The organism is Blautia sp. MSK20_18, from assembly GCF_020553125.1.
Classification (GTDB): Bacteria; Bacillota; Clostridia; order Lachnospirales; family Lachnospiraceae; genus Blautia_A; species Blautia_A fusiformis.
Genome location: NZ_JAJCGR010000019.1, coordinates 1 through 56,573 on the forward strand (window position 1 = coordinate 1; position 56,573 = coordinate 56,573).

The window sequence follows — 56,573 nt, forward strand, 5'->3', positions numbered from 1 at the left end:
TTAAGAATTGATTCAAAGAGTTTGATTAACGATCAACAAGCATGTATGTAGTTTTTAAGGTACAAACCTTAATTAAATATTTAAGTAATCCTCCTTAGCTCAGTCGGTAGAGCATGCGGCTGTTAACCGCAGTGTCGTTGGTTCGAGTCCAACAGGGGGAGCATGGTGCCATAGCCAAGTGGTAAGGCAAAGGTCTGCAACACCTCTATCCCCGGTTCAAATCCGGGTGGCACCTCTTAGAAAGCCCTGGAAAGATGAATTTCCAGGGCTTATTTTTCCTATAAAAATGTACTTGCTGAAGACCGTGAAGACATACTTCTGGAAGATCGGACAGCATCCTTTCCTGATGCTGTCCGACAGATCAGGAATTTTTTTCCGTAAGCAGGATTCGTTTACGATTATAAACCAGATGAAGATACATGGCATCCTGAGCACGCAAAGCGTCATGCTCTGCAATGGCAGCTCCTTATACAGGAATCCGTTTTATGCCTACCGGCGGGATCAATGCGAAAAACCTTGAGGACTATCTTTCCTGTGACAAAATCCTCTGCTGCGGCGGAAGCTGGATGGTAAAAGGAGATCTTGTGAAGGCAGGAGAATTTGACAAAATAAGAGAACTGACAGCAGAAGCAAAAAAGCTTGCGGATTCCATAAGAAAGTAATCAAACTTAATACACATATTCAATAAAAAAAGCAGAACCCTGCACAACCAGGCAGAGTTCTGCTTTTTTGTCAATTATTGTGAAAATAGATCAATGAAGCAGGATCGGCAGAAGCTTTTTCCGCTTCAGCTGCCAGATCAGCTGCAGGACCCGCAGAAGGTTTCCGAAGATCCATTCGGTAAAGATAAAAGATCCCACCGAAGAAACCGGGAATCAGTCCGGCGTATCCACCGGCACATAAGATCACAGTCAGCTTCACCATCAGTTCTGTCTGAAGTTCCAGACAAACAAGTAATCCTGCAAGAATTCCGGCTACACTCCATCCAACTGTCAAAAGTGCAAGAAAAACAGCTGGCGCAGGGGCCTTTTTTAAATTTTGATCTAAGTGATTCCACAGTACTTTATACATAATCCATTCCTCCTGTTTTGCTGGAATTATACTTCTGCTGTTGTCAGCAACAGTCAGCCATAATATTGATTTCCTTTATCTGTCTGTATTATAGAAAAGAAATGTAAAATACAAATGCGCAGGAATGAAAAATCTTTGTAAAATATAAGTAGAAATTGCATTTTGAATTAAGAACCGATATACTTATAAATATAGTTATTGATAATATTCGATCACAGCCGAAAACATTTTTCTACAGCTGTGATACGTGAGTGAGAGAATTAAAAGGGGGCAGATAAAAGCCCCCTGAAATCATATAGAGAGTAAAGAGGAGGGGTGGAAATGGAGCATACGGAAGACTATGTGAAGCTGGAGAATGTATCCAAAATCTATGGCTCAAAAGAAGTGAAGATCATAGCTGTGGATGAGATCAGCTTCCGGATAAAAAAAGGAGAATTTGTGGTTGTGGTAGGACCAAGCGGTGCCGGAAAGACAACGGTGCTGAATATCTTGGGCGGAATGGATAAGGCCACATCCGGCAATGTTTGGATCGATGGAAAAAATATTGCAAAATATACAGACCGGCAGCTGACCGGATACCGGCGGGAGGATATTGGATTTGTATTCCAGTTTTATAATCTGGTGCCAAATCTGACTGCATTGGAGAATGTGGAGCTTGCGCTTCAGATCTGTAAGGATCCTCTGGATGCCAGGACAGTTCTGGAGGAAGTAGGGCTGAAGGAGAGACTGACCAATTTTCCGGCACAGTTATCCGGCGGTGAGCAGCAGAGAGTTTCCATAGCCAGAGCGCTGGCGAAGAATCCAAAGCTTCTGCTCTGTGATGAACCTACAGGAGCGTTGGATTATCAGACCGGCAAGGCAATCCTGAAGCTCCTTCAGGATACCTGCAGGGAACGGGGCATGACGGTTATTGTCATTACTCACAACTCTGCATTGACACCTATGGCCGACCGTGTGATCAAGATCAAAAACGGCAAGGTTTCCAGGATGACTGAAAATGCACATCCCACACCAGTGGAAGAGATTGAATGGTAGGTGACGGAATGAAGGCATTACACAAAGATTTCTGGATGGAGATCCGGAAAAGTAAAGCACGTTTTATCTCGATCTTTCTGATCGTGGCACTGGGTGTTGCATTTTTTTCCGGGATCCAGGCGTCTTCTCCGGATATGAGATATTCCGGAGATGCTTATTATGAAGCAGCAAAGCTGATGGATCTGAAGATCCAGGGAACCCTGGGACTGACGCAGCGTGATGTAAAAGCGGTATCGGATATTGACGGTGTGGAACTGGCTGAGGGCAGCTACTCTACGGATGTTATGAGTGGAGAGGACGATGCCAGGAAGGTTCTTCATCTGGAATCTATCAGCAGCAATTTTAATCTACTTACAGCAGATGAAGGAAGGATACCGGAAAAAAGCGGCGAGATTTTTCTGGACAAGCCATTTGCAAAGAATCGGGGGTATAAAATCGGGGATACCATATCTGTCAGTGAGGATGGAGACAGTGAGCTTCTGAAAAAAACAACCTATACAGTTGTGGGAATCGGAAGCAGCCCTCTTTATATTTCATTTAACAGAGGAAATACGACTCTTGGATCGGGTGAGGTCAGCGGCTTCGGATACATTCTTCCAGAGGATTTTGAACAGGAAGCTTTTACCCAGATCTATATTATGGTTCATGAATCCGGGGATGTGATCAGCTATACCGATGCCTACGACAATCTTATCAAAAAGATCCGGAAACGCGTGGAAGGTATCGAAAAAGAACAGTGCAGCCTGCGCTACGAGGAGATCGTCGCAGAAGCCAATGAAAAACTGGATGATGCCAGAAAAGAGCTTGAGGACGGAAAGAAGGAATCAGAGGAAAAACTTGGCGACGCGAAGAAAAAGCTGGATGATGGGCAGAAGAAGTATGAGGATGGAAAAAAAGAGTACGAAGATGGAAAACAGCAGCTCAGTGATGCAAAAAAGGAGCTGACCGATGGAAAACAGCAGCTTGCTGACGGAAGAAAGCAGATTGAAGATGGATGGTCTCAGCTTAACAGCGCAAAACAGCAGGTGGAAGACGGTCTGTCCCAGTTAAATACTGCCAGATCCCAGCTTGCCGACTCCGAAGCACAGATAAATGAGAAGCAGGCAGAGCTGACTGCCGGATATGAACAGCTGAATGCCGCAAAACAGCAGGTAAGTGACGGTGAGGCCCAGCTCCGTGAAGCGGAAAAAACACTGGAAAGCAAACAGGCTGAGCTTGACAGTGGAAGAGAACAGTTGGAAACGGGAAAGAATACGATCAAAGAAACAAAGACTGCTCTCACCGGTCAGAAAGAACAGTGTGAGGCAGGACTTGTACAGGTTTCCGAGGGCGAATCCCAGATCAGTTCCAGTGAAGAATCCCTTTCCGGGCAGCAGGCACAGCTGGATGAACTGACCAGTCAGAAAGAGGCATTAAGCAGTCAGGCGGCGGAGCTGCAGGCGCAGTATGATGCTGGTGCGGAAACAGGAAAAACCGAGGAAGAGCTGGCGGAGCTTTCCACGCAGATCCAGACTTTAAATGGTCAGATCAGTGCAATGGAAGAACAGATAAATGCCGGTCAGGCACAGATCGACGGGGCGCAGGCAGAGCTTACTGCAAAAAAATCAGAGCTGGCCCAGACAAGAGCTACCTTGGAGAGCAGCCTTGGTCAGATCAATGAGGGCTTCAGCCAGATCAAGGAACAGGAAGAGACACTTTCCCAGACAGAAGCACAGCTGAACGCAGGCCAGGAAGAACTGGATAAAGGGAAAAAAGAGCTGGAAACAAAGAAAGCTGAGCTTTCAGCGGCAAAAGAAGAAATTGCGGCAAACCAGGCAACTCTGGATGATGGCCAGAGCCAGCTGGATTCGGCCAGAGCCCAGCTCAGCTCAGGGCGGCAGCAGCTGGAGGAAAAACAGGCCCAGTTAAATGCCGGTCAGGCAGAGATCCAGGCCAATACAGAAAAGCTTACCAGCAGTCAGGCAGAACTGGATGCAAATGAACAGAAGCTCCTGGATGGTGAAAAAGAGATCCGGGAAAATGAACAGAAATTAAAAGACGCCAAAAAAGACCTGGAGGACGCCAAAAAGAAGCTTTCCGATGGAAAGAAAGAATATCAGGACGGCAAAAAAGAAGCCGATGACAAAATTGCGGAAGCCCAGCAGAAGATCGAGGATGCCCAGAAAGAGGTGGATGATATTGAAACACCGGAGTGGATCGTCACGGACCGCAATGACCTTCCAGAATATTCGGATTTTGGTGATAACGCAGAGCGACTGAAAAACATCGGAAAGGTTTTTCCGATGATATTCTTCCTTGTAGCGGCTCTGATCAGTCTTACCACGATGACACGAATGGTGGAGGAACAGCGAACCCAGATCGGAACCATGAAAGCGCTGGGATACGGAAAAGCATCCATTGCATCCAAGTATCTCAGCTACGCATTTCTGGCTACAGTAGGTGGAAGTATCGCAGGAGTACTTTTCGGAGAAAAGGTTCTTCCGTTTATCATTATCCAGGCGTATGGAATCATGTACTGGAATATTGGCGATCACATGCAGCTGGATTATGAGTTACAATATGCACTGATCGCTTCCGGGGCAGCGGTGATCTGTACTATGGGCGCTACACTGTTTTCCTGCGCAAAAACCCTGGCAGAAACACCGGCATCTCTGATGCGTCCGCCTGCACCGAAAGAAGGAAAACGGATCCTTATTGAACGGATCAGCTTTATCTGGAAGCATCTGAGCTTTTCCTGGAAATCGTCCATGCGAAATCTCTTCCGTTATAAAAAGCGTCTTTTTATGACCATTTTCGGAATTGCAGGAAGCATGGGACTGATGCTTGTAGGATTCGGACTTTATGACTCCATTATGGATATTGCGATTCTCCAATATGACCAGATCCAGCACTATGATGCCATGGTGATCAATGATGAGGATGCCACAGACAGCCAGGAAAAGGATCTTCTGAAATTTCTGGACGGAAACAGCGAGATCGATCACTATACCCGTGTGCAGCTCACCAAGATGACGGCACCAAAAGAAAAGGGAAGTGTCAGTATCTATGTGTATGTTCCGGAAAATACGGAAAATTTTAAAGAGGATGTAACATTACGTGACAGAAAGTCCCACGAGCAGTATGAGCTTACCGATGATGGAGCGGTGATCTGTGAAAAAACGGCTTCTCTTATCGGTGTGAAAGCAGGAGACAAGATCACCCTGGAGAAAGACAACAGAAAGTATAAAGTAAAGATCACTGCTGTCACAGAGAACTATATGGGACATTACGTTTACATGACCCCATCCTGCTATGAAAAAACATTCGGGGAGAAACCGAAGTATTCAAGTACAGTATATACTATGAAAGAGGATGCAGAGAGTGATCTGGAAACTCTTGGAAATGCGATCCTGAAATATCCGGCAGCTTTAAGTATCAGCTATACAAGCAGCACAGCAGGTCAGGTAGAGCGAATGCTGGGATCCCTCGGAGCGGTGATCTGGGTCCTGATCATTTCTGCCGGAATGCTGGCATTTGTGGTACTGTATAATCTGAACAACATCAATATCACAGAGCGTCAGAGAGAGCTTGCAACATTGAAGGTCCTGGGATTTTATGATGGCGAGGTTTCCCAGTATGTATTTCGGGAAAATATCCTGCTGTCCTTCATAGGGATTCTGGCAGGCGCAGTGTTCGGAATCCTCCTTCACCGGTATGTGATCACAACCGTTGAGGTAGATGCGGTGATGTTCGGAAGAAATATCAAGCCAATAAGCTTTGTTTACAGTGGAATCATTACCTTTGGGTTCTCCATGTTTGTAAATATGGTGATGCATTTTAAGCTGAAAAAGATCAATATGGTAGAGTCACTGAAGAGCGTGGAATAAAATAATGAAATGATAAGACTGTCTGCATACAGGAATTTTACATATTTCCCTGTATGCAGGCAGTTTTGTAATGAATATCCTGAAAGACTGGGATGACCATGATCTGCCTGAAGCTAATTTTGTAAGTATTTCACAATTGAAATGTAAACGTTTTCCTGTAAGATGTAACCATAGAATTCTTCCGGAGGAATTTTAAATATGGCAAATATAGATATTAAATTTATCGCGAAAAAAAGCGGGTGTTCGATCGCTACAGTTTCCCGTGTTATCAACCGTTCCAAACCAGTCAGCGAGAAGCTGCAGAAAAGAGTGGTAGATACCATCAGAAAGTACAATTATAATCCCAGCGTTCACGCACAGTATCTGGCTGGTAAGAAGTCAAAACTGTTCGGCTTTATAATGACAAACTACATTAATCAGTATCAGCTTCTGTTGTTTCGGTATCTGAATGAGTTTGCATGTAAGATGGGATATGGCTGTATTATCCGTTATTGCAATTCAGGATTTGAGGAAAAACTGGAAGCATTAAGAGAACTGGAGATCAGAGGAATCGAAGTCTGCTTTAGCCTTTTTCTGCTCTCACGGGAAGAGGAAGCGTATATAAAAGAACATTTTAGGATTAAAGTCTGTCATATGCAGTCACCGGAAATGCGTTTGAATATCATGGAAAAAAATGAAAGCTCTGTCTATGAGACCATATGCTATCTTGCCCAGCTTGGCCACAGAAGGATAGGGGGCATCTTTTGCATTGACGAAATGGACGACAGCTTCCTTATTGCAAGGAAACGGGGATTTTTAAGAGCTGTAAAGCAGATGCAGCTGGATCAAGAAGAGTCCCTGATCGGTCAGATCCATGGAGACTATGAAAAAAGCAGTCTGATTTCTGTGATAGAGAAGATATTTGTACCTCAGAAGCTGCCAACGGCATTGTTTTGTTTTAGCGATGAAGTTGCGATAGAGGTAATGTCCTGGATCATGAAGCATGGTTACAGAATTCCGGAGGACGTATCTGTAGTTTCGTTTGACGGTATTCCGTTTTCGGAACGCATAACGCCCTCACTGTCTACGATCAGTCAGCCGGTAGAATATCAGGCAAAAAGTATCATAAACGGCATGCTGTATCTACAGGATGGAGTCGAGAGACCATGTGATGAAAAGGAAAATGAATATCTGCTGCAGATCCGTGACAGTGTGGGGATTCCTGGTCATTATGAAAAATAGGAGGAAAAATATGAAAGCGAAAAAATTAATTGCCGCTGGTATTGCGGCATCAATGTCACTGCTGACTCTTGCAGGATGCGGAACAGCCGGAAATACTGGCAATTCCGGAGGAGACACCGCCAAAGAAGATACCGTCAAGGAAGATACAGCCAAAAAAGATACAGACGAAGAAGATACAGGCTCTGTATATTTCCTGAATTTTAAATCTGAGCTTTCCGCTGAATGGGAAGAAGTAGCAGGAAGCTTTACAAAAGAAACCGGAATCAATATGAAAGTAGTTACGGCAGGAAGCGGAACCTATGAGCAGACATTAAAATCCGAGCTTTCCAAAAAAGAAATGCCGACACTTTTCAATGTTAACGGACCGATCGGCTATCAGACCTGGAAAGATTACTGTGCTGATCTGAAGGATTCCCAGATTTATGAATGGCTGACTGACAAAGATATGGCGATCACAGACGGAGATGGCGTATATGCTATACCGTATGCGGTAGAAGGATATGGAATCATCTACAATGATGCAATTATGAAGAAGTATTTTGCACTTCCGGATAAAGCCGTTGATATTTCAGATACAAAAGAGATCAAAAATTTCGACACACTTAAAACTGTAGTAGAGGATATGACAAAGCATAAAGATGATCTTGGAATCCAGGGAGTTTTCGGATCTACTTCATTTGCTCCTGGAGAAGACTGGCGCTGGCAGACACATCTTATGAATCTTCCGATCTACTATGAGTATAAAGATGATGACGTAGATAATCTGGATGAGATCAAATTTACATACAATAAGAATTTCAAAAATATTTTTGATCTTTATCTGAACAATTCATGTACAGAGCCAACTATGGTCGGTGCTAAAAATGTTGAGGAATCCATGGCAGAATTTGCAATGGGCGATGTGGCTATGATCCAGAATGGAAACTGGGGATGGGCAATGATCTATGACCTGGATGGAAACGTAGTCAAAGAGGATGATATTAAGTTCCTTCCAATCTACACAGGAGTAGAGGGAGAAGAAAAACAGGGACTCTGTGTTGGAACAGAAAACTATATCTGTGTAAACAGCAAGGCTAATGAAGCTGACCAGAAAGCTTCTCAGAAGTTCCTTGAGTGGCTGTTCAACAGTGACAGCGGAAAAGCATACTGTAATGGAATCCTTGGAATGATTCCTCCGTTTACCACATTTGGAGAGGATGAAAGACCGGATAACCCGCTTGTACAGGATATGCTGACTTATATGAACGATGATTCTTTATACACGGTCAACTGGGATTTTGCAACATTCCCGAGCCAGGAATTTAAAAACCAGCTTGGAAGCTATCTTCTTGAGTATGCACAGGGAAGTATGGAATGGGATGATGTAGTGAAGAAGACAATCGACTGCTGGGCATCGGAGAAAGCTCTGATCGCACAATAGTAGAAGAGCATGGGCAGAGACAGAAATGTTTCTGCCCTGTGTAATAAAAGAGAGGGTTTGTAAAAGATGGAAAAAGCTTTTAAAAAGAGATTTGTGATATTGGTACTGCCAACACTGATCGCATTTACAGTTGCATTTATTATTCCATTTATACTGGGAATTTATCTTTCATTTACTAAATTTACGACTGTGGCAGATGCACAGTGGGTTGGACTGAGCAATTATATAGTTGCATTCCAGGATAAGGATTTCCTGGCTTCTCTCTGGTTTACCGTTAAATTTGTGCTTGTAAATCTTGTGACTATCAATCTGATCGCTTTTGCACTGGCCTATGTGCTGTCGAGAAAGCTCCGTGGAACAAATATTTTTCGAACAGTTATATTTATGCCAAATCTCCTGGGCGGAATCGTACTTGGTTATATCTGGCAGCTGATCATCAATGGTGTTCTTGCTTTTTTCAAAACAACGCTTACTGTGAAGGCCTCATACGGATTCTGGGGAATGGTGATCGCCATGAACTGGCAGATGATCGGATATATGATGGTTATTTACATTGCGGCTATCCAGAATATTTCAGAGGATGTAAAGGAAGCGGCTCTTATCGATGGAGTAAACCGGAGACAGATGGTTACAAAGATCATCCTGCCTCTGATCATGCCTGCAATTACGATCTGTCTGTTTATGACAACGACAAATGCATTTAAAATGTTCGACTTAAACCTTGCTCTGACAGCAGGACTTCCGGGAAAATCAACTTCGCTGGTTGCACTGGACATCTATAATTCATTCTACAACAGGATGGGATATGAGGGAATAGGACAGGCAAAAGCGGTGCTGTTCTTGCTGATCGTAGCTGCAATCTCAGTAACGCAGCTTGTTGTCACACGGCGTAAGGAGGTTGAAAGCTGATGAAAAACAAGAAAAGCGAAATAGCAATGATCGTAATTCTTACAGTGATCTCGGTTTTATTTATTGCCCCGATCATTATTGTATTTATGAATTCCTTTAAGAGCAAGCTGTATATCAACAGTACACCGTTTGCACTTCCTAATGCTGACTCCTTTGTAAAAATGGCGAATTATGGAGAGGGTCTGATCAAGACTGGTTTTATACAGGCATTTTTTATTACTTTATTTATAACTGTAGCATCTGTGGTCCTTATTGTTCTGCTGACTTCGATGACAGCATGGTATCTGGTACGTGTAAAAAGTCATTTTACAAAGGTACTGTATTATCTGTTCGCTTTTGCAATGATCGTACCGTTCCAGATGGTTATGTTTACTCTTGTTAAAGTGTCAAATATGTTTAAGCTGGACAATCTGATCGGCATTGTGTTTATCTATGTAGGATTTGGCGCCGGCTTGTCAGTGTTTATGTTTACAGGTTTTATCAAATCAATCCCGGTTTCTTTGGAAGAAGCGGCAATGATCGATGGTTGTTCTATTATGAAAATCTACTTTAATGTCGTGCTTCCTGTGATACGTCCTACCGTCATGACAGTTGCGATCCTGAATGCCATGTGGATCTGGAACGACTATCTGCTTCCATATCTTGTAATTGGCTCTGAATACAAAACGATCTCTGTAGCGATCCAGTATCTTAGAGGAGGATATGGCTCTATCGATCTGGGACTTATGATGGCTATGCTGGTGTTGGCGATCATACCAATCGTTATTTTCTATATGGTCTGCCAGAAATGGATCATACAGGGAGTAATTGCCGGAGCGGTAAAAGGATAAGGAGGAGACGAGCATGAAAAAAGTATTATACGAGGAATTACTTCCGGAAGAATGTGTACAGAGGATAAAGGAGATGCCGGTTGCCTATCTGCCACTTGGCACACTGGAATGGCATGGTCCGCATATGCCTCTTGGAGCTGACGGGATCCAGTCAAAAGAACTGTTTGTCCGGGTGGCAGAAAAGGTCGGTGGTGTAGTGCTTCCGATGCTGTTCATGGGACCTGACCGTTTATTTGATGATCGGGGAACTGTATTTTATGGAATGGATATCAATACAGAGGGCGCACTGAATACTTATTGTGCCCAGCAGATGAAGGGCAGTGCTTACTGGATGGAAAAGGGACTGTTTCAGGATCTGTTGCGCAGTATTTTTGCACAGCTTTCCAGAGCAGGAGTCCGCATCGTTGTGGGACATGGACACGGTCCGTCAACAAATGCATTTCAGGAAATGAAGGAAGAGGCAGAAGAAAAATACGGACTGTGCATTATGACAGCATGGACCTATGCGGATGATGAGAGACTGAAATATCAGAATGATCATGCCGGAGCAAATGAGACATCTATTGTAATGGCTGTTCGGCCGGAACTGGTTGACTTTGGACAGGTAAAAGAAGATGAGAGTAATCTGATCGGTATTGCAGGACGTCATCCGGTCCGAGAATCATCGGAAGCATTCGGAAATGAAATTCTGGAATATACAATGAAAACACTGATCGCAGGCATTGAGAAGGAGTACAAAACAATAAAAGAAAGATAGATAAAAAAATATCTCCATTGGAAAAAATAACCGGTGGAGATATTCTTTTTTATTTTGATTTTTAGTTTTGAAATAAGGCCTCTGTCTTGACAAAAAAAGAAAATTTCATTATAGTAGGAACATGGCAAAGGTGTTGAATAAGAGGAGTATGCAGATCTACGCTGACAGAGAGAAATGCACAGACGCAAGAGAAGCGCAGGCTGAAAGGCATTTTCAGATGGAGGACTGCAGAAGGTAGCTTAGGAGCCGGGAAACTGAAAGCAGAAATGCAGAACAGATGCAGATGCTGCTGTGTAGGTTTTCACGTACCCCGCGTTAAGGGACAAGAGATAGACGGGAATAACAGATGTTTTTTCCGGATAATGAAGGTGGTACCGCGAGAATGATCGCCCTTCGCACATTAGTTATTGGCTTTTGTGTGGAGGGCGTGTTTTTTCTTGCAGAGAACAGGAGCATTTTAAGGTTCCTATAATCAGAAAGATTCAGGAGGAAAACATGAGTAAAGAACTTGCAAAGACTTATGATCCCAAGGGTATTGAGGATCGTCTGTACAAAAAATGGATGGATAACGGATACTTCCATGCAAAAGTTAATCCGGACAAAAAACCTTTTACAATTGTAATGCCGCCGCCCAATGTAACCGGACAGCTGCATATGGGACATGCACTGGATGAGACCATGCAGGATATCCTGATCCGTTTCAAAAGAATGCAGGGCTATGAGGCTCTCTGGCAGCCGGGAACTGACCATGCAGCCATCGCTACAGAGGTTAAGGTAACAGAGAAACTTCGTAAGGAAGGGATTGATAAGAACGAGATCGGCCGTGACGAATTTATGAAACATGCCTGGGCATGGAAAGAGGAGTACGGCGGAAAGATCATCAACCAGCTGAAAAAGCTGGGAGCATCTGCAGACTGGGAGCGTGAGCGCTTTACCATGGATGAGGGCTGCTCCAAGGCTGTTCAGGAAGTATTTATCCGCCTTTATGAGAAAGGCTATATCTACAAAGGCTCCAGGATCATCAACTGGTGTCCGGTATGCCAGACCTCTATTTCTGATGCAGAGGTTGTACATGAGGACCAGGACGGATTTTTCTGGCACATCAATTATCCCATCGTAGGTGAGGAAGGACGTTTTGTTGAGATCGCGACCACTCGTCCGGAGACACTTCTCGGCGATACAGCAGTTGCTGTAAACCCGGAGGATGAAAGATATAAAGACCTTGTAGGAAAGATGCTGAAGCTTCCTCTTACAGACAGAGAGATCCCGGTTATTGCCGATGAGTATGTTGACAAGGAATTCGGAACAGGCTGCGTTAAGATCACACCGGCACACGACCCCAACGACTTTGAGGTTGGACGCCGTCATAACCTTGAGGAGATCAACATCTTAAATGATGATGCCACCATCAACAGTCTTGGCGGAAAATATGCAGGTATGGACCGTTACGAGGCACGTAAGGCCATGGTAGAGGACCTGAAGGAGCAGGGACTTCTTGTAAAGGTTGTTCCGCACAGCCACAGTGTTGGTACCCATGACCGCTGCGGTACAACGGTAGAGCCGATGATCAAACCACAGTGGTTTGTAAAAATGGACGAAATGGCAAAAGCTGCTATCAAAACTCTGGACGACGGAAACCTTCAGTTTGTTCCGGCACGTTTTGACAAGACTTACCTGCACTGGCTGGAGAATATCCGTGACTGGTGTATTTCCCGTCAGCTTTGGTGGGGACACAGGATCCCGGCTTATTACTGCGATGAGTGCGGTGAGATGGTGGTTGGAAGAGAGATGCCGGAGAAATGCCCGAAATGCGGATGCACACATATGCATCAGGATGAGGACACTCTGGATACCTGGTTCAGTTCCGCACTGTGGCCGTTCTCCACACTTGGATGGCCGGATAAGACACCGGAGCTTGAGTATTTCTATCCTACAGATGTTCTGGTAACCGGATATGATATCATCTTCTTCTGGGTTATCCGTATGGTATTTTCCGCACTGGAGCAGACCGGTGAGACTCCGTTCCACCATGTACTGATCCACGGCCTGGTACGTGACTCCCAAGGACGTAAGATGAGTAAATCCCTTGGAAACGGTATCGATCCGCTGGAAGTTATCGATAAATACGGTGCAGATGCACTTCGTCTGACTCTGATGACAGGTAATGCACCTGGAAATGACATGCGTTTCTACTGGGAGCGTGTAGAGTCCAGCCGTAACTTTGCAAACAAGATCTGGAATGCATCCCGTTTCATTATGATGAACCTGGAAGGAAAGACCGTAACAGAGCCGGAAGACCTGAACGCTCTTTGCAACGAGGATAAATGGATCCTTTCCAGACTGAACATCGTGATCCGCGATGTTACCGAGAACATGGATAAATATGAGCTTGGAATCGCTGTACAGAAAGTTTATGACTTCCTGTGGGATGAGCTCTGTGACTGGTATATCGAGATGGCCAAAGTAAGACTGTGGAAAGCAGAGGAGAACCCGGCAGCAGCAAACGATGCACTGTGGACACTTCGCACTGCACTGACACAGGGACTGAAGCTTCTTCATCCGTTCATGCCGTTTATCACAGAGGAGATCTACTGCACACTGCTTCCTGAGGAAGAGTCCATTATGATCTCTGACTGGCCGGTATACAAAGATGAGATGAACTTTGCAGATGCTGAGAAAGCAGTTGCAAGCTTCCAGGAAGTTGTACGTGGAATCCGTAACACCAGAAACGAGATGAACGTACCGCAGAACAGAAAGACCAATATCTACATCGTAGGCAAGGATGCAGAGTGCTGTGCACGTTTTGAGTCCTGCAAGAAATCCTTTACAAACCTTGCGTTTGCAAAAGAGATCCACGTACAGCAGGATAAGAACGGAATCGGTGAGGATGCGGTATCCATCGTTGTGGCAGACGGTGTGGTTTATCTGCCGCTGGAGGATCTGATCGACCGTGAAAAAGAGATCGAACGTCTCACAAAAGAGCAGGAGCGACTTACAAAGGAGATCGCACGTTGCGAGGGAATGCTGAACAATCCGAATTTTGTGAACAAGGCACCTGCAGCCAAGGTAGAGGCAGAGAAGGAGAAACTTGAGAAATACAAAGAGATGAAAGAGAAAGTGAACCTGCAGTTAACACAGATGGTGAAATAACGAAGGAGTGTTTTAATGAAGTGGTGTAACTTTTTCAATAAGATTTCGCTGATACTTCAGGCTCTGGGCTGTGCAGTCCTGTACTTTGTGATCGAGGCCATATGCAGGCACTCGTTCACAGAGGCGTGGACCTACATGACCACAAGGCCGCTTGTATTTGCTTATAATGCAGCGTTTATCTTTACGACGATGCTGATTGTTTATCTCTTCCGAAAGAGAATTTTCTGGCGTATCTTTGTGGGCAGCTTATGGCTGTTTCTGGGAATCGTAAACGGTGTGCTTCTTCTCAACCGTGTCACACCGTTTACAGGACCGGATGTGAAGAATCTGACAGATGGTCTCAGTATTGCAAAAAAATATCTGACCCATACCCAGATGACCATAGGTGCAGTTCTTCTGGGAATTGCGGTTCTGATCCTTCTGATCATCCTGATAAGGTCGCCGAAGTACAGAGGCAAGCTGAAATACAAGGTGAATATTCCGTTGGTCCTGGTCGGGGTCCTTGCCTTTGGAGGAATTACACAGCTTGCTCTGGAAAAAAGAGTTCTTTCCAATTATTTTGGAAACATTGCCATAGCTTATGAGGATTACGGATATCCTTACTGTCTGGCAACGACGATCTTTAATACCGGAATCAGTGCCCCGAGAGACTATTCCAAAAGCGAGATCAAAAGGATCGAGAAGTCGGAAGAAAATCTTCCGGAAACGAAAGAAGGCAGTCATCCGAATATTCTGTTTTTACAGCTGGAGTCCTTTTTTGATCCTACGCTGGTAAATTATCTGGAGCTGTCAGAAGATCCTATCCCGAATTTCAGAAAGCTGATGAAGGAGTATTCCTCCGGATATTATAAGGTACCTTCCGTAGGAGCCGGAACCGCAAATACTGAGTTTGAATCCATTACCGGAATGAGCCTTCATTATTTTGGACCGGGAGAGTATCCTTACAAGAGTATCCTTAAGGAAACTACCTGTGAGAGCGCACCGTATGTTCTGAAGAATCTGGGCTATACTGCTCATGCAGTACATAATAATGAGGCGAATTTCTACGGAAGAAGAAGTATTTTTCCGAATCTGGGATTTGATACCTTCACTTCGGCAGAGTATATGAAGGATGAAAACCAGAAGAACCCGTTGGGCTGGACCAAGGACAGTGTCCTCACCGATGAGATCGTCAAGTGTCTGGATTCTACAGAAGGGCCTGATTATGTATATACTATTTCCGTACAGGGACATGGAGATTATCCTTCAGAACCGGTACTGGAAAATCCGGAGATCACAGTTTCCGGGGCACCTACTGACGAGCTGAATAATAAGTGGGAGTATTATGTAAATCAGATCCATGAGATGGATAATTTTGTCAAAGAGCTGACTGACAGGCTGGCAGATTACCCGGAGGATGTGGTACTGGTCATGTATGGTGATCATCTGCCGACCATGGGACTGACCGTGGAGGATGTGGAGAATAAATATCTGTTCCAGACAGAGTATGTGATGTGGGATAATTTCGGACTTAAGAAAAAGAAAGAAAATCTTGCGGCATACCAGATGGCAGCAGAGGTTATGGACCGTGTAGGTATCCATGAGGGAAATGTTTTCAAGTATCATCAGGCAAGAAGAAACACCAAAAATTATCAGGTGGATCTGGAGACCCTGCAGTACGATCTTCTCTACGGAAAGCAGTATACATATGACGGAGCGAATCCTTTTGAGCGGACAAAGATGCGTATGGGAATCTATGATACCACGCTGGATTCCATTCAGGTTGTGTCTGAGACGGATCACACCTATTATATCCAGGGAACAAACTTTACGCCGTCCAGCCAGGTGAAGATCAACGGAGAATGGTATGATACGGTTTACGTGAATCCTACCAAGCTGATCATTACCGGAAAGGAACTGGATGATTTTGACCGGCTCTCGGTAGTGCAGCGAAGTAACAGTTCCACAAGAAAGGCCATGACAAAGAGCCATGACCGGGCGGTTTATGCGCTGCTCGCTGACAGCAAGTGGAAGCTTGACAGTGAAAAGAGCAGTTCTGATACAGGGTCAATGGAGGAAACGGATACAGCGTCAGAAACGGAATCCACAGAAGATTCCGGTGAAGAAAACAGTACAGACAACCAGTAAATGGCATAGAAAAGATACTCCGATACAAAAAATGTCGGATAAAATATTACGATTAGGACTGGACATCTTCCACCACTATTATATAATGGTATCGTAACGAACAGGAGGGGAGAAGCTTTTCTCCCCAAAAGTTCTTTACGAATACATTATAGATAAGTGATGGTTTTTTTTATGAATTACGAAGAAGCAGTTGCGTATATTGAAGATATACCGAGATTTACTACTAAGAACAGCCTGGACCATACCAGAGAATGCTTAAGAAGACTTGGAGATCCGCAGAGGAAATTCCGTGTGATCCATGTGGCAGGAACCAACGGAAAGGGAAGTACCTGTGCTTTTATCACATCGGTCCTTCGGGAAGCAGGATATTCCTGCGGACTTTTTACATCTCCTCATCTGGTTGAGATCAACGAGCGTTTTCAGATCAACGAGGAAGTGATCGATGACGATACCTTCCTTCGTGCTTTTGAAAAAGTTAAAAAGCTTTCCGATGAGCTGGTTGCAGAGGGAAGCTATCATCCCACCTATTTTGAGACACTCCTTCTAATGGGAATGGTGATCTTTGCAGAAGCCGGCGTGGATTATGTAACACTGGAGACCGGTCTTGGCGGACGTCTGGATGCAACCACTGCTGTGGAGGATCCGGCAGCCTGTGTGATCACATCCATCAGCCTCGATCATATGCAGTATCTTGGAAATACAGTTTCCGAGATCGCAGGAGAGAAGGCAGGGATCATGGTGCCGGGTGTTCCGGTGATCTACGATGGAAATGATCCGGATGCGGCCGGAGTGATGCGTGAGCATGCAGAGAAGCTGGGATGTCCATATTATGAGCTGAAACGGGAAGACACAGAGATCCATAAGATCACAAAGGACGGAATCCGGTTTTCTCTTAAGGACGAGACATATGGCGATACCGTATTTGATATACCGTTTATCGCCCGTTATCAGGTTATGAATGCAGCGCTTGCGGTGAAAACCATTCAGGTACTGGAAGATCAGATTCCGGTATCTCTGGAGGCTCTGAAGGCTGGTATGGCAAAAACACGCTGGCAGGGAAGGATGGAAACGGTTCTTCCGGGGGTGATCGTGGATGGCGCACATAACGAAGACGGTGTTGAGAAGTTTGTAGAGACAGCAGAACATTTCCAGAAGGAATTTCCTCTGACGCTGCTGTTTTCCGCAGTGGATGACAAGGACTATACGGATATGATCCGCACGATCTGTAGCAGGATCCGTTTTCGACATGTGATCGTCACACAGGTAGGCGGATACCGTAAAGTTCCGGTAGAAGAGCTTGCGGAGATCTTCCGTGAAGACGGAGTACCGGAAGTGGAAGCAATAGAGGATGTTCCAGCAGCTTTTGAACGGGCAGTAAAGGAAAAAGGTGAGGATGGAATGCTATTCTGTGTAGGATCCCTTTATCTGGTCGGTGAGATCAAGGCTGTGATCAGGAGGAAAAAATTATGATCGATTACGAAGAGGAACTGAAGAAATTTGAACCATGTCTGGATGTGGCAGATGTAGAAGGTGTCATTTATGACCGGGAGATCACAGATATCATGGATGTACTCCAGGAGATGCTGCGTGAGGTCAAGAGCAACAGACGTGTAAGATAAGGAGAAGTGGATGAACTGCATAAACTGTGGAGCGTTCCTGACGGATACAGATCTGGATTATTGTCCGCACTGTGGAGCCAATGTACTGATCCAGAAGAAGGTGGATTATCTTTCCAAGCTTTATTATAATCAGGGGCTGGAAAAAGCCAGCATCCGGGATCTGTCCGGGGCGATCAGCTGTCTGAAGCAAAGTCTTGCTTATGACAAACGGAATATCCGTGCAAGAAATCTTCTTGGTCTTGTATATTTTGAGACCGGTGAGGTGGTTGCCGCACTGAGTGAGTGGGTCATCAGCAAGAATATCCAGAAGAACCGAAATCTGGCTTCAGAATATATTGCCAGGCTTCAGGCAAACCAGAACAAACTGGAAACAATCAACGAAAGCATCAAGAAATATAACAATGCCCTCGCCATGTGTAGGGAAGGCCATGAGGATATGGCGGCCATCCGCCTGAAAAAGATCCTGTCCCAGAATCCCAAGCTGATCAAGGGGTATCATCTTCTTGCTCTGATCCAGATGAAGAATCAGGAGTGGAATAAGGCGAGAAGAACCCTGAAAAAAGCAGCCAGGATCGACAAGACCAATACCACCACACTTCGTTTCCTGCGTGAAGTTGACGAGCAGACGGGTGTTACCACAAAGATGGAAAAACGGCGTAAGGGCTTGTTTGGAAATGAAAAAAATGAGAATGATAATATTTCAGGAGAAATCGTTGTAAGGCCGTCGTCTTATAAAGAAAGATCAAAGATATCACTTTTCTTTACCACGGTACTTGGATTTGCGGCAGGGGCGGCAGCATTCTGGCTCCTTGTACTGCCGGCTGTGAAACAGGATATTTACAGGCAGGCCAATCAGCAGATCATACAGTACAGTGATTCTCTTTCCAGCCAGAGCGTGGAGCTTACCAAAGCTCAGGGAGAAGCTGCCCAGTCCAGTGATACGGCAGATGCAGTTGCCAAGCAGGCAGAGGAAGAGCAGAAACGCAGTCAGAGCTATGAGGCTTTGTTTAATGCATATACTGCCATGCAGCAGGAGGATCTGGATACAGCGGCGCTGGAACTACAGAAGGTATATGTGGATACACTGTCAGATTCTGCAAAGGGGATTTACAGTACTATCAGCGGAAAGACCGGTGTAAGCGGGATCGAGAGCGGAGCTTCTGACGGAACGTCCAGTGCTGACAGCAGTACAGATGGAACAGCTGAAGCTGGAGCGGATGCCGCAGCTTCGGCGGGAGAAGATACACAGAGCTCTGACGGAGATACCGGAGAAGACAGCAGCTACAGTGACGGAGGATATGAGGATTCCTCTTACGATGGAGGTTATACAGAATAAAAAAGATCATAACTCATACAGAGGAGAAACCTCGGATAAGGGGAATGTGCGTTGGCGCATTCCTCTTTTTTACCCTTTGGTCATGAGAAATGGAATAAAAAATCAAAAATGGGGGAATGATAGAATGACATCAGGTTTTGAAAAATCCGGAACCGTGCTGACTGTACATCTTCCGGCGGAACTGGATCATCCGGCTTCTGATGAGATTCGGAGAGATTCAGACCGGATTATTGGACATAACTATATAAAAAATATGATTTTTGATTTCTCAGAGACCGTTTTTATGGACAGTTCCGGGATCGGTCTGCTGATGGGTAGGTACCGGGCACTTGGCATGAGGGGGAAATGTGTGCAGGTTGTCAATGTGAACAGTCATATTGCAAAGCTTCTGCGGCTATCCGGAGTGGGAAAATATATTGAAATCTGTGGAATAAAAAAATCGGCAGGTGAACAGGAGGGTGTTTATGATGGAAAACACAAATGAAATGACGATCATTTTTGACAGCAGACCGGTAAATGAAGCACTGGCAAGAGTTGCTGTGGCTTCATTCTGCACACAGCTGAATCCTACGCTGGAGGAAATTTCGGATCTGAAGACCGCAGTATCGGAGGCAGTGACCAACTGCATCATACACGGGTATGAAGGGGAGATACATAAGATTCGGGTAGAATGTCGTCTCCGGGGGCAGGAGCTTCAGGTAGATGTGACAGATCACGGAGCCGGGATCCCGGATATCAAAAAAGCCATGGAGCCTCTGTTTACCACAAAGGCTGATAAAGACCGCTCCGGTATGGGGTTTACATTCATGGAGGCGTTTATGGATGAGCTTCAGGTGGAATCGGAGGTTGGCCGTGGAACTACAGTGCACATGAAAAAGATCATCAGGAGGTAACTATGGATCGTACTCTTGTCCTCATCGGGCGTGCACACCAGGGGGATAAAGCGGCAAGAGATCTTTTGTTTGAGGAAAATACAGGACTGATATACAGTGTGGCAAAGCGTTTTCTGGGACGAGGGGTGGAGATGGAGGATCTGTTCCAGATCGGCAGCATCGGACTTCTGAAAGCTGTGGATAAGTTTGACATGTCCTATGATGTGAAATTTTCCACCTATGCCGTTCCCATGATCATCGGAGAGATCAAACGTTATCTCAGGGACGACGGGATACTGAAGGTAAGCCGTTCTCTGAAGGAAAACCACTACAGGATCTATCAGGTGAGAGAAGCACTGACACGCCGGCTGGAGCGGGAACCTACGACGGGAGAAATGGCAGAGGAAATGGGAATTTCCATAGAAGAACTGGTAATGACCATGGAATCCGGTGCAGAAGTGGAATCTCTTCACAAAACGATCTATCAGGGTGAGGGAACGGAGATTTCTCTGATGGACAAGCTTCCGGAAAAAGAAAACCGGCAGGAAAAAGTACTGGACAGGATTTTTCTGGAAGAGATACTGGGGACTCTGGAGGCAAAGGAGCGGAGGTTGATCTATATGCGGTATTTTCAGAACATGACCCAGATGGAGATCGCCCATGAGCTTGGCGTATCCCAGGTACAGGTATCCAGAATGGAAAAGAGGATCCTGCGCAGTCTGCAGGAATCCGCAGAGAAAAAATAAAAGAGAGCCATGAGAAATGCTGCTGTTTTCTCATGGCTCCTTTTTGTGGGCAGCAGATTTAGTCAGACTGCTGCTTTTTTATGAAAAAGTACATTTTTGTATTTGGAAAGTGCTCCAAGAAGGATCATACCGATCACACCGGCTGAGATAAATTCGCCGGCTCCTACTGTGAGCATCATAAACGGGATAGGAAGGTTAATGCCATATCCGTAACGAAGCACAAGAGGAACGATCACAATGTTGGAAACGATCGGCGGGATCGGGGCTGTCCATTTGCCTGTATTGCGAAGTTTGTAGGTAAAGAATGCACCGATAAGTGTGGCAATGCTTCCGAAAATGATGTCAACTGGAATCGCACCGCCAAGAAGATTGGCAATGATACATCCCACGAACAGTCCCGGGATGGCAGCCGGTGTGAAGAACGGAAGCACGGTCAGCGCCTCGGAAAACCGGATCTGAACTTCACCGAAGCTAAGTGGCGCGAATACCAGTGTCAGGACAACATATACAGCTGCAATGGCAGCTCCCTGTACCAGAAAATGAGTACCTTTGTTTTTCATGTTTTTTATTCTCCTTTAGTTTTGTTTTACGAGTGGAAGGTCACGAACACTCGGCACATTTATAGGCGGTGACCGCCTTGTAAGCCCTGTACGACCTTGGTTTTTGCGGGCTTTTGCAGCGAAACTGAGTATAGCATAAGGGGCGTGGAAATGCAAGGTACGATCCTGACTATTTGATAATCCTGATCTGTGTGGACAGACCCTGGCTCTGAAACAGCTTTTTGTAAGAGGAAAGTCTGCTTGCCGGAACCTTTACAGTCAGTTTTTTGTAATTATTCTGACCTGCTCTTGTGAAGATATATTTACCTGAGCTTTTGGAAGTAAGACGTCCTGTCTGTATGGTGACAGAGGTAAGGGCCTTACAGTCACAGAAAGCTTTTGTGCCGATCGCAGAAACTCGGGAACCGATTTTTACAGTACGAAGACTTGTGCATCCCTGGAAGGCTCCGGCACCTATGCTTGTGATATTTCCTGAAATCGTTACCTGTTTCAGGTTTTTACAGTTTTTGAAGGCATTGGCTGCAATGGCTGTGACTTTGTAGGTTTTTCCGTTAGCTTTGACAGTGGCCGGAATCTTTGCAGTGACAGTATTGCGTGAACGTGGTCCCTTCAGTGCTACGGAAGTCCCGGTGGCATTGACTGTGTAGACATTATAAGCATCCCGGAATGTTTTTGCAGTCTGTGGCTTTGGTGTGGCTGCAGGAGTGATCTGGAAATTTAAGGTGATGGTTCCGTAGAAATGGTTATCACCGATGATCTTCAGGGTAGCAGTTCCTGCTTTTTTATTGTTCTGGTATGTCACATGATAATCATTGATGCCAGAAAGCTTTGCTTTTCCAAGAGTTACGGTTGGAACGGGCTTTATGTCAGAGCCTGTATAGGTATATGTTTTTTTGATCCCTGTTACAGCTGCATCGGAAATATTGCATGCATAGCTGATATTGTTTTTCTTGGCATATGTAACTGCGTAAGAGCCGTACGGAGCATGGATCTTGCAAAAATATGCATGAGAGTTGACATACCCGTAGCCGCCCCACACAGCATCCGTTCCAATGCTTTTAACAGTATCAGGTATGTTGATCCTGGATAGCTTGTCACAGTAGGCGAAAGCTTCTTTTCCGATCTTTGTGACCCCTTTCTGGATGTCCACTTCTTTCAGCTCAGGAAGATAAACAAAGGCCCTTTCGGAAATACTTGTGATCCCGGGCTTTATTATTACCTTTCTGATCTGGTTTTTGATAGCTTTCCAGGAGGAATCGCTGTAGAAGGTAAACCAGCCTTTTGTTGAAGAGACCGGGTATCGGTGGTTTTCCTCTGTGGAAATAGAAAGTGGTCCGTAGCCGGAGATCGTAAGGATACCGTTTTTGAAATTCCAGGTTGCGTTGTCACCTGCGATATGGTAAGTTTTTTTGTCAGCTTTTCCGTTGTCGGAATTAATGGAATAAAAGTTCAAGGTGTTGGAGTTTGAAGCATAATAAACGACCCTGGAATCCTTTACCACAGGCTGACAGTCAGAAATCGGAGCAGCTGTTGTAAACTCTTTGCTGAGACTCTTTCCCTTTCCGTCCACAAAAAGATAATGAAGGGTGCTGGAAGAGAGCGGATCGTTAGCGGAAGAGTTTTTCTTGTTATCGTCGGAGACGTATTCTTCCCAGGAAATCATAAAACGGTTGTCATTTATTTTGGTGATTTTTACGCCCGCAAAGCTTTTTCCTCCGCCTGTAAAGTTGGTAAGCTTCCTGGTAGTGGTTGCTTTTTCGGAAAAGTCAGACATTGGTGTGACGGACAGATAAAGGTTATGAGGCGTGTTTTCAGATACCTTATCATATTTGGACTGATCGATGGAAGTGCCAACGCATAATACACTGTCAGAGGAAACAGCCATGCCGTCAACGCTTGCGTAGCAGGCCAGTGCCCACACAGAAGTATGTGAGCCTCCGTATGGCAAAAGCTCTATGGTGGTGCAGGCAAGTGTAGTGCTGTCGTATCTGGAAAGCTTTGTACATCGTGAACCCTCACTCTGCTCCAGTACGTAGAGATAAGAACCTTGTGATTTGATATACTGTGCAAAGGAATGCCACAGATCGCAGGAAACGATCTTTCCTTTCATGGTTGCCTGGTCGATCTCGGCCATAAGGAAGCCCTGATGTCCCTGACCGACAGAGGGATCCACATATCCTTCGTGACCGGTAACAACATAGAGTTTGCCGTTGCTTTCTGTCATTTCCACACAGCCATAGTCAAAGGGCGTGCGGACCTCACCGCCAAAAAGCTCCGGGTTACTGGTAATTGCTGCTGCACCGTTCCGGTTCCAGTTTGTATCGTAGCGGATAACGCGGATGACCTCAGCGGAATCGTTTTCTTTGTTGTTTGTCTGGCCTTCTATCAGATAATATCCGTCAGATCCGGCATAAAAGCCACCCCACAGTGGAAGCTCCATGTTGATCTTGCGCTTGCTTCTGATCTTCAGATCATTATCGTAATATTCAACGCCGACAGAATTTTTCTGGTGGAAGACCCTCATGTATCCGCCGGAAACAGGAATAAGATCAGAGGTACGGCGTAACCTGACATTGAGATTGTCCTGTGCGGTTGGCGTAAGAGAGCCTGCCCGGGCTGTCTGTGGAAACAGGATCAGACAGAAGCAAAGACAGCAGAACAGAAATAGCAGAGATGTTAATTCTTTTAGCTTTTTCATAAGTTTCTCCTTTGTATGTGTTTTTAGATGATCTCCTGTTTAGATTATAATTCATGGGACAGAATTTACAATACAAAATCGGGAGTTATGGAACTCCCGATCCTCAGGATTTCTGTAAATTCTGTTCACAAAAACATCTTGAGGAAATACTGCCGGTGGGCAGTAACATCAGCAGCAGGAACCTTATGGAAACAGGGGCTTTTTTCTTGACAGCTTTTTGTGATATTGATAAAATATATTTCAGTATATAGGTTAAAGGGGCATTGGTTTTGATCTAAATCGATGTCTCTTTATTTATGTATCACACACATTATACCAGGGAGGTAGAAAGATGTTAAAAGTATGGATCGCAGGTGCCAACGGACAGATCGGACGGGCACTGAATGATGTTCTGGATCCAATGCAGATCGAGACTCTGAACACAGATCTTGATGAGCTGGATATCACAGACACAGATGAAGTGATCAACTTCGGTTCCATTAACCGTCCGGATGTGATCATCAACTGCACCGGTATCACAGATACCGATGAGTGTGAGAAGAATCCGGAACATGCATACCGTGTCAACGCACTGGGAGCAAGAAACTTAAGCATCGTGGCAAGAAAATGCGGGGCAAAGATCGTCCAGCTTTCCACAGATGATGTTTTCGACGGAAAGAGCAAAAAACCGTATACAGAGTTTGACGATACCAATCCGCTGACTGTTTACGGCCGTTCCAAGAGAGCCGGAGAGAACTATGTAAAAGAGTTTACACACAAACATTTCATTATCCGAAGCAACTGGGTATACGGAAAAGGCGGAAACAATTTTGTAAACCGTGTGCTGGAGACAGCAGAAAAAGGCCAGGCGCTTTCCGTTGCTTCGGATCAGTTCGGATCACCGACCAGCGCCAAGGATCTGGCAAGAATGATCCTGTATCTTATCGATACCAACGAATATGGAACTTATCACGTAACCTGCAGCGGTGTATGCAACCGTTATGAGTTTGCAACCGAGATCCTTCGCCTTGCAGGAAAGGAGATCGAACTGAGATCCGTGCCGACAGAGCAGTCAGATCTTTCTTCTGTCAGACCGCCATATGCCGTCCTTGATAATTTTATCCTCCGTATTATTGAAGTGTATGACATGCCGGACTGGAAAGCATCGCTGAAAGAATATATGGATGAAAGAGCGGAGGACTAGAATGAAAGAGAAAAATATAAAAGAGAAAACACAGCAGAAAAAGAAAATGGGCCTTACCACGAAGATCTTTGTGGCGCTGATCGCAGGTGCGATACTGGGAATCATTCTCTGTTACCTGGTTCCTGACAGCAGCTTCAAGAAAGATGTGATCGTGGAGGGAATCCTTTATGTGATCGGACAGGGATTTATCCGTCTGATGAAAATGCTGGTTGTACCGTTGGTATTCTGTTCCCTTGTCTGCGGAAGTATGTCCATCGGTGATACCAAGAAGCTTGGAACCGTAGGTGTGAGAACACTGGTATTTTATCTGGCGACTACAGCTCTGGCTGTTTCGGTTGCTCTGACGGTAGGTAATCTGATCAATCCGGGTGTGGGACTTGATATGAGCTCTATTCAGTCCTCCGCTTCCTCTGTGGAGACTATGGAGGCTACCTCTCTTACGGATACCATCCTGAATATCATTCCGGACAATCCGATCAATTCCCTGGCAAGCGGAACCATGCTTCAGGTTATCGTATTTGCCCTGATCGTGGGTGTGATCCTTGCGAAAATGGGAGAGCGCGCAGAGACAGTAGCGAACTTTTTCAGCCAGTTCAATGACATCATGATGGAGATGACCATGATGATCATGGCACTTGCACCGATCGGTGTATTCTGCCTTATCAGCAGAACCTTTGCAAACATCGGTTTCAGCGCGTTTATCCCGCTGGCAAAATATATGATCGGTGTTCTCCTTGCATTGGCGATCCAGTGCTTCGGCGTATACCAGATCCTGCTGAAGATCTTCACAGGACTGAATCCGATAAAATTCATCAAGAAATTTTTCCCGGTTATGGCATTTGCATTCTCAACAGCTACATCCAATGCCACGATCCCGATGTCAATTGATACCCTGTCCAAAAAAGTGGGTGTTTCCAAGAAGATTTCTTCATTCACCATTCCTCTTGGAGCTACCATCAACATGGACGGTACCTCTATCATGCAGGGTGTTGCCGTAGTATTTGCGGCACAGGCCTTCGGTATCCACTTAAGTCCGATGGATTATGTGACAGTTATCGGAACTGCAACCCTTGCTTCCGTAGGAACTGCCGGTGTACCAAGTGTTGGTCTTGTTACTCTGACCATGGTATTTAACTCTGTAGGACTTCCGGTTGAGGCAATTGGTCTGATCATGGGTATTGACCGTATCCTGGATATGACCAGAACAGCGGTTAACATTACCGGTGATGCAGTCTGCACAACCATCGTTGCACACCAGAACGGTGCACTGGATAAAAACGTGTTCAACGAATCAAACTAAATATCCGGTTCAAAAAAAGATCCGACCCTGTCGGGTGAGAAAAAAACGAAAAACGGCTGTACATATCGTAAGAGCGATATGTGCGGCCGTTTTTTTACTGGATCAGGTAAGTCCCCTGCTTATTCCTGTTCCAGAACACCCATGACAGAGGGTAGTTCCAGCTGCTGATAGGTGTGAAGGATCTTTTCCAGCTCAAAGATAGCAGGGGTAAGAAACTTATTCTTGTGATAGACCAGCTTGAATTTCCGGTTCCATTCCCCTGCTTCGTTGCAGAAGACCCGGACTGAACGGTGACGGATCTCATGATGCATAAGACGGATGGACATAACAGAGAGCATCTGGTTATACAGCACTGCGTTCAGCAGTGCCCGCGGACTGTTGGCTTCCCAGGCAGTTCGGATCTTCAGATCATGGCGAAGGGTGTAATCCTCAAAAAGCTGTCTGGTACCGCTTCCATATTCCCGGACTGCAAATTTCTGGTTGTTCAGCTCCTGGACATGGATGCGTCCTCTGCGGTAAAACGGATGCTTTTTTCCGGCGGCAAGGACCAGACAGTCGTCGATGATGGGAAGAACGACAAGGTCCGGGGAATGAATCTCACCTTCTACCACAGCAGCGTCCAGCTCAGAACGCAGAAGCTTCTGTTCGATATTTTGCGTGTTGGTGACAAAGGAGTAAACGTCAAGGTCCGGGATTTTTTTCTGCAGATCCAGGATAATGGATGGGGTCAGGCAGGTTCCCACAGTGAGGGTGGAGCCAAGCTTCAGGGTGGAAGACTGTCCCTGGTTCTGCATCAGCTCTTCCAGCTGCTGAAACTGGCGGATCATTTCACGGGCATGGGGAAGAAGAAGCTTTCCCCGTTCTGTGAGATAAAGCTTTTTTCCAAGACGTTCAAAGAGAAGGCCGTTATAATGAGCTTCCAGCTCACGGATGGCCTGACTGACTGTTGGCTGGGAAAGATAAAGATGTTTGGCAGCAGCACTCATGGAGCCCTGTTCCGCAACGGCCGCAAAAACAGTGAGATGGCGGATGGTCATATGGAATCTCCTTTTATTGTAAATTGGTATATAGGTAAAACCTATCATTTTTATAAAATAATATCATTTCTCAAATACATCTTCAAGTGGTATAGTAGGAAGTACGTGAAAACGATTTCAACATTGCAAAATACAGGGCAACGATACCATGGGAAAGTATCGGAATACCGGTGAGACCAGGAGGAGGAAATATGTCAGCATTAACTGTAAGCAAAGAGGAAGAGAAAAGACTGAAGGGGCAGGGTTTTTTAAATAACCGGGGAACCGATGAATTTTCTGCACGGGTGATCACTGTAAACGGAAAGGTGACAGCGGCACAGCACAGATGTATGGCGGAAGCAGCAGAGAAATTCGGCAACGGAAATCTTACCTACACGACCAGGCTCTCCGTGGAGATCCAGGGAATCCCCTATGAAAAGATCGAAGAGTTTCAGGAATTTATTGCGAAGGAAGGTCTGGAGACAGGAGGAACAGGAGCAAAGGTCCGACCGGTAGTATCCTGCAAGGGAACCACCTGTCAGTATGGACTTCTGGATTCCTATGCAATTTCAGAAGAGATTTTCCGGAGATTCTATAAAGGCTACCGTCAGGTTGCACTGCCGCATAAATTTAAGATCGCAGTAGGCGGATGCCCGAATAACTGTGTGAAACCAAATCTGAATGATGTGGGGATCATCGGACAGAGGATCCCGCACTTTGACAGCGAGGCATGCAAGGGCTGCAAAAAATGTGCCATTGAAGCTGCATGTCCAAACAAAGTGGCGAAAGTCGTTGACGGGAAACTGCACATTGATGAGGAGCTTTGCAGACACTGCGGAAGGTGTGTGGGAAAATGTCCATTCCATTCCATCCCGGACGGTACCTACGGATTCAAGATCTATATCGGTGGACGCTGGGGAAAGAAAATTTCTCATGGAAAGGCCCTGAACCGGATCTTTACGTCAGAGGAAGAGGCACTGGATGTTATTGAGAAGGCAATCCTGCTTTTTAAGGACCAGGGATTAAAGGGAGAACGTTTTGCCGAGACTATAGAACGAATTGGATTCGAAAATGCAGAAAAACAATTATTGGAAAAAAATCTTCTGGAAAGAAAAATGGAAATTTTGTCCAAATAGAGATATAAAAAACTTCCTATTATATAAGCTGTCTGAAACTGAAAAAATGCGAGCAATAATATAAAAAATTTTTATCCCATTTATATAAATTTTTATTATATCACAATATTAACAAAAAACTAAGTGAAAATTCTATTTGAAATATGCAAAATAATGTGATAAAGTATTAACAATACATGAACGGAGGTAAAAAGAGTGGAAAACTACATGTATTTGGTGCCGGTGGCAGCAGTACTGGCACTTCTGTTCGCAGCATACCTTGCAGCGAAGGTCAGCAAGCAGGATGCAGGAACAGACAGAATGAAGGAGATCGCAGGTGCGATCGCAGAAGGTGCCCGCGCCTTCTTAACAGCAGAGTACAAGATCCTGGTTATTTTTGTAGCCGTACTTTTTGTACTGATCGGAATCGGAGTTGGAAGCTGGGTAACAGCAATCTGCTTCGTAGTAGGTGCTCTGTTTTCAACAATCGCAGGATACTGCGGTATGACCGTTGCAACAAAGGCTAATGTAAGAACAGCAAATGCAGCAAAAGAGGGAGGAATGAACAAGGCTCTTTCCATTGCATTCTCCGGCGGTGCTGTTATGGGTATGTGTGTTGCAGGTCTTGGTGCATTGGGTGTCAGCGTTGTGTATATCATCACAAAGAACGTTGACGTACTTTCTGGATTCAGCCTTGGTGCTTCTTCCATCGCACTGTTTGCACGTGTTGGTGGTGGAATCTATACAAAGGCAGCTGACGTAGGAGCTGACCTTGTAGGTAAGGTTGAGGCAGGAATCCCGGAGGATGACCCTCGTAACCCGGCTGTTATCGCGGATAACGTAGGTGATAACGTAGGTGATGTTGCCGGTATGGGTGCAGACCTTTTTGAGTCCTATGTAGGATCTCTGGTATCTGCTCTTACACTTGGTGCGGTAGCCGGAGCAGTTTCCGGTGTTCTCTATCCGCTGGCTATTGCAGGCTGTGGACTGATCGCATCCATCATTGCAACATTCTTTGTAAAAGGTGATGATAATTCCAATCCGCAGAAAGCCCTCACAAGAGGAAGCTATGTATCTGCAGCACTTGTTATCATTGTGTCCCTGATCCTCAGCAAGACTCTCTTCGGAGACATGAAGGCAGCCATCGCTGTGATCGCAGGTCTTGTTGTCGGTGTCATCATCGGAAACATTACAGAGTATTACACATCTGCAGATTATAAACCGGTTCAGGGAATCGGCGAGCAGTCTGAGACAGGTGCAGCTACAACTATCATCAGTGGTATCGCAGTAGGTATGAAATCTACAGCATTCCCGATCCTGCTGATCTGTGTTGGTATTTTTGTAGCATACGGTGTGGATGGATTATACGGAATCGCTCTTGCAGCAGTTGGTATGCTTTCCACAACAGGAATCACAGTTGCCGTTGACGCGTATGGACCCATCGCTGACAATGCCGGTGGTATTGCAGAGATGTCAGGTCTGGATGAGTCAGTTCGTGAGATCACAGATAAGCTTGATTCTGTAGGTAACACAACAGCAGCTATGGGTAAAGGCTTCGCGATCGGTTCCGCAGCTCTTACAGCGCTTGCTCTGTTTGTATCTTATGCGAATGCAGTAAATCTGGATGCGATCAATATCCTTGCTCCTCGTGTTACGATCGGTATCTTTATCGGTGGTATGCTTACATTCCTCTTCTCGGCCTTCACAATGGAATCCGTTTCCAAGGCTGCTTACAAGATGATCGAGGAAGTAAGACGCCAGTTCCGTGAGAAACCGGGTATCATGAAGGGTACCGAGAAACCGGATTACAAATCATGCGTTGCGATCTCCACAACAGCAGCTCTTCACGAAATGATGCTTCCTGGAATCATGGCGGTCGTTGTTCCGGTTATCGTAGGTGTTGTTCTTGGCGTTGAGGCTCTTGGAGGACTTCTTTCCGGTGCTCTTGTAACAGGTGTACTGATGGCGATCTTCATGTCCAACGCAGGTGGTGCATGGGATAATGCAAAAAAATACATCGAGACAGGTCATCATGGCGGAAAAGGCAGCGAGGCGCACAAAGCAGCCGTTGTCGGCGATACAGTCGGCGATCCGTTCAAAGATACATCAGGGCCGTCCATTAACATCCTGATCAAGCTTATGACTATTGTATCACTGGTATTTGCTCCTCTGTTCTTATCCATCGGAGGACTTCTGTAAATATTATTTCAGAAAAAAAGTAAACCCATATTATATAAAAAAAAGCTCTTTGCAGAGAAATCTGCAGGGAGCTTTTTTTGTGCGACAGGCGGCGGAATTGTACGGGTATGAGAGTGTGCTCTGGTTATAATTCAGTTTCTGGATTTTCTGTTCGTGCAGCCTGTTCGATCAGTGTCCGGTTTACATCATCCTCATAGGTCCGCATCTGCACCTGCATAGGTGTGGGATCATCGCTTAGCTTCAGATGCCCGAAATGATTAAAGAAGATCAGTACGCCGAGGCCGATCCCGATGGAGTAGGAAATCTCCAGGATGGTAAAGCCGGAGGAACTTTTTCCCGTAACAAGAGTGTAAAACTGGCTAAAAAGGCTACCCATATCTACGTCATTATTAAAGGTCATAATGGAAAAAGCGGCGCCGAAAAAGGAAACCAGGCATACAAAAAGGATTTTTACATACCGGAAAATTTTCCCTGTGGCAGAGCTGATGCGGTAGGTGATGATAAAATCCGTTTCCCCGATGGGAGAAATATCAATGGAGGGTTCCAGCTTCTGGATCTTTTTCAGAAGATCCGAGACAGACATCACATAGCGTCCGGGCTTTTTCGCATCCAGAACGATCACAGGCATGACCCGCAGACGATTGAGGATTTTGGGGTCACTCATGGAAAGTGCAGCAATATCCTGAAGATATACATGTGGGTTGGTGACTTCAATGTTCTGATCCAGCTGCAGATAAAGAGTATCACTCATGAGAAAAAACTCCTTTCCCGGAATATTATTTTTTCATTTTTGGACGGAAGAAGAGACTGGCCAGATAAGAGAAGATCAGGGCGGAGGAAACTCCGGCAGCACAGGCAGTGAAGCCTCCTGTAAAAAGCCCAAGGATGCCGTCTTCTTCAATGGCTTTTTTCATACCCTCCCATAATACATGTCCGAAACCGATCAGCGGGACGGAGGCCCCGGCACCTGCAAAATCCACCAGCGGCCGGTAGACGCCAACGGCACTTAACAGGGCGCCGCTGCATACCAGAAGTACCATCACACGGCCAGGCATCAGCTTTGTCTTGTCCAGAAGGATCTGGATCAGGGCACAGACAAGGCCGCCGAACCAGAATGCGTTAAAGTAATCCATGCTCATACCTCCATATGCTCGATGACAACTCCGTGGGCAATACCCGGAATACTGTCACCTTCATTAAAGCTTACTTTGGAAAGAAGCGCTCCTGTTGGTACAAAAAGGATCCGCTTCCATTCTCCGGATACAATCTTCGGAAGGATGTAGGAGGCAAGGACTACAGCAGAACAGCCGCAGCCGCTTCCTCCTGCGTGGGTGTCCTGAGAAGGATCGTCATAGATCAGGATACCGCAGTCTTTATGAATGGGAGAAAGCCGGATATTTTGTTCCTCCAGAAGATCCAGGAGGATTTTCTGCCCGATGATCCCCAGATCCCCGGTAAAGACGGCATCATAATCCGAAGGCGTCCGCCCGAAATCCGAAAAGCTTCGTGCAATGGTATCGCAGGCTGCAGGAGCCATACAGCCTCCCATGTTCATGGAATCCCTGAGACCGTAATCCATCACACGGCCGGCAGTAAGGCCGGTGATAGCAGCACAGCCTTTGCCGGAGCGCAGAGGAGCTTTTTCTCCGGGAGGAGATGTACTTAGGATACAGGCACCGCTTCCGGTTACTGTCCAGGTGGCAGAAAACGGCCGCTGGTTTCCGTATCCCAGAGGAAAACGAAATTCTTTTTCCGCACTTGCGAAATGGCTGGAGGTGGCACATAAGACCCGTGTGCCGAATCCGGCGGTCAGAGCAAGGGAACCGAGAGAAAGTGCTTCCCCTATGGTGGAGCAGGCGCCGTAAAGACCGTAAAAGGGAATTCCAAGTCCAGCGGAGCCGAAACAGGTGGCTGATGTCTGAGCGAGAAGATCTCCGGCGAACATCAGATGGATATCTTCGGAGCTCAGTCCGGCTTTGCTTATGGCCTGAGTGGCAGTTTCTTTCTGCAGTGTGCTTTCCGCAGATTCCCAGGTGTCACAGCCAAACATGGGATCTTCACAGACCAGGTCAAAAAGATCTCCAAGAGGACCGTCCGCCTCTTTCTGACTGACGATGGATGCGGCGCTTTCGATATACAAAGGCTGTGAAAATGCAATGCTGGCTGCGCCAAGTCTGAGATTTTTGCTCATGATATCACCTCCAGGATCTTTAGGATATAATAGATCACACCCAGTCCCCAGGCGCTTAAGATGCCGTAGAGGATCACAGGACCTGCAATAGTAAAGATCTTGCACCCTATGCCGAAAACCTGTCCTTCTGCCCGGAACTCAATGGCGGATGCAGCCACTGAGTTGGCGAATCCGGTAATGGGAACAAGACTTCCTGCACCGCCGAATTTGCCGATTTTGGGATAAATACCAAAGCCCGTGAGAAGGACGCTTAAGAGAATGAGAAGGACAGAACACCAGGTTCTGGAATCGGAAGCATCTGCACCGAGAGCCTGTGCTGTGTTTAAGATAACCTGTCCAAGAAGACAGATCAGTCCGCCCGTGAGAAAAGCTTTTGCCATATTCAGCGGCAGACTGTGGGTGGGAGTAAGCTGCTTGACATATTGTTCATATTTTTTTTCGTTGATATTTTGCATATGGAAAATCCTTTCGTGAGATGGTAGAGTGACAGTAAGAATTACATCCAGCTCATGGCATAATAAAACAGGGAGCCCAGGGCTTTTCCGGCAGCAATGGAAATTATTACCGGAGAAAGCCCCTGAGAGAGCTTCAGCCGTCTGGCAAAGACGGGAAAGACTTTTGCGATCTCTGCCAGTGCAAGGATCCAGCCGCCCAGGAAAATTCCGAAAAATACTCCGCAGACAGCCAGGAAAAAAGGTCCCAGCGGAATTCTGATCGGAAACAGGGTGACGACGGTTCCGGCAACTGTTCCCAGAAGTGTCAGATCTTCATAAAGAAAAATCTGGTCAGCTGTATGCGTGATACCTGCATAGCGGGGAACAATGGAAAGGCCGATCAGCAGTCCGGAGACACCTCCTGCAACGATGATCCCGGCACAGAAACCGATAAAGCACAGAATCAGCTGTTGAAGCATGGACAGAACCTCCTTGTGGGATTGTATGGGAATAGTATGAGAAAATGTAAATTTTTTATGCGAAAATCTTAAAAAACAAGAATATCTGTACATTTACGGACAGAGATAGTATAATAAAAAGGAATATAGACAGCGGCGGACAGGCGCTGTCTTTCTCAATCAAAAGAAAAAACAGTGTCAGGAGGACGGATATGCAGGATGCTTTTTCACGTATGGAATTGCTCGTTGGAAATACAGGTGTAAAAAAACTCAGCAGGGCGAAAATTGCAGTATTCGGTCTTGGCGGAGCCGGATCACAGGTGGCAGAGTCACTTGCGCGCTGCGGTGTGGGGAGTCTGACACTGATCGATCATGAAAAGATCACATTGACGAATATCGGAAGCCAGGTGCTGGCACTTCATTCTACTCTGGGAATGAGCAAGGTAGAGGCGGCCAAGAAGAGAATCCGGGATATTGATGAGAATATTTTGGTGCATACCTACGAAACCTTTTATAATGAGGAGACTGCGGGAATGTTTGAATTGCGTTCCTTTGATTATATTGTGGATACAATGGGAACACTGTCGTCAAAACTGCTTCTGATCAGCAGAGCAAGGGAGGGACGTGTGCCTGTGATCTCCTGCCTGGACATCGGGGACAAGATAGACCCGTCTAGACTTGAGGTTGCGGATATCAGCAGGACCACAGTATGCCCGGCGGCCAGGATCATAAAAAAAGAACTGCGTAAACAGGGAATACGTAAACTCAAAGTACTGTATTCCAGAGAACAACCGGCAAAAGAAAAGCTTTTCAGACGGAGAAGAACTATGGTGAAGAAGCCTGCCGAAGGAAATATTTCCTTTGTGACAGGGACTGCGGGATATCTGCTGGCGGGAGAAGTTGTGCGGGATATACTGTCAGCCGGAAACGTTTCACACAGCTGACAGCAAATGAGAAATTGAGCGCAGATCACGGACAGATCCAGTTCATGAGCATGAGTCAAGGCGGAACAGTAATGTCTGCTTTACAGAAATAAAACAGAAAGACTGAGGAAATAAAAAGTGAATTCAGAAATCATAAAAAAGTTCTGCGATCTTCTTGGAGAAGAACGTGTTTTTACAGGCGAAGCAATGAGCTGTCATACAACTTTTAAGATCGGAGGTCCGGCGGATTATTTTTTGATGCCGGATAAAGACACAGATGTGGGGCGTATCGTAAAAATCTGTAAAGAAAGTGCGATCCCTTATTTTATCCTCGGAAACGGAAGTAATCTTCTGGTAGGAGACGGCGGTTATCGTGGCGCGGTTATCCAGATCTACAAAAATATGTCTGCCGTTACCGTAGAAGGAACAGAGATCACCGTACAGGCAGGTGCGCTGCTTTCATCGGTGGCAGCAGCAGCAAAAAATGCAGCTCTTACAGGCTTTGAGTTTGCAGGCGGGATCCCGGGAACTATGGGCGGTGCGGTTGTGATGAATGCAGGTGCCTATGGCGGCGAGATGAAGGATGTTCTCACAGAGGTAACTGTGATGGATGAGGAGGGAGAGATCGTTACCCTTCCGGCAGATAAACTGGAATTGGGATATCGTACCAGCATCATCAAAACCGCAGGTTATATCGTGCTGGAAGCAAAGCTACAGCTGAAGGAGGGAAATCCGGAAGTGATCCGTGAGACCATGAAAGATCTGACGATCCGTCGTACCACCAAACAGCCGTTGGAGTATCCCAGTGCTGGAAGTACCTTTAAGAGACCGGAGGGATATTTTGCAGGTAAGCTGATCATGGACAGCGGTCTTGCTGGATATCAGGTAGGTGGTGCACAGGTTTCTGAGAAACACTGTGGCTTTGTGATCAATGCAGGCGGTGCAACTGCCAGGGATGTCCGCACGCTGATGGATAATGTCAGGGATATCGTTTATAAGAAATATGGAGTTACGCTGGAACCGGAGGTGAAGTTCCTGGGTGATTTTGAAGCCTGATGACCATTTCTGGTACATCGTTTTCAAAATAATTATACCACTTACTTGTCTGTGGATCCGATCGCACAGACCTAAAAGCCTCAGCGTAGCCCGGCTTTCAGATACCCAGGATATGAAACAGAGGGAACAGGAATGCGTATGTACGCTTTACAGATAACGGAAGAAGAAATGGAAAGGAAGAGAGACTATGCGTTTTGTGATCGTTACAGGAGTGTCAGGAGCAGGAAAAACAGCTGCACTTAAAATGTTGGAGGATATGGGATATTTCTGCGTGGATAATCTTCCAATCCAGCTTCTGGAAAAATTTGCTTCCCTTCTTCCTGAGATGCAGAGCGAAAATGTTAGAAATGTGGCTCTGGGGATCGATGCCAGAAGCGGAAGTGCCCTTGATGAACTGGAAGTAGTTCTGGACCGTATGAAGCAGACCGGGTATGATTACGAGATCCTGTTTATGGATGCAGAGGATTCTGTCCTTGTAAAACGCTATAAAGAATCCAGAAGAAGCCACCCGCTGGCAAGAGCAGGGAGAGTGGATGAGGGAATCCGCCTGGAACGTGAGAAAACAAAATTTCTCCGGAAACGTGCGGATTATATCATTGATACCAGCCATCTGCTTACCAGGGAGCTTCGCCAGGAAATCGAAAAGATCTTTGTGGATGACAGAGAGTTCAGCAATATCATGATCTCTGTGCTTTCCTTCGGCTTTAAGTATGGAATCCCGGCAGATGCAGATCTTGTGTTTGATGTGCGATTTCTTCCCAATCCCTATTATGTGGATGAACTGCGTCCTCTGACAGGCCTTGACGATGAAGTGTTCAATTATGTGATGGCCAGTGATACGGCGAAAGCCTTCGCGGACAAACTGGAGGATATGATCCGTTTTCTGATCCCTAACTACATTAAAGAAGGGAAAACAAGCCTTGTGATCGGTATCGGATGTACAGGGGGAAAACATCGTTCTGTTACTATTGCCAGAGAACTTTTTTCCAGGCTTTCCAAATCGGATGAATACGGCATCCGCCTGGAGCACAGGGATGCGGAGAAGGACAGACTTCTGAAAAAATAACTGCCGCGATGAAAAGGGTGGCAGGGAAACAGTAAAAGAGGGTTCGGGATGTCATTTTCAGGAAAAGTCAAAGAAGAACTTGCAGGACAGCTTAGTCTGGCCAGGCACTGTCAGGTGGCAGAACTGGCGGCACTGCTCTGCGGCTGCGGCCGTGTGGAAAAAATGTCGGATGGAAACAGAAAACTATGGATCCAGACAGAAAATGAAGCAGTTGCAAGAAAAAGCTTTACATTATTGCGAAAAACCTTTAATATAGAGACAGCGATTGTTATCCGGGAAGGATCTCATCTCAAACGGGGTAAGGTATATCTTGTTGAGGTTACGGATCCTGCCAGAACAGAGGAAGTACTGCAGGGGACAAAGCTTTCTGTGGATAACGAAACCGGTTTACTTGAAATGGATAATTCGCTTGTGGTTCAGATGAACTGTTGCAAGCGGGCATTTATTCGCGGTACTTTTTTGTCGTCCGGTTCGATCAGTGATCCAGAGAAAGGGTATCATTTTGAGATCGTGTGTCCGGACAGCAGGAAAGCAGAACAATTACAGGGGATTATCCGCAGCTTTCACGTAGAAGCTAAAATCGTGGTGCGCAAGAAATCATATGTGGTCTATGTGAAGGAGGGCGCACAGATCGTTGACATGCTGGCAGTCATGGAAGCGAACGTAGCCCTTATGGATCTGGAGAACATCCGGATACTTAAGGAAATGCGTAACACGGTAAACCGCAAGGTGAACTGTGAGGCTGCGAATATCAATAAAACGGTAAATGCGGCAGTGAGACAGGTGGAAGATATACAGCTGATCAGCAAAACTATCGGCTTTGAGAGTTTAAGCGATGGACTGGCACAGATAGCCAGGCTGAGACTGCAGTATCCGGATGCCACACTGAAAGAATTAGGTATGATGTTGAATCCGCAGGTGGGCAAATCAGGTGTGAATCACCGGCTTCGCAAGCTGAGTGAGATCGCAGATGAGCTGCGGGAGAACAAGGAGGAGCTATTATGATTAAAAAACCAATCACTATCAACTTATCCACTGGACTGGAAGCAAGACCTGTAGCACAGCTTGTTCAGGTGGCAAGCCAGTTTAACAGTGAAATTTATGTTGAGATTGGCAAAAAAAGAGTCAATGCAAAGAGCATTATGGGAATGATGACCCTGGGACTTGACGCTGGAGAAGAGATTACACTGTCTGCCAACGGTGATGATGAGAATGCAGCGATGGAGAGCATTGAACAGTATTTAAGCAACCAGTAATCAATTGGGACAGAGCAGTCCGCGGGAAGGGTAGATTCCTGCGGATGTGGAATATAAAGGGATACAGACGGAAAGGAAGACCGATTCCCGCTGTATCCCTTTCCGCTTCAAAGTACCTACAAATATGAAAGAGGAAGATTACCTATGTCAAAAGTATTGAAATTTATCGTACATTTTGTTGTGATATGCACACTGATCTGTGTACTGGGACTTGTTCTTCCGCCGTTCTTCGGGGTGAGAACAGTGATCGTGGATAAATCCGATAAGGCAACGAACCTCCCAGTCGGATCTGTTACATATGCGATCCCGGAGAAGAGTTCTGCGATCAGCGCAGGTACTCCAATCCTTGTACAGAAAGATTCCGAGACATATAAATATACGATCACCAATCTCGATGCCTCCAAGGGAACCGGAACAGTAACAGATCAGTCCGTTTCCGGAGGAAAGACTTTTACCATTAAGGTTGGAGATTATGTTCCGAAAGTTGTAGTTACCATTGGCTATGTGGGATATCTTATGGTGGCTACAGAAAGTATTGAAGGCCTGATCATTCTTGGTCTGGTCGTATTGTTCCTGATCATCCTGTATGTGATCGCAGAGCTCTGGAAGAAAGAGCCGGATGATATTGAGGAAGATGTGAACGATCCGGAACCGGGTTATGTGAAGTCCAGGAAAGAACTGAAGCAGGAAGAAAAAGCACGTGCCAGAAGAATGAAGGAAGAAGAAAAAGAGATCATTCAGGAAGAAAAGGCACGAAAACACAAAAATAAAAAAGCAGATAAGCGTAAGGTCCGTACGGGCGGTTTCGTAGATGAGATTGACGAAGAGGATGTTACAGGCTATTCGGAGAATAAAAAGAAGGCTGCCATACAGCAGACTGCACAGACTGCCGCAAGTGAAGCTCATGCGGAACTTAAGAAAGAGATTGCAGCAGCCACTTCAGAAGAAGCAGATATGCTTTCCAGACTGGAAATGGCAGAACGTACGGTTGAAGAAAACAGAAAGCCGCATCCGGCCGGAAAGGTCGAAGAGGTTCCGGAAGAGGAAGAGGAGCCGGTTACCATTGGAAGCCTTGCGATGCCGTCTTATTCCGCAGCGCAGCTTGCAAGCCGCGTAAAGAAGGCCGGTGATGCACCGGATATCGTTAAGGATGACATCACGAAGGTTACACTGTTTGATTACTCGGATATCATCAGTGGTGATGTGGACGATATGGAAGAATAAAATAAGTACCTATTATATAAGAAGAAAATGGTTCAGAAATGAGCCATTTTCTTCTTTTTTAAAAAAAATCAAAAAAATTTAAAAAAAGGCTTGCATTCTGAAGAATCATCGTATATACTAATCCTTGCTGTGACATTGATAGCTATGAAGCGCGAGGTTGCTGCCACACTGGCAGGTTTTCCGTGGAGCGAATGTCAAGTTAGGAAACTGACGACAAGTCACTGTACAAAGTTCAATAACCATCTTGGAATGGGACGTGTGTGCAAATATACCATGACACACACGGAGATGTGTACAGTCGCCGCTTGTCGTACTGCTATATAAGTACGAATAGGAGGAGACTTTTTTTATGGCAAATCAGGTAATGAGAATCACATTAAAGGCATATGATCATCAGCTCGTTGATGCATCTGCAGCAAAGATCATCGAGACAGTAAAGAAGAACGGAGCAATGGTAAGTGGACCGGTTCCGCTTCCTACTAAGAAAGAGGTTGTTACAATCTTAAGAGCTGTTCATAAATACAAAGATTCCAGAGAGCAGTTTGAGCAGAGAACACATAAGAGACTTATCGATATCCTGACACCAACTCAGAAAACAGTAGATGCACTTTCCAGACTGGAAATGCCGGCTGGTGTTCACATCGATATCAAGATGAAAAACCGCTAATAATGTCATTTGACATTAACTATATGATTACCGAATGGTAATCCGCTATAAGGAGGAAGAAAGAAATGAAGAAAGCTATTTTAGCTACTAAAGTCGGAATGACTCAGATCTTCAATGAAGATGGAATGTTAATTCCGGTAACTGTTTTACAGGCAGGTCCTTGCGTTGTAACTCAGGTTAAAACTGAGGAGAACGATGGATACACATCAGTTCAGGTTGGCTTCGGCGAGATCAGAGAGAAACTGGTCAACAAACCGGAGAAAGGCCACTTTGACAAAGCTGGTGTAGCTGTAAAGAGATTTGTAAAAGAGTTCAGATTTGACAATGCCGGCGAGTATGAGGTTGGACAGGAGATCAAGGCTGATATCTTTGCGGCAGGAGATCATATCGATGCTACTGCAGTTTCCAAAGGTAAAGGCTTCCAGGGCGCCATCAAGAGACATGGCCAGTCCAGAGGACCTATGGCTCACGGTTCTAAATATCATCGTCATGCAGGTTCCAACGGCGCTTGCTCCGATCCGAGCAAGGTTTTCAAAGGAAAACATATGCCAGGTCACATGGGACATGTTCAGGTAACTGTTCAGAATCTTGAGATCGTACGTGTAGATACAGAAAATAACTTACTGTTAGTTAAGGGTGCTGTTCCAGGACCTAAGAAATCTTTGGTTACAATCAAAGAGACAGTAAAGTCCTTATAATAGGAAAGGAGGAGCATCAGAATGGCTAATGTAACTGTTTATAATATGGAAGGCAATGAAGTTGGCACAATGGAGCTGAATGACGCAGTATTCGGCGTTGAGATCAACGAGCATCTCGTTCATCTTGCAGTTGTTCGTCAGCTTGCAAATAACCGTCAGGGAACTCAGAAAGCGAAAACTCGTTCTGAGGTAAGAGGCGGCGGAAGAAAACCGTGGAGACAGAAAGGAACAGGTCATGCAAGACAGGGTTCCATCCGTGCACCACAGTGGACAGGCGGCGGTGTTGTATTCGCTCCGGTTCCGAGAGATTATGAAGTAAAAATGAACAAGAAGGAAAGAAGAGCAGCTCTTAAATCCGCTCTGACATCCAAGGTTCAGGATAATAAACTTGTTGTTGTTGACAGCCTTGCACTTGCTGAGGTTAAGACAAAAGAGATGCAGAAGGTTCTTACAAACCTGAAAGCAGAGAAAGCTCTTGTAATCACAGCTGACAACGATCAGAACGTAGTTCTTTCCGCAAGAAACATCGCTGACGTGGAAACTGCAACACCGGCTACAATCAACACATACGATGTTATGAAACACAACACCGTAGTTGTTACAAAGGATGCCGTTGCATCTATCGAGGAGGTATACGCATAATGGCAAGTATTCAGTACTATGACGTAATCATCCGTCCGGTTATCACAGAAAAATCCATGGCAGACATGGGTGAGAAGAAATATACATTCCTTGTACATCCGGAAGCTAACAAGACTCAGATCAAAGAGGCTGTTGAGAAGATGTTCGAGGGAACAAAAGTTAAGAGCGTAAACACCATCAACAGTGATGGAAAGAAAAAACGCCGTGGAATGGTAGTTGGAAAAACTGCTAAGACTAAAAAAGCTATCGTAGCTCTTACAGAAGAGAGCAAAGATATCGAGATTTTTGAGGGACTTTAATTAACAGATAAGTCCGAATATGTGCACGAAAGCACGAGAACAAATTCGAAAGGAGAAACATCATGGGAATCAAAAGCTATAACCCATATACACCGTCAAGAAGACATATGACTGGTTCCGACTTCTCTGAGATTACAGCTGCAAAACCAGAGAAATCCCTCGTTACTTCCCTTAAGAAGAACGCTGGACGTAACAATCAGGGTAAGATCACTGTAAGACATCAGGGTGGCGGAAGCAGAAGAAAATACAGAATCATCGACTTCAAGAGAAGAAAAGATGGAATCCCTGCAACAGTTAAAACAATCGAGTACGATCCGAACAGAACAGCTAACATCGCTCTGATCTGCTACGCAGATGGCGAGAAAGCTTACATCCTCGCTCCAGAGGGACTTAAAGTAGGCCAGAAGGTTTACAATGGTCCGGAAGCTGAGGTTCGTGTTGGAAACTGCCTCCCACTGGAGCTTATCCCGGTTGGTACTATGGTTCACAACATTGAGCTTCATCCTGGAAAAGGCGGACAGATGGTTCGTTCTGCAGGAAACGGCGCACAGCTCATGGCTAAAGAAGGAAAGTACGCAACACTTCGTCTTCCTTCCGGTGAGATGAGAATGGTTCCGATCGTATGCCGCGCAACTGTTGGTGTAATCGGAAACGGAGATCACAACCTTATTAACATCGGTAAAGCCGGACGTAAACGTAACATGGGTATCAGACCTACAGTTCGTGGTTCCGTAATGAACCCGAATGACCATCCACATGGTGGTGGTGAAGGTAAGACCGGTATCGGACGCCCAGGTCCTTGCACACCGTGGGGCAAACCTGCTCTCGGCCTGAAGACCAGAAAGAAAAACAAACAGTCCAACAAGTACATCGTAAGAAGACGCGATGGAAAAGCATTATCGAAATAATAAGGAGGAGAAAGCATGTCTCGTTCACTGAAAAAAGGACCTTTTGCAGACCAGAGCTTACTTAAAAAAGTAGACGCTCTTAACGCTGCAAATGATAAATCCGTAATCAAAACTTGGTCTCGCCGTTCCACAATCTTCCCGTCTTTCGTAGGACACACAATCGCTGTTCATGACGGAAGAAAACATGTGCCGGTATATATCACAGAGGATATGGTAGGACACAAACTTGGTGAGTTCGTTGCAACAAGAACTTACAGAGGACACGGAAAAGACGAGAAGAAGTCCGGAGTACGCTAGTCATCAGATTTATAACTGCCCGCTGTCAATTTAAGACAGCTGGCAGATAACTTAGATATCGAATTTAAGAAAGGAGGCACTTTAAGATGGCAAAAGGACATAGAAGCCAGATAAAGAGAGCCAGAAATGAGAATAATAGAGAGACAAGGCCGTCTGCAAAGTTATCTTATGCAAGAATTTCTGTTCAGAAAGCCTGCTACGTATTAGATGCGATCCGTGGCAAAGATGTACAGACAGCACTTGGTATCCTGACATACAATCCGAGATACGCTTCCAGCGTGATCAAAAAACTGCTTGAGTCAGCAGTAGCAAACGCTGAGAACAACAACGGAATGAACGCAGACAACCTTTATGTTGCAGCATGCTATGCAGATAAGGGACCTACAATGAAGAGAATTCAGCCGAGAGCACAGGGTAGAGCTTACAGAATCGAGAAGAGAACTAGCCATATCACAGTTGTGCTTGATGAAAGGTAAGGAGGAAAAGCATGGGACAGAAAGTTAATCCGCATGGCCTTAGAGTCGGAGTTATCAAGGATTGGGATTCCAGATGGTATGCAGAAGACAAGTTTGCTGACTACCTGGTAGAAGACTACAACATCAGAACATTCCTTAAAAAGAAATTATACAGCGCAGGTGTTTCCAAAATCGAGATCGAGAGAGCATCTGACAGAGTTAAGATCATCATCTACACAGCAAAACCTGGTATCGTAATCGGTAAGGGCGGCGCAGAGATCGAGAAAGTTAAAGCTGAGCTTCAGAAATACACAGACAAGAAGCTTATCGTTGACATCAAAGAAGTTAAGAGACCGGACAAAGATGCACAGCTGGTTGCTGAGAACATTGCTCTTCAGCTTGAGAATCGTATTTCCTTCAGACGTGCTATGAAGTCCACAATGCAGAGAACAATGAAGGCTGGCGCTAAGGGAATCAAGACTTCCGTATCCGGACGTCTCGGCGGAGCTGATATGGCTCGTACAGAGTTCTACAGCGAGGGAACAATCCCGCTTCAGACACTTCGTGCAGATATCGACTATGGCTTTGCGGAAGCAGACACCACATACGGTAAAGTTGGTGTTAAGGCATGGATCTACAATGGTGAGATTCTTCCGACAAAAGGAACTAAGGAAGGGAGCGATAAATAATGTTAATGCCAAAAAGAGTAAAACGTCGTAAACAATTCCGTGGCTCCATGAGAGGAAAAGCCCTTAGAGGCAATGTTATCAACTATGGTGATTTCGGTCTTGTTGCTACTGAGCCATGTTGGATCAGATCTAATCAGATCGAGGCAGCCCGTGTTGCTATGACCCGTTACATCAAACGTGGCGGTAAAGTTTGGATTAAGATTTTCCCGGATAAACCGGTAACAGCTAAACCAGCTGAGACTCGAATGGGTTCCGGAAAAGGCGCTCTGGAGTACTGGGTAGCAGTAGTAAAACCAGGTCGTGTTATGTTTGAGATTGCAGGCGTGTCCGAAGAGGTTGCCCGTGAAGCATTACGTCTTGCAATGCACAAGTTACCATGTAAATGTAAAATCGTTTCTCGTGCAGACTTAGAAGGCGGTGATAACAGTGAAAATTAATAAGTTCGTGGAAGATTTAAAAGCAAAGTCAGTTGCAGAACTGAATGAAGAATTAGTAGCTGCTAAAAAAGAGCTTTTCAATCTGAGATTTCAGAATGCAACAAACCAGTTAGACAATACAGGACGAATCAAAGAGGTTCGTAAAAATATTGCCAGAATCCAGACAGTAATCACTGAGCAGGCAAACGCTTCCAAATAGGACAGGAGGACATAATCGTGGAAAGAAATCTGAGAAAAACCCGCGTGGGTAAGGTTATCAGCGACAAAATGGATAAGACCATCGTAGTTGCAATTGAAGACCATGTAAAACATCCTCTTTACAAAAAAATCGTGAAGAGAACATATAAATTAAAAGCTCATGACGAGAACAATGAGTGCAACATCGGAGATACCGTTAAGGTAATGGAGACCAGACCGCTGTCCAAGGACAAGAGATGGAGACTGGTTGAGATCGTAGAGAAAGCTAAATAAGGAGGAAACCAGTATGATTCAGCAGGAAACTAGACTGAAAGTTGCCGACAACACTGGTGCAAAAGAAATCCTTTGTATTCGTGTTATGGGCGGCTCTACAAGAAGATATGCAAACATCGGTGACACAATCGTTGCTACGGTTAAAGATGCAACACCAGGCGGCGTTGTTAAAAAAGGTGACGTTGTTAAAGCTGTAGTTGTTAGAACTAAAAAAGGCGCTCGTCGTAAAGACGGATCTTACATCCGTTTCGATGAAAATGCTGCCGTAATTATCAAGGATGACTTAACTCCGAGAGGAACACGTATCTTTGGACCAGTTGCCAGAGAGCTTCGTGAGAAGAAATTCATGAAGATCGTTTCCTTAGCTCCGGAAGTATTATAGGAGGGTGCCGAATGTCAGCTATGAAAATTAAAAAAGGTGATACTGTAAAGGTAATCGCTGGAAAAGATAAAGGTAAGGACGGAAAGGTCCTTGCAGTTAACGTAAAAGACAACACAGTAGTTGTTGAGAACGTAAACATGGTTACAAAGCACGCTAAACCGTCCGCAGCTAATCAGAACGGTGGAATCGTGACAAAAGAAGCTCCGCTTCATATCTCCAACGTAATGCTCGTTGTAGACGGAAAAGCTACAAGAGTTGGATTCAAGATGGATGGAGACAAAAAAGTTCGTGTTGCCAAAGCAACAGGAAAGACAATCGATTAATTAAGAGAGGAGGCATATAAAGGTGAGTAGATTAAAAGATCTTTACAAGAACGAGATCATGGATGCCATGACCAAGAAATTCGGATACAAAAACGTAATGGAAGTGCCAAAACTCGAGAAAATCGTTGTTAACATGGGTGTTGGCGAGGCAAAAGAGAACGCTAAACTTCTTGACGCTGCAATCGCAGATATGGAACTTGTTACAGGACAGAAAGCAATCGCTACAAAAGCTAAAAAATCTGTCGCTAACTTCAAAATCAGAGAGGGTATGCCGATCGGATGTAAAGTTACTCTGAGAGGCGAGAAGATGTATGAGTTCGCTGATCGTCTTATCAACCTTGCTCTTCCACGTGTACGTGACTTCCGTGGTGTTAACCCGAACGCATTCGACGGCAGAGGAAACTATGCTCTTGGTATCAAAGAGCAGCTGATCTTCCCAGAGGTTGAGTACGATAAGGTTGATAAAGTAAGAGGAATGGACGTTATCTTCGTTACAACTGCTAAAACAGATGAAGAGGCACGCGAATTACTGACATTATTCAACATGCCATTTGCTAAATAGGAGGAAAAGATTCATGGCTAAGACAGCAATGAAAATTAAACAGCAGCGTAAAGCTAAATTCTCCACAAGAGAGTATACTCGCTGCAGAATCTGTGGCCGTCCACATGCATACCTGAGAAAATACGGAATTTGCAGAATCTGCTTCCGTGAGCTGGCATACAAAGGTCAGATCCCGGGTGTTAAGAAAGCTTCCTGGTAGGCCGAGGCGAAAGCAACTTTTTAATCATTTAAATAATATTCACACGACATGTAAAGTCTGAAGAAAGAGGAGGAAACTTACATGACAATGAGCGATCCGATCGCAGATATGCTTACAAGAATCCGTAACGCAAATACTGCAAAACATGACACTGTAGACGTACCGGCATCCAAGATGAAAATTGCTATCGCAAACATCCTTGTAGATGAGGGATACATCGCAAAATATGATCTGGTTGAGGATGGAGTTGTTAAAACTCTTCACATCACACTGAAATATGGTGAGGACAAAAACCAGAAGATCATCACAGGACTTAAGAGAATCTCCAAACCAGGTCTTCGTGTATACGCAGGCAAGGATGAGCTTCCGAAGGTTCTTGGTGGACTTGGTATCGCAATCCTTTCCACAAACAAAGGCGTTATCACTGACAAAGAGGCTCGTAAGCTTCAGGTTGGTGGCGAGGTACTTGCATTCGTTTGGTAGGCCAAAGCCGCTTAACGAAGCAGTCATATAGCTTTTAAACTGAAAACAGAGAGGGCATGGGCCCTCTCCGACAATCTAAGTAAGGAGGACAAATTTATGTCACGAATCGGAAGACTTCCGGTTGCAATTCCAGCTGGCGTTGAGGTTACAGTCGCAGATGGAAACGTTGTAACAGTAAAAGGACCTAAGGGAACACTTGAGAGAGCACTCCCGACAGAGTTAGAGATCAAAGTTGAAGACGGTCATGTAGTTGTAACAAGACCGAACGACTTAAAGAGAATCAAAGCCCTTCACGGCTTAACAAGAAGCCTTATCCACAACATGGTTGTTGGTGTAAGCGAAGGATACAAAAAAGAGCTTGAGGTTAACGGTGTTGGTTACAGAGCTGCTAAGCAGGGCAAGAAACTTGTACTTAACCTCGGATATTCTCACCCGGTAGAGATGGAAGATCCAGAAGGTCTTGAGTCCACAGTTGACGGAAACAAGATCATCGTATCTGGTATCAGCAAAGAAAAAGTTGGCCAGTACGCAGCTGAGATCAGAGACAAGAGAAGACCTGAGCCATACAAGGGCAAGGGAATCAAGTACGTTGACGAAGTTATCAGACGTAAAGTCGGTAAGACCGGTAAGAAATAATTAAGGAGAGTGAGAATATGATTAACAAAGCATCCAGAAGCGAAATTCGCGAAAAGAAGCATAGAAGATTACGTCATCATTTAAACGGAACTGCAACTACTCCTCGTCTGGCAGTATTTCGTTCCAACAAGCACATCTATGCACAGATTATTGATGACACAGTTGGTAAAACTTTAGTATCCGCTTCTACTCTCCAGAAGGACGTAAAAGCAGAGCTTGAGAACACTGATGATGTACAGGCTGCAGCAAAAGTTGGAACAGTGATCGGTAAAAAAGCTGTTGAGGCTGGTATCGAGAGCGTTGTTTTCGACAGAGGTGGATATATCTACCACGGAAAAGTTAAAGCACTGGCAGATGCAGCAAGAGAAGCTGGACTGAAATTCTAAGAGGAGGAAAAGAACACATGAAACGTAATCTTATTGATGCTAGTCAGTTAGAGTTAGAAGATAAAGTAGTATCAATCAAGCGTGTTACCAAGGTTGTTAAAGGTGGTCGTAACTTCCGTTTCACAGCTTTAGTTGTTGTAGGTGACGGCAATGGACACGTTGGTGCAGGTTTAGGAAAAGCAGCAGAAATTCCGGAGGCGATCCGCAAAGGTAAAGAGGACGCTATGAAGAAGCTTGTTACTGTTGCAAGAGACGAGAACAATTCCATTACACATGACTTCATCGGAAAATTCGGAAGCGCTGAGATGCTTCTGAAGAGAGCTCCGGAAGGTACTGGAGTTATCGCCGGTGGCCCGGCACGTGCCGTAATCGAGCTTGCAGGTATCAAAAACATCCGTACAAAATGTATGGGTTCCAGAAATAAACAGAACGTAGTTCTGGCAACAATCGCAGGCCTGAGCCAGTTAAAGACTCCGGAAGAGGTTGCAAAGCTCCGCGGAAAATCTGTAGATGAGATTCTGGGTTAAGGAGGATATGGAAATGGCAGATACAATCAAGGTTACACTGGTAAAATCTCCAATCGGTGCAGTACCGAAACACAAAAAAACTGTAAAAGCTATGGGTCTTACAAAGATGCATAAAACAGTTGAGATGCCAGACAACGCTGCAACTAGAGGAATGATTCAGCAGGTGCAGCACCTGGTAAAAGTAGAAGATTAAGGAGGTGCCAGAATGGAATTATCAAACTTAAGACCCGCAGAGGGTTCCAAGCATAGCGATAACTTCAGAAGAGGCCGTGGACATGGTTCAGGAAACGGCAAAACTGCTGGTAAAGGACATAAAGGACAGCTTGCTCGTTCCGGACACAAGAAACCGGGATTCGAGGGAGGTCAGATGCCTTTATACAGACGTCTTCCTAAGAGAGGTTTCACTAACAGAAACTCTAAAGAAATTATCGCAATCAATGTAGACGTTCTCAATCGTTTTGAGGATGGCGCAGAGGTTACAGTTGACAGCTTACTTGCAAGCGGTGCAATCTCCAAGATCGGTGATGGTGTTAAGATCCTTGGAAACGGCGAGCTTACAAAAAAACTTAATGTTAAAGTAAACGCTGTCAGCGAGACTGCAAAAACAAAAATTGAAGCTGCTGGTGGTACAGTAGAGGTGATCTAATGTTTGAGACTCTTAAGAGTGTTTTCAAAGTAAAGGAAATGAGAAGAAAGCTTCTCTATCTGATCTGGATGATATTCGTGATCAGAATCGGATCCCAGCTTCCTGTACCGGGAGTCGACAGTGACTTCTTTAAGCAGTGGTTTGAATCTAATACCGGTGACGCATTCAATTTCTTTGATGCGTTCACCGGCGGTTCCTTTACTCAGATGTCAATTTTCGCATTGAACATCACACCTTACATTACTTCTTCCATTATCATTCAGCTTCTTACCATTGCCATTCCGGCACTGGAAGAGATGCAGCGTGACGGAGAAGAAGGAAGAAAAAAGCTTACAGCAATCACACGTTATGTAACGGTTGGTCTTGCTCTGTTTGAGTCTGTTGCCATGGCAATCGGATTTGGACGTCAGGGTATGATCCCGAACATGAGCTTCCTTAAAGGAATCGTAGTTGTTGCAAGTTTAACAGCGGGTTCCGCAATGCTTATGTGGCTGGGCGAGCGTATTACAGAGAAGGGCATTGGAAATGGTATTTCCATCGTCCTGACTATCAATATCGTGTCCAGGATCCCGAGTGATATGTCCCTTCTTTATGAGAACTTCGTCAAGGGCAAAACAATTGCAAAAGGAATGCTTGCAGCCTGCATCATTGCTGTGATTATTCTGTTTGTTGTAGTGCTCGTACTTATCCTCAACGGAGCAGAGAGAAGAATTCCGGTTCAGTATTCCAGAAAGATGGTTGGACGTAAAATGATGGGCGGTCAGTCCACAAACATCCCGCTCAAGGTAAATACTGCCGGCGTTATCCCGGTTATTTTTGCTTCCTCTATCATGTCTTTCCCGTCGATCATTGCTCAGTTCGCTGGCAAAGGAAACGGAACGGGCATCGGAAGTGAGATCTTAAGAGGACTTTCCTCCAATAACTGGTGTAATCCAAGTCAGATCCAGTACAGCTGGGGTCTGATCGTGTATGTGGTACTTTGCGTATTCTTCGCATACTTCTATACATCAATTACCTTTAATCCGTTGGAAGTAGCCGATAATATCAAAAAGCAGGGCGGTTTTATCCCAGGCATCCGTCCGGGAAAACCGACTTCAGATTATTTGACTAAAATCCTGAATTATATTATATTTATAGGTGCAGTAGGTCTTGTTATCGTGGCCGTTATACCGTTCTTCTTCAACGGTGTGTTCGGTGCGGATGTTTCCTTCGGCGGTACATCTATCATCATCATCGTAGGTGTTATCCTGGAGACCGTTAAGCAGGTGGAATCTCAGCTGCTTGTACGTAATTACAAAGGCTTCCTGAACTAATTGAAAATGAAGGTTGCGGTGCGAAAGTGTCGCAGCCTTGATTTGTAAACAGGACTGTCTGAAAATCAGGCAGAAAACAGGAAAATGGAGGGTATGCTATGAGAATTATTATGTTGGGTGCACCGGGGGCAGGTAAAGGTACTCAGGCTAAGAAAATTGCGGCGAAATATGGAATTCCGCACATCTCCACAGGAGATATTTTCCGTGCCAACATCAAAAACGGTACCGAGCTTGGAAACAAAGCAAAAACTTACATGGATCAGGGACTTCTTGTTCCGGATGAACTGACCTGCGACCTTGTTGTTGACAGAATCCAGCAGGATGACGCAAGGGAAGGGTATGTTCTGGATGGTTTCCCGAGAACAATTCCGCAGGCAGAATGTCTGACAGAGGCTCTGAACAAACTTGGAAGCAAAATTGACTATGCGATCGATGTGGATGTGCCGGATGATAACATCGTGAAACGTATGGGCGGACGCCGTGCATGTGTGAAATGCGGTGCAACTTATCACGTTGTATTTGCAGCACCGAAGACAGAGGGGGTCTGCGATACCTGTGGTGACAAGCTTGTACTCCGTGATGATGACAAGCCGGAAACAGTCCAGAAGCGTCTGAATGTTTATCATGAGCAGACACAGCCATTGATTGACTATTACACCACACAGGGTGTTTTGAAGACGGTAGACGGAACCAGGGATCTGAATGAGGTATTCCAGGAGATCGTTGACATCTTAGGAGAATAAGAATGTCCGTAACAATTAAGACACAGCATGAAATCGAACTTATGAGAGAAGCAGGCCATCTTCTTGAGAAGGTGCATGACGGTTTGATCCCTTACATCAAACCGGGTGTCAGCACCAAAGAGATTGATAAGATCGGAGAAGAAATGATCCGGTCTATGGGCTGTATTCCGAACTTTCTGAACTACGGAGGTTTTCCGGCTTCTTTCTGCATCAGCCTGAATGATGAGGTTGTGCATGGAATTCCATCCGAGGAGAAGATTATCCAGGACGGGGATCTGGTTAAGATCGACGCCGGCCTGATTTATAAGGGCTACCATTCTGACGCAGCACGTACCTATGCGGTAGGTGAAGTATCCAAAGAAGCACAGCAGCTCATTAAGGTTACAAGAGAGTGCTTTTTTGAAGGACTGAAAATGGCAAAAGCCGGAAATCATTTAAATGATATTTCCAAAGCCATCGGAGCCCACGCAGCGAAATACCGTTATGGTATTGTACGTGACCTTGTAGGACATGGAATCGGAACTCATCTTCATGAGGACCCGCAGATTCCAAACTTCCCGCAGAAGCGCAGGGGCATCAAGCTCCTTCCGGGAATGACCCTGGCCGTCGAGCCCATGATCAACCTTGGTCGTGCGGACGTGGCATGGCTGGACGATGAGTGGACAGTGGTAACCATGGATGGTTCACTTTCCGCCCATTATGAAAACACGATCCTCATCACCGATGGGGAACCAGAGATTCTGACGCTTACGAATCTGTAAGCAGCAATTGTTGTCATGACATAGGAGGTAAAAAATGTCAAAAGCAGATGTGATCGAAGTAGAAGGCACTGTTCTGGAGAAACTGCCTAATGCGATGTTTAAAGTGGAACTGGAAAACAAACATGTGGTACTTGCACATATCAGTGGCAAGCTCCGTATGAATTTTATCCGTATTCTCCCGGGAGATAAAGTAACGATCGAACTTTCTCCGTATGATCTTTCCAAAGGAAGAATCATCTGGAGAGATAAATAAGAAATATTGTAAAAGATGACCTGGTGGCGTCAAGCTGCCGGGTCTTTTTTTGCCTTTTCTGCAGAAAAGAATCTGAAGTGGAATTTATCACTCACATTTTTTTACGTTTCTCAGGCAGCGATACGGCTGCATCTTGGTCTGACTACGAAGTGGAGAAACCGGATACACTCTAAGAATGCAGAATAATTGAAAATCAGTGTAAAACTTAAACTTGTTGACAAACTGTGAAGTGAGTGTATTCGGGATATGCAGCAAATCGAAAATCCTGGCTTTACGAATATTATAAGATAAAACATAAAAATCCCTCGGAAATGATTAAAAAATCATTTTTCGGGGGATTTATTTATGCAGATAATTTTTTATTTTACTTATGTTATCACCTTATCATCCGATCCCGCCCAGCACAACACCAAGGATCAGCACCAGAAAGCACACCGGAATATAAAGATATTTACACACCGGGTAAAAATATTTCGTGAATGGTTTCTCGCGGCCTTTGTTGACCTGGCTTTCCACATAGCTCCGGCCGAAGATCCAGAAGAACATGATCCCTGCAAGTCCTGCGCCGAGAGGACAGATATAGATGGAAAGCACATCCATCCAGTCAGAAACAATGCCCTGGATAAGAAGCGAAACCACAACGCCGATCACTGAGATCACCATGCAGGAAGGAATCCGGCCAAGACCTGTTTTTTCCTGAACTGTGGCAATAGGAGCTTCATAAAGGTTCATAAGCGAGGTCATGCCTGCAAGGAACACAGCTACGAAAAAGATGATGGCAATGATCCGTCCGCCAGGCATGGTTTTGATCAGGTGCGGCAGGTAGATGAACAGAAGTCCGGGACCGCCCTGGTCAAGCTTGGCACCTGTGGTAGCCATGGCCGGAATGATAACAAGTGCTGCCAGCATAGCAGCCAGAGTATCAAAAAGTGCTACCCTTGCAGCAGATGCAGGGATATATTCGCTGTCCGGAAGATAAGATCCGTAGATTAGTGTACCGTTGCCTGCAACAGACAGGGAGAAAAATGCCTGTCCAAGTGCGAAGATCCAGGTGGAAGGCTTTGCCAGAACTTCCGGCTCCACGCGGAAGATATAGCGGTATCCGGCAGCAGCTCCCGGCTGAAAGGCAACATAGATGCCAAGGATCACAAACAGTATAAAGAAGATAGGCATCATCACTTTATTGGCCTTTTCGATGCCGCTTCCAACGCCGTACATCAGGATAAACATGCAGATCACAAGAGCAGCCAGCTGCCAGAGATTATTTCCCCAGGCAGAAGCCATGCCTCCGAATTTGGCGCCAAAGGACTCAATATCTGCCGGTGCCAGGGTAGATCCTGTAAAGGTTCCGAGCATATATCGGAAGATCCATCCCATAACAACGGTATAACCGATAGCCATGGCCAGTGCACCGATCACCGGTATCCAGCCCAGTGTTTCACCCAGCCTTCGCCTGCCTCTGGTTTCACAGGCCATGCCGAAGGCGTCAATGGGCCCGGAACGTGTCCCGCGGCCAAAACTCATCTCACCGATCACCCCGGTAAAGCCGATCAGTGCCACAAAAATAAAATACGGGATCAGGAACGATCCCCCGCCATACAGGGAAACTCTGGTGGGAAACATCCAGATATTTCCCATTCCAACCGCAGACCCGATGCAGGCCAGAATGAACCCCCAGCGGCTGTTAAAAGATTCTCGTTTTTTCATAAAAATAAAATTTCCTCTCTCCGTTGATCGTTTCAGTATAACATAATTTTGGAAAATAGGAAACTGCAGCATCTATACAGATCTAGGCGGATATTTGTGAGCCACATTTGTCACCTGCTCATAACCGTATAGCTGCGAAGCAGTTATGAGCCTGGCTCATCGGCGCAGGGCATTATCATAAAATCGAAAATGATCCGGTCTGTGCCGTGACTGGGTATACTCAAACATCACACCGTCACTGTTATAAGTCTGGCTGGACACCACAGCCACGCAGTTATAATCCTTTACATTCAGATGAAGATATTTTTCATCAATTTCTGTAACCTTTTCCACAGTCATGATACGTTTGCTGTTGACAATGGTCATATGAAGCACCTGTTCCAGATATTCATAGATAGAATGACTGGCAATCTCGGCAGTAAGGCCGGGAACGGATTCCTTCAGAAAATAATTATGGTTGATGATCAGCGGGATATCTTCAAGATAATGGATACGCTGAATATAATATACTTCTGCACCAGCGGGAAATCCTGTGTAAGCTGACTGATTTTTGCTGATACAAAGCTCTGTAAAAAGAGCCACCTCCGTATGGGCATTCTGACCGTTCCTTGCAGCAGATTCCTTGAAGGTTTCGATCTCTCCGATGGTGAAAGCAGTCTTCTCGTTTGGACGGTAGATATTGCGGACACCTTTTCCCTGCATGGTCTGTACATAGCCGTCACTGACAAGAAGACTGACCGCACGTCGCAGAGTATTGCGGGAGCAGCTGTAAGTCTGGATCAGAGTGTTTTCGGAAGGCAGAAGCTCCTGATAGGCAAAGGTGTTGTCCTCTATTTTCATTTTCAGATCTTTATAGATATCTTCGTAAATACTTTTGGGCATTTCAATTCTCCATTCATGTTCGGTCAAAAATATATAGCAGGATTTATGATTTCTGGAATAATTATAAAAGATTTTCCCGGTAAGCGCAATGTAAATACCGTGGAATGTTTAAACAAGTTACAGAGTATATTGATATGTTATGAGGATAGTATGAGAAATATAGATGAAATCAATTTGTGGCCATTCAAAATCATGATACTGGATTTCGAACGCATATAAGCTGTAAGCGCCAGAGGGGCTTACGCGTAAACAAAAAAGGAAATGTGACAGTGTAAAAACAGATCACATTTCCTCTTATTTTATCAAAGCTAAAATAAAGTCAGGCCTCTTTTTTCTTATAGGAAAGATTCCTGAAGCTGCTGCCGTCAGAAGCTGTGCTTCGGGTAACTGCCGATGTATCGGCTGCGGTATTCCGGTCTGCACTGATCAGCCATACAGCATAGAAGGCAGGAACCAGACAGAGCCATACGCCTGAGAGACCGCAGGTCATATACAGGATCAGAGACAAAGCTGCACCTGTATGAAAAGAAAGCAGCGTCATTCCGTAGAATTTTGCTTTATCGCACTGTGCGCTGTCCTTTTTCATAAGGAACTGAGTGACAGCTGTGGTGAACTGGCGAAGGTTGTTGGTGGAAAAGATCGTGGAGCTGTTATATCCGCCGGGAGCCTTGAAGGTACACCACTGGAAAGGCATTGCAAAGAACACGGGGTAAAGAGCCACAACCGGAGACATTCCGGAAGGAAAGAATCCCAGGAGCAGGATCGCAAAGATATCGATCCCGATACTGATAAAACGAAGATCTGCGGAAAAATGCTCTGGGATCCAGACCGTAAGGATAACAGCAGCCATATATATGAGAAGCGCACCCACACGCAGAAGCATATCCGAAAAATCCCTGCCTATGAGATCCCGCACAACACCAAGAAGATTGGCTGTCTGGGCATTGCCGAAGAGATCAGCTCTTGACACAATGGCATAAAGCCCCAGGTATCCACCGATAAAAGATAAGGTGTAATGTATCAGAAAACGATATTTCATTTCCGTATGCATATGTAAAGATTCCTTTCATTAAAATAGGCAGATTCCATATGTCTGCCGGACTTTGCCACCCATTATAATACAGCCTGTAAAAAAAATCAAAAATTTTTTAAATTTTTTCTTGCATTTCAGGAAAACAGGTGTTAGTATATATTTCAAGCGCGCAAATACTGTGTATGAGTGCGCCTGTGAAACTGCAGATATGAGACTAATTTACGGAAGGAGGATTTCCAGTGAAAGTAAGATCATCTGTAAAGCCGATCTGCGAGAAGTGCAAGGTCATTAAGAGAAAGGGATCCATCAGAATCATCTGTGAGAACCCGAAGCACAAACAGCGTCAGGGTTGATTTTCATATCGGAACTTCTTTGGAATGTTTGTGAAACGTGCGGCTGCAGTATGAAACACCCGGCAGGGTTGTTCTACTGAACAGATAATAAGCATGTATTGCCTAATACCGAGAGGCAACAGCGGTTAAGATCCGCAATTTCGGAAAGGCTGTGATTCGCCAATTACAGCTGGGTGTTTTACC

At 45.4% G+C, this 56,573-nt stretch carries 63 protein-coding genes, 2 tRNA genes and 1 pseudogene; 54 read left to right on the top strand and 12 right to left on the bottom strand.

Features of this window, described 5'->3' with window-relative positions; all coding sequences use genetic code 11:
- The first annotated feature begins 88 nt into the window (after positions 1–88).
- From LI091_RS11230 to LI091_RS11240, 3 genes and pseudogenes are all read left to right on the top strand, one after another.
- Positions 89–161, top strand: a tRNA-Asn gene (locus LI091_RS11230).
- A gap of 3 nt (positions 162–164) precedes the next feature.
- A tRNA-Cys gene (locus tag LI091_RS11235) sits at positions 165–235 on the top strand.
- A gap of 217 nt (positions 236–452) precedes the next feature.
- Positions 453–662, top strand: a pseudogene (locus tag LI091_RS11240) (bifunctional 4-hydroxy-2-oxoglutarate aldolase/2-dehydro-3-deoxy-phosphogluconate aldolase); the annotation flags it as partial.
- 70 nt (positions 663–732) lie between these two features.
- Here the strand turns inward: LI091_RS11240 and LI091_RS11245 are convergent.
- Positions 733–1,071: a hypothetical protein gene (locus tag LI091_RS11245; RefSeq protein ID WP_021650735.1), complete on the bottom strand. Its 339-nt coding sequence runs from the start codon at positions 1,069–1,071 to the stop codon at positions 733–735.
- A gap of 321 nt (positions 1,072–1,392) precedes the next feature.
- Here LI091_RS11245 and LI091_RS11250 point away from each other — a divergent pair, with 321 nt between their 5' ends.
- From LI091_RS11250 to LI091_RS11320, 15 genes are all read left to right on the top strand, one after another.
- Positions 1,393–2,106, top strand: coding sequence for an ABC transporter ATP-binding protein (locus LI091_RS11250; protein ID WP_021650736.1), 714 nt, complete (start codon positions 1,393–1,395; stop codon positions 2,104–2,106).
- On the top strand, positions 2,100–5,972 hold the full coding sequence (locus tag LI091_RS11255) for an FtsX-like permease family protein (RefSeq protein WP_265191170.1): 3,873 nt from the start codon (positions 2,100–2,102) through the stop codon (positions 5,970–5,972). Before LI091_RS11250 ends, LI091_RS11255 begins: the two co-directional genes overlap by 7 nt.
- A 198-nt stretch (positions 5,973–6,170) precedes the next feature.
- On the top strand, positions 6,171–7,193 hold the full coding sequence (locus LI091_RS11260) for a LacI family DNA-binding transcriptional regulator (RefSeq protein WP_059085320.1): 1,023 nt from the start codon (positions 6,171–6,173) through the stop codon (positions 7,191–7,193).
- A 10-nt stretch (positions 7,194–7,203) separates the two neighbouring features.
- The gene (locus LI091_RS11265) at positions 7,204–8,613 is read left to right on the top strand and encodes an ABC transporter substrate-binding protein (protein ID WP_059085321.1); all 1,410 of its coding nucleotides are present in this window, start codon (positions 7,204–7,206) and stop codon (positions 8,611–8,613) included.
- Between the two features lie 66 nt (positions 8,614–8,679).
- A complete protein-coding gene (locus tag LI091_RS11270; RefSeq protein WP_059085322.1) occupies positions 8,680–9,522 on the top strand; it encodes a carbohydrate ABC transporter permease in 843 nt (280 codons plus the stop codon).
- Positions 9,522–10,352: a carbohydrate ABC transporter permease gene (locus tag LI091_RS11275; RefSeq protein WP_059085323.1), complete on the top strand. Its 831-nt coding sequence runs from the start codon at positions 9,522–9,524 to the stop codon at positions 10,350–10,352. The genes LI091_RS11270 and LI091_RS11275 overlap by 1 nt, the downstream gene beginning before the upstream one ends.
- A gap of 13 nt (positions 10,353–10,365) precedes the next feature.
- Positions 10,366–11,109: a creatininase family protein gene (locus LI091_RS11280; RefSeq protein ID WP_059085324.1), complete on the top strand. Its 744-nt coding sequence runs from the start codon at positions 10,366–10,368 to the stop codon at positions 11,107–11,109.
- 495 nt (positions 11,110–11,604) lie between these two features.
- The gene (locus LI091_RS11285; protein WP_173740439.1) at positions 11,605–14,259 is read left to right on the top strand and encodes a valine--tRNA ligase; all 2,655 of its coding nucleotides are present in this window, start codon (positions 11,605–11,607) and stop codon (positions 14,257–14,259) included.
- 15 nt (positions 14,260–14,274) lie between these two features.
- Positions 14,275–16,386, top strand: a complete 2,112-nt coding sequence (locus tag LI091_RS11290; protein WP_129974559.1) for an LTA synthase family protein — start codon at positions 14,275–14,277, stop codon at positions 16,384–16,386.
- 171 nt (positions 16,387–16,557) lie between these two features.
- Positions 16,558–17,856, top strand: a complete 1,299-nt coding sequence (locus tag LI091_RS11295) for a bifunctional folylpolyglutamate synthase/dihydrofolate synthase (RefSeq protein WP_044961009.1) — start codon at positions 16,558–16,560, stop codon at positions 17,854–17,856.
- Entirely contained in the window at positions 17,853–18,005 is a 153-nt protein-coding gene (locus LI091_RS11300) for a hypothetical protein (protein WP_015526890.1), read from the top strand. The genes LI091_RS11295 and LI091_RS11300 overlap by 4 nt, the downstream gene beginning before the upstream one ends.
- A gap of 10 nt (positions 18,006–18,015) precedes the next feature.
- On the top strand, positions 18,016–19,341 hold the full coding sequence (locus LI091_RS11305; protein ID WP_178818490.1) for a hypothetical protein: 1,326 nt from the start codon (positions 18,016–18,018) through the stop codon (positions 19,339–19,341).
- A gap of 124 nt (positions 19,342–19,465) precedes the next feature.
- Positions 19,466–19,825, top strand: coding sequence for an anti-sigma factor antagonist (locus LI091_RS11310; protein ID WP_044961012.1), 360 nt, complete (start codon positions 19,466–19,468; stop codon positions 19,823–19,825).
- A complete protein-coding gene (spoIIAB, locus tag LI091_RS11315; protein WP_015526893.1) occupies positions 19,809–20,234 on the top strand; it encodes an anti-sigma F factor in 426 nt (141 codons plus the stop codon). Before LI091_RS11310 ends, spoIIAB begins: the two co-directional genes overlap by 17 nt.
- Positions 20,235–20,236: 2 nt before the next feature.
- Complete coding sequence (locus LI091_RS11320; protein ID WP_021650746.1) at positions 20,237–20,959, top strand: SigF/SigG family RNA polymerase sporulation sigma factor; 723 nt, start codon at positions 20,237–20,239, stop codon at positions 20,957–20,959.
- 62 nt (positions 20,960–21,021) lie between these two features.
- On the opposite strand, the gene LI091_RS11325 is transcribed toward LI091_RS11320, so the two are convergent.
- Together LI091_RS11325 and LI091_RS11330 are read right to left on the bottom strand one after the other, a co-directional pair.
- On the bottom strand, positions 21,022–21,519 hold the full coding sequence (locus LI091_RS11325; RefSeq protein WP_015526895.1) for a QueT transporter family protein: 498 nt from the start codon (positions 21,517–21,519) through the stop codon (positions 21,022–21,024).
- A 169-nt stretch (positions 21,520–21,688) separates the two neighbouring features.
- Positions 21,689–24,217: a leucine-rich repeat domain-containing protein gene (locus LI091_RS11330; RefSeq protein ID WP_265191171.1), complete on the bottom strand. Its 2,529-nt coding sequence runs from the start codon at positions 24,215–24,217 to the stop codon at positions 21,689–21,691.
- Between the two features lie 292 nt (positions 24,218–24,509).
- On the opposite strand from LI091_RS11330, the gene rfbD reads away from it, so the two are divergent.
- On the top strand, positions 24,510–25,400 hold the full coding sequence (rfbD, locus tag LI091_RS11335; protein ID WP_265191178.1) for a dTDP-4-dehydrorhamnose reductase: 891 nt from the start codon (positions 24,510–24,512) through the stop codon (positions 25,398–25,400).
- A gap of 1 nt (position 25,401) precedes the next feature.
- Positions 25,402–26,700 carry a dicarboxylate/amino acid:cation symporter gene (locus LI091_RS11340; RefSeq protein ID WP_015526900.1) on the top strand — a complete coding sequence of 433 codons (1,299 nt, stop codon included), beginning with the start codon at positions 25,402–25,404 and terminating at the stop codon, positions 26,698–26,700.
- 119 nt (positions 26,701–26,819) lie between these two features.
- On the opposite strand, the gene LI091_RS11345 is transcribed toward LI091_RS11340, so the two are convergent.
- A complete protein-coding gene (locus LI091_RS11345) occupies positions 26,820–27,737 on the bottom strand; it encodes a LysR family transcriptional regulator (protein WP_059085331.1) in 918 nt (305 codons plus the stop codon).
- 191 nt (positions 27,738–27,928) lie between these two features.
- On the opposite strand from LI091_RS11345, the gene LI091_RS11350 reads away from it, so the two are divergent.
- Together LI091_RS11350 and LI091_RS11355 are read left to right on the top strand one after the other, a co-directional pair.
- Positions 27,929–28,852: a 4Fe-4S binding protein gene (locus LI091_RS11350; protein ID WP_021977051.1), complete on the top strand. Its 924-nt coding sequence runs from the start codon at positions 27,929–27,931 to the stop codon at positions 28,850–28,852.
- A 195-nt stretch (positions 28,853–29,047) separates the two neighbouring features.
- On the top strand, positions 29,048–31,030 hold the full coding sequence (locus LI091_RS11355; protein WP_044961021.1) for a sodium-translocating pyrophosphatase: 1,983 nt from the start codon (positions 29,048–29,050) through the stop codon (positions 31,028–31,030).
- A 124-nt stretch (positions 31,031–31,154) separates the two neighbouring features.
- Here LI091_RS11355 and LI091_RS11360 read toward each other — a convergent pair whose 3' ends face one another.
- The 5 genes from LI091_RS11360 to LI091_RS11380 are packed head-to-tail and all read right to left on the bottom strand — an operon-like array spanning position 31,155 to position 34,134.
- Positions 31,155–31,781 (bottom strand): stage V sporulation protein AA, encoded by a 627-nt coding sequence (locus tag LI091_RS11360; protein ID WP_265191173.1) that lies wholly within the window; start codon positions 31,779–31,781, stop codon positions 31,155–31,157.
- Between the two features lie 25 nt (positions 31,782–31,806).
- Positions 31,807–32,163 carry a SpoVA/SpoVAEb family sporulation membrane protein gene (locus LI091_RS11365; RefSeq protein ID WP_059085334.1) on the bottom strand — a complete coding sequence of 119 codons (357 nt, stop codon included), beginning with the start codon at positions 32,161–32,163 and terminating at the stop codon, positions 31,807–31,809.
- Between the two features lie 2 nt (positions 32,164–32,165).
- The gene (locus LI091_RS11370) at positions 32,166–33,221 is read right to left on the bottom strand and encodes a stage V sporulation protein AD (protein ID WP_110103644.1); all 1,056 of its coding nucleotides are present in this window, start codon (positions 33,219–33,221) and stop codon (positions 32,166–32,168) included.
- A complete protein-coding gene (locus LI091_RS11375; RefSeq protein ID WP_059085336.1) occupies positions 33,218–33,676 on the bottom strand; it encodes a SpoVA/SpoVAEb family sporulation membrane protein in 459 nt (152 codons plus the stop codon). Before LI091_RS11375 ends, LI091_RS11370 begins: the two co-directional genes overlap by 4 nt.
- Before the next feature lie 41 nt (positions 33,677–33,717).
- Positions 33,718–34,134, bottom strand: coding sequence for a stage V sporulation protein AB (locus LI091_RS11380; protein WP_015526908.1), 417 nt, complete (start codon positions 34,132–34,134; stop codon positions 33,718–33,720).
- Between the two features lie 191 nt (positions 34,135–34,325).
- Between LI091_RS11380 and LI091_RS11385 the strand changes: the two genes are divergently transcribed.
- The 31 genes from LI091_RS11385 (at position 34,326) to infA (ending at position 52,415) form a co-directional block, all read left to right on the top strand.
- Positions 34,326–35,057, top strand: coding sequence for a tRNA threonylcarbamoyladenosine dehydratase (locus LI091_RS11385; RefSeq protein WP_044961026.1), 732 nt, complete (start codon positions 34,326–34,328; stop codon positions 35,055–35,057).
- 117 nt (positions 35,058–35,174) lie between these two features.
- Positions 35,175–36,092, top strand: a complete 918-nt coding sequence (gene murB, locus LI091_RS11390) for a UDP-N-acetylmuramate dehydrogenase (RefSeq protein WP_265191174.1) — start codon at positions 35,175–35,177, stop codon at positions 36,090–36,092.
- Between the two features lie 187 nt (positions 36,093–36,279).
- Positions 36,280–37,158, top strand: a complete 879-nt coding sequence (gene rapZ / locus LI091_RS11395) for an RNase adapter RapZ (protein ID WP_015526911.1) — start codon at positions 36,280–36,282, stop codon at positions 37,156–37,158.
- 48 nt (positions 37,159–37,206) lie between these two features.
- Positions 37,207–38,163 (top strand): DNA-binding protein WhiA, encoded by a 957-nt coding sequence (gene whiA / locus LI091_RS11400; protein ID WP_114002455.1) that lies wholly within the window; start codon positions 37,207–37,209, stop codon positions 38,161–38,163.
- Positions 38,160–38,414: an HPr family phosphocarrier protein gene (locus LI091_RS11405; protein WP_015526913.1), complete on the top strand. Its 255-nt coding sequence runs from the start codon at positions 38,160–38,162 to the stop codon at positions 38,412–38,414. Before whiA ends, LI091_RS11405 begins: the two co-directional genes overlap by 4 nt.
- 144 nt (positions 38,415–38,558) lie before the next feature.
- Positions 38,559–39,638 (top strand): hypothetical protein, encoded by a 1,080-nt coding sequence (locus LI091_RS11410; RefSeq protein ID WP_022427085.1) that lies wholly within the window; start codon positions 38,559–38,561, stop codon positions 39,636–39,638.
- 349 nt (positions 39,639–39,987) lie between these two features.
- Positions 39,988–40,305, top strand: a complete 318-nt coding sequence (gene rpsJ, locus LI091_RS11415) for a 30S ribosomal protein S10 (protein ID WP_015526916.1) — start codon at positions 39,988–39,990, stop codon at positions 40,303–40,305.
- A 65-nt stretch (positions 40,306–40,370) separates the two neighbouring features.
- Positions 40,371–41,003 (top strand): 50S ribosomal protein L3, encoded by a 633-nt coding sequence (gene rplC, locus LI091_RS11420; RefSeq protein ID WP_015526917.1) that lies wholly within the window; start codon positions 40,371–40,373, stop codon positions 41,001–41,003.
- Positions 41,004–41,024: 21 nt separating this feature from the next.
- On the top strand, positions 41,025–41,645 hold the full coding sequence (gene rplD, locus LI091_RS11425; RefSeq protein ID WP_015526918.1) for a 50S ribosomal protein L4: 621 nt from the start codon (positions 41,025–41,027) through the stop codon (positions 41,643–41,645).
- Positions 41,645–41,944 carry a 50S ribosomal protein L23 gene (gene rplW / locus LI091_RS11430; protein ID WP_015526919.1) on the top strand — a complete coding sequence of 100 codons (300 nt, stop codon included), beginning with the start codon at positions 41,645–41,647 and terminating at the stop codon, positions 41,942–41,944. The genes rplD and rplW overlap by 1 nt, the downstream gene beginning before the upstream one ends.
- A 62-nt stretch (positions 41,945–42,006) precedes the next feature.
- The gene (rplB, locus tag LI091_RS11435; RefSeq protein ID WP_015526920.1) at positions 42,007–42,852 is read left to right on the top strand and encodes a 50S ribosomal protein L2; all 846 of its coding nucleotides are present in this window, start codon (positions 42,007–42,009) and stop codon (positions 42,850–42,852) included.
- 15 nt (positions 42,853–42,867) lie between these two features.
- Positions 42,868–43,149 carry a 30S ribosomal protein S19 gene (rpsS, locus tag LI091_RS11440; protein ID WP_015526921.1) on the top strand — a complete coding sequence of 94 codons (282 nt, stop codon included), beginning with the start codon at positions 42,868–42,870 and terminating at the stop codon, positions 43,147–43,149.
- Between the two features lie 86 nt (positions 43,150–43,235).
- Positions 43,236–43,625: a 50S ribosomal protein L22 gene (gene rplV, locus LI091_RS11445; RefSeq protein ID WP_015526922.1), complete on the top strand. Its 390-nt coding sequence runs from the start codon at positions 43,236–43,238 to the stop codon at positions 43,623–43,625.
- A gap of 11 nt (positions 43,626–43,636) precedes the next feature.
- A complete protein-coding gene (gene rpsC / locus LI091_RS11450; RefSeq protein ID WP_015526923.1) occupies positions 43,637–44,293 on the top strand; it encodes a 30S ribosomal protein S3 in 657 nt (218 codons plus the stop codon).
- Entirely contained in the window at positions 44,293–44,730 is a 438-nt protein-coding gene (gene rplP, locus LI091_RS11455; RefSeq protein WP_015526924.1) for a 50S ribosomal protein L16, read from the top strand. The genes rpsC and rplP overlap by 1 nt, the downstream gene beginning before the upstream one ends.
- Positions 44,720–44,929 (top strand): 50S ribosomal protein L29, encoded by a 210-nt coding sequence (gene rpmC / locus LI091_RS11460; protein ID WP_021650762.1) that lies wholly within the window; start codon positions 44,720–44,722, stop codon positions 44,927–44,929. Before rplP ends, rpmC begins: the two co-directional genes overlap by 11 nt.
- Positions 44,930–44,946: 17 nt before the next feature.
- The gene (gene rpsQ, locus LI091_RS11465) at positions 44,947–45,201 is read left to right on the top strand and encodes a 30S ribosomal protein S17 (protein ID WP_021650763.1); all 255 of its coding nucleotides are present in this window, start codon (positions 44,947–44,949) and stop codon (positions 45,199–45,201) included.
- 13 nt (positions 45,202–45,214) lie between these two features.
- Entirely contained in the window at positions 45,215–45,583 is a 369-nt protein-coding gene (gene rplN / locus LI091_RS11470; RefSeq protein ID WP_019162495.1) for a 50S ribosomal protein L14, read from the top strand.
- 11 nt (positions 45,584–45,594) lie between these two features.
- Positions 45,595–45,906, top strand: coding sequence for a 50S ribosomal protein L24 (rplX, locus tag LI091_RS11475; RefSeq protein ID WP_021650764.1), 312 nt, complete (start codon positions 45,595–45,597; stop codon positions 45,904–45,906).
- A 22-nt stretch (positions 45,907–45,928) separates the two neighbouring features.
- Positions 45,929–46,468, top strand: a complete 540-nt coding sequence (gene rplE / locus LI091_RS11480; protein WP_021650765.1) for a 50S ribosomal protein L5 — start codon at positions 45,929–45,931, stop codon at positions 46,466–46,468.
- Between the two features lie 13 nt (positions 46,469–46,481).
- A complete protein-coding gene (locus LI091_RS11485; RefSeq protein WP_015526927.1) occupies positions 46,482–46,667 on the top strand; it encodes a type Z 30S ribosomal protein S14 in 186 nt (61 codons plus the stop codon).
- An 81-nt stretch (positions 46,668–46,748) separates the two neighbouring features.
- Entirely contained in the window at positions 46,749–47,150 is a 402-nt protein-coding gene (rpsH, locus tag LI091_RS11490) for a 30S ribosomal protein S8 (protein ID WP_015526928.1), read from the top strand.
- A gap of 96 nt (positions 47,151–47,246) precedes the next feature.
- A complete protein-coding gene (gene rplF / locus LI091_RS11495) occupies positions 47,247–47,786 on the top strand; it encodes a 50S ribosomal protein L6 (RefSeq protein WP_015526929.1) in 540 nt (179 codons plus the stop codon).
- A 17-nt stretch (positions 47,787–47,803) separates the two neighbouring features.
- Positions 47,804–48,172 carry a 50S ribosomal protein L18 gene (gene rplR / locus LI091_RS11500; protein ID WP_015526930.1) on the top strand — a complete coding sequence of 123 codons (369 nt, stop codon included), beginning with the start codon at positions 47,804–47,806 and terminating at the stop codon, positions 48,170–48,172.
- 17 nt (positions 48,173–48,189) lie between these two features.
- Positions 48,190–48,699: a 30S ribosomal protein S5 gene (gene rpsE / locus LI091_RS11505; RefSeq protein WP_015526931.1), complete on the top strand. Its 510-nt coding sequence runs from the start codon at positions 48,190–48,192 to the stop codon at positions 48,697–48,699.
- A gap of 13 nt (positions 48,700–48,712) precedes the next feature.
- A complete protein-coding gene (rpmD, locus tag LI091_RS11510; RefSeq protein ID WP_015526932.1) occupies positions 48,713–48,892 on the top strand; it encodes a 50S ribosomal protein L30 in 180 nt (59 codons plus the stop codon).
- A gap of 12 nt (positions 48,893–48,904) precedes the next feature.
- On the top strand, positions 48,905–49,345 hold the full coding sequence (gene rplO, locus LI091_RS11515) for a 50S ribosomal protein L15 (RefSeq protein WP_015526933.1): 441 nt from the start codon (positions 48,905–48,907) through the stop codon (positions 49,343–49,345).
- Positions 49,345–50,658 (top strand): preprotein translocase subunit SecY, encoded by a 1,314-nt coding sequence (gene secY / locus LI091_RS11520; protein WP_015526934.1) that lies wholly within the window; start codon positions 49,345–49,347, stop codon positions 50,656–50,658. Before rplO ends, secY begins: the two co-directional genes overlap by 1 nt.
- 98 nt (positions 50,659–50,756) lie before the next feature.
- On the top strand, positions 50,757–51,401 hold the full coding sequence (locus LI091_RS11525; RefSeq protein WP_015526935.1) for an adenylate kinase: 645 nt from the start codon (positions 50,757–50,759) through the stop codon (positions 51,399–51,401).
- 2 nt (positions 51,402–51,403) lie between these two features.
- On the top strand, positions 51,404–52,162 hold the full coding sequence (gene map, locus LI091_RS11530) for a type I methionyl aminopeptidase (protein WP_015526936.1): 759 nt from the start codon (positions 51,404–51,406) through the stop codon (positions 52,160–52,162).
- A gap of 34 nt (positions 52,163–52,196) precedes the next feature.
- Positions 52,197–52,415 (top strand): translation initiation factor IF-1, encoded by a 219-nt coding sequence (gene infA, locus LI091_RS11535; RefSeq protein WP_005428560.1) that lies wholly within the window; start codon positions 52,197–52,199, stop codon positions 52,413–52,415.
- A 384-nt stretch (positions 52,416–52,799) separates the two neighbouring features.
- On the opposite strand, the gene LI091_RS11540 is transcribed toward infA, so the two are convergent.
- The 3 genes from LI091_RS11540 to LI091_RS11550 all read right to left on the bottom strand — a co-directional run bounded on the left by LI091_RS11540 (position 52,800) and on the right by LI091_RS11550 (position 56,055).
- Positions 52,800–54,122, bottom strand: a complete 1,323-nt coding sequence (locus LI091_RS11540) for a sodium-dependent transporter (protein WP_265191175.1) — start codon at positions 54,120–54,122, stop codon at positions 52,800–52,802.
- A gap of 156 nt (positions 54,123–54,278) precedes the next feature.
- Positions 54,279–55,004, bottom strand: coding sequence for a UTRA domain-containing protein (locus tag LI091_RS11545; RefSeq protein WP_173741637.1), 726 nt, complete (start codon positions 55,002–55,004; stop codon positions 54,279–54,281).
- A gap of 319 nt (positions 55,005–55,323) precedes the next feature.
- On the bottom strand, positions 55,324–56,055 hold the full coding sequence (locus LI091_RS11550) for a YoaK family protein (protein WP_173741638.1): 732 nt from the start codon (positions 56,053–56,055) through the stop codon (positions 55,324–55,326).
- 221 nt (positions 56,056–56,276) lie between these two features.
- Here LI091_RS11550 and rpmJ point away from each other — a divergent pair, with 221 nt between their 5' ends.
- Positions 56,277–56,390: a 50S ribosomal protein L36 gene (gene rpmJ / locus LI091_RS11555; RefSeq protein ID WP_003022746.1), complete on the top strand. Its 114-nt coding sequence runs from the start codon at positions 56,277–56,279 to the stop codon at positions 56,388–56,390.
- Positions 56,391–56,573 lie beyond the last annotated feature (183 nt).

Bases quoted from the DNA above. Each gene is read 5' to 3' on its own strand.
- LI091_RS11245 (WP_021650735.1), bottom strand. From the start codon at position 1,071: ATGTATAAAGTACTGTGGAATCACTTAGATCAAAATTTAAAAAAGGCC.
- LI091_RS11250 (WP_021650736.1), top strand. From the start codon at position 1,393: ATGGAGCATACGGAAGACTATGTGAAGCTGGAGAATGTATCCAAAATC.
- LI091_RS11255 (WP_265191170.1), top strand. From the start codon at position 2,100: ATGGTAGGTGACGGAATGAAGGCATTACACAAAGATTTCTGGATGGAG.
- LI091_RS11260 (WP_059085320.1), top strand. From the start codon at position 6,171: ATGGCAAATATAGATATTAAATTTATCGCGAAAAAAAGCGGGTGTTCG.
- LI091_RS11265 (WP_059085321.1), top strand. From the start codon at position 7,204: ATGAAAGCGAAAAAATTAATTGCCGCTGGTATTGCGGCATCAATGTCA.
- LI091_RS11270 (WP_059085322.1), top strand. From the start codon at position 8,680: ATGGAAAAAGCTTTTAAAAAGAGATTTGTGATATTGGTACTGCCAACA.
- LI091_RS11275 (WP_059085323.1), top strand. From the start codon at position 9,522: ATGAAAAACAAGAAAAGCGAAATAGCAATGATCGTAATTCTTACAGTG.
- LI091_RS11280 (WP_059085324.1), top strand. From the start codon at position 10,366: ATGAAAAAAGTATTATACGAGGAATTACTTCCGGAAGAATGTGTACAG.
- LI091_RS11285 (WP_173740439.1), top strand. From the start codon at position 11,605: ATGAGTAAAGAACTTGCAAAGACTTATGATCCCAAGGGTATTGAGGAT.
- LI091_RS11290 (WP_129974559.1), top strand. From the start codon at position 14,275: ATGAAGTGGTGTAACTTTTTCAATAAGATTTCGCTGATACTTCAGGCT.
- LI091_RS11295 (WP_044961009.1), top strand. From the start codon at position 16,558: ATGAATTACGAAGAAGCAGTTGCGTATATTGAAGATATACCGAGATTT.
- LI091_RS11300 (WP_015526890.1), top strand. From the start codon at position 17,853: ATGATCGATTACGAAGAGGAACTGAAGAAATTTGAACCATGTCTGGAT.
- LI091_RS11305 (WP_178818490.1), top strand. From the start codon at position 18,016: ATGAACTGCATAAACTGTGGAGCGTTCCTGACGGATACAGATCTGGAT.
- LI091_RS11310 (WP_044961012.1), top strand. From the start codon at position 19,466: ATGACATCAGGTTTTGAAAAATCCGGAACCGTGCTGACTGTACATCTT.
- spoIIAB (WP_015526893.1), top strand. From the start codon at position 19,809: ATGGAAAACACAAATGAAATGACGATCATTTTTGACAGCAGACCGGTA.
- LI091_RS11320 (WP_021650746.1), top strand. From the start codon at position 20,237: ATGGATCGTACTCTTGTCCTCATCGGGCGTGCACACCAGGGGGATAAA.
- LI091_RS11325 (WP_015526895.1), bottom strand. From the start codon at position 21,519: ATGAAAAACAAAGGTACTCATTTTCTGGTACAGGGAGCTGCCATTGCA.
- LI091_RS11330 (WP_265191171.1), bottom strand. From the start codon at position 24,217: ATGAAAAAGCTAAAAGAATTAACATCTCTGCTATTTCTGTTCTGCTGT.
- LI091_RS11340 (WP_015526900.1), top strand. From the start codon at position 25,402: ATGAAAGAGAAAAATATAAAAGAGAAAACACAGCAGAAAAAGAAAATG.
- LI091_RS11345 (WP_059085331.1), bottom strand. From the start codon at position 27,737: ATGACCATCCGCCATCTCACTGTTTTTGCGGCCGTTGCGGAACAGGGC.
- LI091_RS11350 (WP_021977051.1), top strand. From the start codon at position 27,929: ATGTCAGCATTAACTGTAAGCAAAGAGGAAGAGAAAAGACTGAAGGGG.
- LI091_RS11360 (WP_265191173.1), bottom strand. From the start codon at position 31,781: ATGAGTGATACTCTTTATCTGCAGCTGGATCAGAACATTGAAGTCACC.
- LI091_RS11365 (WP_059085334.1), bottom strand. From the start codon at position 32,163: ATGGATTACTTTAACGCATTCTGGTTCGGCGGCCTTGTCTGTGCCCTG.
- LI091_RS11370 (WP_110103644.1), bottom strand. From the start codon at position 33,221: ATGAGCAAAAATCTCAGACTTGGCGCAGCCAGCATTGCATTTTCACAG.
- LI091_RS11375 (WP_059085336.1), bottom strand. From the start codon at position 33,676: ATGCAAAATATCAACGAAAAAAAATATGAACAATATGTCAAGCAGCTT.
- LI091_RS11380 (WP_015526908.1), bottom strand. From the start codon at position 34,134: ATGCTTCAACAGCTGATTCTGTGCTTTATCGGTTTCTGTGCCGGGATC.
- LI091_RS11385 (WP_044961026.1), top strand. From the start codon at position 34,326: ATGCAGGATGCTTTTTCACGTATGGAATTGCTCGTTGGAAATACAGGT.
- rapZ (WP_015526911.1), top strand. From the start codon at position 36,280: ATGCGTTTTGTGATCGTTACAGGAGTGTCAGGAGCAGGAAAAACAGCT.
- whiA (WP_114002455.1), top strand. From the start codon at position 37,207: ATGTCATTTTCAGGAAAAGTCAAAGAAGAACTTGCAGGACAGCTTAGT.
- LI091_RS11405 (WP_015526913.1), top strand. From the start codon at position 38,160: ATGATTAAAAAACCAATCACTATCAACTTATCCACTGGACTGGAAGCA.
- LI091_RS11410 (WP_022427085.1), top strand. From the start codon at position 38,559: ATGTCAAAAGTATTGAAATTTATCGTACATTTTGTTGTGATATGCACA.
- rpsJ (WP_015526916.1), top strand. From the start codon at position 39,988: ATGGCAAATCAGGTAATGAGAATCACATTAAAGGCATATGATCATCAG.
- rplC (WP_015526917.1), top strand. From the start codon at position 40,371: ATGAAGAAAGCTATTTTAGCTACTAAAGTCGGAATGACTCAGATCTTC.
- rplD (WP_015526918.1), top strand. From the start codon at position 41,025: ATGGCTAATGTAACTGTTTATAATATGGAAGGCAATGAAGTTGGCACA.
- rplW (WP_015526919.1), top strand. From the start codon at position 41,645: ATGGCAAGTATTCAGTACTATGACGTAATCATCCGTCCGGTTATCACA.
- rplB (WP_015526920.1), top strand. From the start codon at position 42,007: ATGGGAATCAAAAGCTATAACCCATATACACCGTCAAGAAGACATATG.
- rpsS (WP_015526921.1), top strand. From the start codon at position 42,868: ATGTCTCGTTCACTGAAAAAAGGACCTTTTGCAGACCAGAGCTTACTT.
- rplV (WP_015526922.1), top strand. From the start codon at position 43,236: ATGGCAAAAGGACATAGAAGCCAGATAAAGAGAGCCAGAAATGAGAAT.
- rpsC (WP_015526923.1), top strand. From the start codon at position 43,637: ATGGGACAGAAAGTTAATCCGCATGGCCTTAGAGTCGGAGTTATCAAG.
- rplP (WP_015526924.1), top strand. From the start codon at position 44,293: ATGTTAATGCCAAAAAGAGTAAAACGTCGTAAACAATTCCGTGGCTCC.
- rplN (WP_019162495.1), top strand. From the start codon at position 45,215: ATGATTCAGCAGGAAACTAGACTGAAAGTTGCCGACAACACTGGTGCA.
- rplX (WP_021650764.1), top strand. From the start codon at position 45,595: ATGTCAGCTATGAAAATTAAAAAAGGTGATACTGTAAAGGTAATCGCT.
- LI091_RS11485 (WP_015526927.1), top strand. From the start codon at position 46,482: ATGGCTAAGACAGCAATGAAAATTAAACAGCAGCGTAAAGCTAAATTC.
- rpsH (WP_015526928.1), top strand. From the start codon at position 46,749: ATGACAATGAGCGATCCGATCGCAGATATGCTTACAAGAATCCGTAAC.
- rplF (WP_015526929.1), top strand. From the start codon at position 47,247: ATGTCACGAATCGGAAGACTTCCGGTTGCAATTCCAGCTGGCGTTGAG.
- rplR (WP_015526930.1), top strand. From the start codon at position 47,804: ATGATTAACAAAGCATCCAGAAGCGAAATTCGCGAAAAGAAGCATAGA.
- rpsE (WP_015526931.1), top strand. From the start codon at position 48,190: ATGAAACGTAATCTTATTGATGCTAGTCAGTTAGAGTTAGAAGATAAA.
- rpmD (WP_015526932.1), top strand. From the start codon at position 48,713: ATGGCAGATACAATCAAGGTTACACTGGTAAAATCTCCAATCGGTGCA.
- rplO (WP_015526933.1), top strand. From the start codon at position 48,905: ATGGAATTATCAAACTTAAGACCCGCAGAGGGTTCCAAGCATAGCGAT.
- secY (WP_015526934.1), top strand. From the start codon at position 49,345: ATGTTTGAGACTCTTAAGAGTGTTTTCAAAGTAAAGGAAATGAGAAGA.
- LI091_RS11525 (WP_015526935.1), top strand. From the start codon at position 50,757: ATGAGAATTATTATGTTGGGTGCACCGGGGGCAGGTAAAGGTACTCAG.
- map (WP_015526936.1), top strand. From the start codon at position 51,404: ATGTCCGTAACAATTAAGACACAGCATGAAATCGAACTTATGAGAGAA.
- infA (WP_005428560.1), top strand. From the start codon at position 52,197: ATGTCAAAAGCAGATGTGATCGAAGTAGAAGGCACTGTTCTGGAGAAA.
- LI091_RS11540 (WP_265191175.1), bottom strand. From the start codon at position 54,122: ATGAAAAAACGAGAATCTTTTAACAGCCGCTGGGGGTTCATTCTGGCC.
- LI091_RS11545 (WP_173741637.1), bottom strand. From the start codon at position 55,004: ATGCCCAAAAGTATTTACGAAGATATCTATAAAGATCTGAAAATGAAA.
- LI091_RS11550 (WP_173741638.1), bottom strand. From the start codon at position 56,055: ATGCATACGGAAATGAAATATCGTTTTCTGATACATTACACCTTATCT.